Origin of the sequence: Pantoea sp. DY-5 (genome assembly GCF_019795955.1) — a bacterium.
GTDB classification, from domain to species: Bacteria; Pseudomonadota; Gammaproteobacteria; order Enterobacterales; family Enterobacteriaceae; genus Pantoea; species Pantoea leporis.
On record NZ_JAIMIE010000010.1, the window covers coordinates 1 to 56,473 of the forward strand.

Below are 56,473 nucleotides of genomic sequence, written 5' to 3' on the forward strand. Positions count from 1 at the left end.
ATCGTAAAGCACTCCGAACCGTAAGCCGTCATCAGTTGCGTCCTCAGCCGGGAAACCCTGGAAAAAGGACGATAAAGCGGACATCTCAATATAGCCAGAGGCGGACATCTGAATTTAGCCACTACAACCAAAGGTCGCATAAAGTTATTTATGTTAAATATCATATAGTTAATCCAATATCGTTATCTGGAATCTATTCTTTTCCTCCCTGTTTTTGCAATCCAACAAGAAATATTCAGGCCACATAGCCCCTTCCCTGCTTCCGGAAAAGCGCATAGCCATCAGCGCGTCGCATGAAGTAACAAGCTTCTGACGCTGTTCCAGCATCAGAAGTTCCAGTTACTAATGCAGATTACAGAGCGAAAATTGCTATAGGTAAGCCTGATTTTTGAGCAGGCTTACCTATAGCAATTGGACACACATCCACACTCTTTATGCCGTTTTCGTTCAGTATGTTTACTAAGCCTCGATTACCACGATTTAGTTGCTTTCTTTGTCAATCCTTTTAAATAGAAGCCATATAAATCATATCGTTGAAACTACGTTCTACAGAATCTAAGATGCGGATGCCCTTAAAAAGGTAAGTGGCTTACGGGCAAGCACGTAGGCCAATCAATTCCCTATATCCCAGTAATGGTGAATGTATGGCTCAAATAATTTTTGAAAGAAACAGAGGTGTTCCGTGGCTACAAGAAAGAGAACGAATGGAGATTCCATCCATGAGCAGTTAAACCAGTTAGAAATGCAGGGGCGTGTTCCAAGTAACATTCGTGAGAAAGGCACTAAACAAATGCGCTGGCAGTGGGACGAATATCCTTCAGGTGTACATTATGGCGCACCGAAGCCCCCAGAACCGTTAGGTCGCTACAACGACCCTACGGGCCGCACAGGTATCTGCTACGCCGCAGATAACGCCGCCGCTGCAATAGCTGAATCGTTGGGAAGAATCTACCAACGTGACCCGGAGAATTTTACTCTTGGTTTGAGCGATTTACACAAGGCTCAGATGTATACGCTAGAGACGACTCGTGATACGAGAACCATCAACATGACGAAGTTGCAGGGTATGTTGCATATTACTGCTGATCAGACGATGGGTGATCGACAGGACATTACACAAACCGTTACCGATTGGGCTGCGAACACTCCAGGGTTACAGTATGACGGAGTTTCGTATAGTTCCAGACATTACGGTGTGGGGATGTGTACTGCCTTCTGGAAACGTGAGGGGGAGACAGGCCCCTTAGCTGATGTCATGAATAGTTCCGTTTATTCACATGTTGATTCGAACCCAGATAATTTCCCTCAAAACTGGCAGGAAGAAAACATTGATGGATTTGAGATTGTGGTGGAAACACTACAGTTTGATGTGACTGCAGATGATTCGTAAATAAAAGGCCCTAAGGGGCCTTTTTTCAATGGGAGGCCTGACGACCGAAGAGAGCTGCTTGTTTTCGGATCTCTTTCATGTGCTCACCTGCCGTGCCGTATTTTTTTAGCGCATCAATGACATTTAAATTTTTTTCATCATCGAAAAAATACATTGCAGTCAGGAACGAGGTTTTGGTGACCGGGCTAAAATCTCCAAGCAACAATAATACTTCTTCCAGCCCTTCAACCATGCGGTTTCCATCAAACTGGAATGCCGGGAATTTGCTCTCGCCTCCTACCTGCACTGCCAGTAATTTGTTTGCTTTCAGTCGATTGTTAATTGTCTGTCTTCTTACACCGAGGATGTCCGCTGCTGTACTTGCCCGGCATGTTCCGCCAAGTCTTTTCAGACGCTCTGCAAATTTGACCGCGCTTTCATTTAGATGATCCATTTTGCGTTTTTCACGCGGCGACATTTCAGAAGACCGGTCTAGTTGGGTTTCAAAAAAAAGTTTAGCCAGCTCGTTATCTGTCATGTTGCGAGCGGTGGTTAGCTGTTTTTTTTCAGCTAGTTTTGCCACTAACTCAACTGCCAGATTTGATAACCGGTCAACCACGACCATTTGCTCTGCTGGCAATGGTTTGCGGGATTCTTTTTGAATAGTGCTAGTCATATTCACCTCTCTTTGACACTTAGATTAGTCACATTAGAGTAAAGTGTCAAATAAAAGCGACTTAAAAATATACAGCCTGAACCGGCGTGTTGCCGCAACAGGGTGTACTCCCACTCTATAGGCTTTTTCCCGTGGATTTCATTTAACTGAGTTACCCTAATGCGATACCACTGAGGCGATAATATAAAAGCCCTAGTCACAGGTATTACATCAATCCTTTACAGGCTCTTGTAGTAGAAAAATGCGCTGAAGGCAGCCTAATGTCCGATCGCCAATCGGGCCCAAGCTGGATTCTGGCTGATTCATGGAGAAAGCCTACTTCAGCCATATGCTGATCCAAAGCCTGAAGACTGCAGCCGGCGACGGCTACATTCACGTGCTCATCGGGCACCTGTCGACGCCCGACCGCCTCATTGCGTTCCGCCTGATGCGCTACGCCGTGGCCGCCATGCAGCGCCACCCCGACGCTGGCCATAAAAAGCTGCCGCTGGTCATCCTCTTGCTGTTCTACACCGGACGGCGCTGGCCGAAAGCCTCTACGGCGCACCGTTCCCGCTGGTCGACGTCACGGTTATCCCGGACGAGGAGATCATGAACCACCCCAGCATGGCGGCGCTTACCCTGCTGCAAAAGCACATTCACCAGCGCGACCGTGACGACCTGCTGGACCGGCTGGCCGCCACCCTGATGGCCGGTCACCTGACGGGACAGCAGCTGGTTTCGCTGATAAACTACCTCGTACAGGCGGGCGAAGCCGACGATGCCGAAGCCTTCGTACGCAACCTGGCGCAGAGAGTGCCGGAGCATGAGGACGAATTGATGACGATTGCACAGCAGCTTGAGCAGAAGGGCCTGGAGAAAGGGCGCATGGAAGGGCGTCAGGAAGGGCGGCAGGAAGGTAAAATGGAGGTTGCCCGCAACCTGCTGGCAAAAGGCATTCCGCTGGAGTCGGTAAGGGAACTGACCGGGCTGTCAGACGACGATCTCGCAAAAATTCGCCACTGATTTGTCCGGGGTAAACGAAACCATGTCCAATGAACTGACGAAATTAATTGACGGCGGCGCCCAGGCTCTGTCGTCCTGGCTGCCGGCAGGGTTACGCACGTTGCTGAATGACGGCGCTCATCTGATGAACTCATGGATGGACATGAATCAGGTTACAGAGCTGACCGGCGTGATCGTGATTGCAGGGCTGTTTATTACCGGGCTCTCGATGATCGGCATTATGCTGGGATCGCCAGCCTCATCGCATCAGAAGTAAACCGGGCCCCTGCCAGGGGGGCTTATGTCCATACCTGCCCCGGACGTCATCGCCTTTCATTCTCCCTTCGGTTCCTTCTGATAAACCGGATCGGTCCCGCGCGGGAACTGCAGTGCCAGATTACGGTAATACTGCAGCCGCTCCCTGAAGTATTCACGCAATTCCTCTGGCTGCTGCCTTTCAGCTTCGGCCGGGATAACGGGAAGGTTAAGGCGCTCTTTGTACGCCACGCCTGAGGCGGCAAGATCCACGTTGACCTTTGCGCGTTCTTCCGTGCTTCGTGCGGCTAAATTGTGTTTCATGTTAAATCCTCCTGACGTCAGTATACCCCGCTATCCTTACAGCAGGAGGTGTCTATGTGTGGACGATTTGCGCAGTACAGCAGCCGTGATGAATATTTTGACGCACTCGGACTGAAACCAGACGAAATCACGTTTGATCCGGAGCCCATTGGCCGCTTCAACGTGGCGCCAGGCACAAAGGTGCTGCTCCTCAGCGAGCGTGAGGATGCGCTGCACCTCGATCCCGTGTTCTGGGGTTACGGCCCGGAGTGGTGGGATAAGCAGCCGCTCATTAACGCACGCGGCGAAACGGCAGCGAGCGGCCGCATGTTTAAGCCGCTGTGGAACCACGGGCGCGCCATTGTGCCGGCTGACGGCTGGTTTGAATGGCAAAAAGAGGGCGGGAAAAAGCAGCCGTTCTTCATCTACCACAGAAAAAAACATCCCCTGTTTTTTGCCGCCATCGGTAAGCAGCCTTACGGACAGGACCACGGTAAGGAAGGGTTTGTCATTGTGACCTCATCGAGCAACCAGGGCATGGTCGACATCCACGATCGCAGGCCGTTAGTGATCGCTGCTGACGCCGTCCGTGAATGGCTGAGTGCTGACACCACACCACGACGGGCAGAAGAAATCGCACGTGATGCGGCCATTCCGGAGAGGGACTTCACCTGGCACCCCATAAGCGCGAAGGTGGGCAACATCCATAATCAGGGTAGTGAGCTTATTGAACCCGTTCAGTAAGAAATACTTCATCCTCGTAAACAAGTAATGAGCAGGCGTACCGAAGCACTAAACCTCTGGCGTACAACAAAAGCGCGGGGAAATGATTGTCTCCGCGGCATTTACTCAGTATTTCCGCTAATAAGAATGCTGTTTAAAGAATCGTCCGGAAGTGATTTATTTGATCAGGGGAATATCACTGAGTCGCGTCGTGTATCTGGGCGAGAGCATTTCTCTTTTCATTTGCCAGCTGCTGTCACGCGCTCCCTGCCCTGCAAACCAGACCTTTCCCCTCCCGGAACGATTTATCTTATCGAGAGCTGACATCAGCGCATCGGCGTTTGCACGCGGCTGCTGTTCGCTGAACATGTCATACTGCGCCACACCCGACTGATAGAAATCGGCCAGACTAACGCCAGCTTTTGCGTACCGGTAGCCTCCCCGCCAGATAGTGCTTAGTCCACTGAGCGCTAACTCAATAATATCGCGCGTGTCATTCGTGGGATAATCGCTGATGCGTGAGGCTGTGTTGGAATACTGAGGCTCACTTCCGTGACGCCCGGTTGCGATCGACACGCTGATATGCCGGCAGTGTGACTGCTGTTCCCTGAGCTTTTCTGCTGCGCGGGTGGCATAAAGCACGACAGCCTGCTGCATATCCTCAGGATGAGTGACGCGCTGGCCAAATGATCGGGAGTTGACGATCTGCTGCTTGGGTGGCGGTGCATCCTCAAGGGCGAGGCACGACTCACCGTTGAGCTCCCGCAGGGTGCGCTCAACGATAACATCAAAGTTTTTACGTATCATACTGACGTTGCTGTCGGCCAGCTGCAGGCCCGTGTTGATGCCCAGCTGGTTCAGCCGGACGCTGATGCGCCGTCCGATACCCCAGATGTCGCTGACGTCGATCAGCTGCAGTAGCTTCCGCTGCCGGCTCCGGTCGGACAGGTCTACAACGCCGTTTGTCTGCGTCCACTTCTTCGCCGCGTAGTTGGCGAGTTTAGCCAGCGTTTTAGTCGGCCCAAACCCAACGCCGATAATCAGCCCGGTTTCCTGCCGGATGCGCGCGCGCATCTGCTGCCCGAACGTCTCCAGCGGAATGAGGCTGCCAATGCCGGTGACGTCAAGAAAGCTTTCGTCAATTGAGTAGACTTCCTGCCCGGCCGCCATCTCCCCCAGTATGGCCATCATCCGCGCCGACATGTCGCCGTACAGCTCATAGTTGGAGCTGAACACGTGCACGCCATTCTCACGAAAGAAGCGTTCGTTCTGGAACAGCGGAGCGGCCATTTTAATGCCCATGCGCTTCGCCTCTGCCGAACGCGCGATAACGCAGCCGTCGTTGTTGGATACCACCACGACAGGCCGGCCCAGGAGGTCGGGCCTGAATATGGTTTCACAGGAAGTGTAAAAGTTGTTGGCATCGGCCAGGGCAAACATGGTCACTCTCCCGCCGGTCCGCTAAACCCCAGGCCGGCCACATCGGTGAGGGAATAGGCCACCACGCCCCAGACGGGCAGCGGCAGGCTCACATCGATAAGCGTGACGGTTTCATCCGCATCCAGCGCCTGCAGGGCGGGAACGGGATTGAGAAGCAGACGCCGTAGCGACAGCTCACCGTCAACCTCCGCCACGATAAGCTGGCCGTGCGATGGCATCAGCGCCCGATCGATGGCCAGCACTGAACCTTTCACGATGCCGGCGTCAGGAAAATCACTGTCGCTGCGCATCAGATAGGTCGAATAGGGTGACAGATGAACGAGGTCACCAAGATTCAGACGCGTCTCAACGTAATTCTGTGCCGGGCTCTGAAAGGCCATCGTTATGCTCCCTTCTTACTCATTAGTGTCTGCCAAATCCCGGGGACACCTCCGGTTTTGTGAGCCAATGGCAGGAGAAAAAACCGTATTGTACTGTCCGCAGTAATTAACCATAACCGCGTGATTTACGTTCGCCAGTTCAGACCGGGCTTATAGTTACAAAATTAAGCGATCACTCAGGTGTTTGGCCATGAATTATGCAAACCAGTATTTTAACGGGTCGTGACAGCAGGACGTAACAATGTGACAGGCCTCAGCCTGTCAGAGGTCTTTTCTTCTGCAGTGCGAGCGAATTAACGAACGATCGGGAAGGGGTGAAATAAACAGCCCGGCAGCGCCGGGGCAGGATTTACCAGGTTTTATCCGGACTCTTTATAAAAGAGCAGCCATGGACGGTGCCATCTATGGCATTACGGCAGTCTTCAGTGCCGCGCGAAGCGAAACTGAAAGGCATCCGGTTTGGCCGCAGCCGCACTCCATCGGAGTGTGTTATCGCAATGCAATATCAGCAGTTTCCATATTCAGTGCAGCTTCAAAAGGCGCTTTTCCCGCTCCCGTAAGCCAGTCTTTCAATGACAACATCGGACCGAACTCTCGCTCTAAGGCGGGGATATCTGCAATACCTGCAACCACGCCGTTATCCACTAGTTCCGTCAGCTTTTTCAGGAACAGGTTGCTCTCCAGCAACGCTTCTGAAAACCGCTGATAGCGAATAGGTCGAGCCGCTGCAAGTGAGAAAGCATGCTCCAAATCTTCGCCGGTGATACTCTGCCCCGAAAGCTCCAACGCCTGGCCCGCGTAACGCTCCGGGTGGCATAGGATCTCGGCATTAATTCGGCCAAGGTCGTCAAGCGCGATCATTTGCATAGGCTGGTTCCTATGCATGAAGTAGGTGAACACGCCCGTATTCAAGCCCATACCTGGCAGCAGCATCATCTCCATAAAGCTGGCCGGACGCGTTATCGTAGCAGAGATCGGCAGGCTGCGAATGTGCTCCTCTATCACAGACTTGCTGTCGAAATGTCCCATGCCAGTCGAGCCTTTTCCCGCCGCCCCGCCGGAAGAGTACACAATGAACTCAACGTTTGCGGCAACCGCACTATCGGCAATTGCCTTGCCCTGCATCACCTCCTGTTCGTCTGATACCAGACCGGATGGCGAGCTGGTCTGCACGCTGAACACACGATTGACGCCCTGCATAGCCCGATCAATCGAGGCACGGTCAAACAGATCGCCAACAACCAGCTGGATACCCTGCTCAGTAAGAGCCCTTGCTTTATCACTCTGCGCATCCCTGACGAAGGCCCGTACCGTTTTCCCCCTGGCTTTCAACGATCTTACCACAGCACCACCCTGTTGCCCTGTAGCACCAAAAACCAAAAATTCTAAAGACTGTTGCATAGCAGTAACCATTAGTAACTATCGAAGGTTCTCATTTTGAACTATCATGATTTTTCCGCAAGACGGCACTTTTTTGATACTAAGTTACAGAGAGATAACTAATGAAGAGCATTCCTGAAGATGCGCAGACCGTGATGCCCGATGAGATTAATGGTCGACCTGTTCTGCATACGACCAGAGGCCCGGTACTGACGCCTTGTGCTCCCGGGAGTGTATTAGCCCGACTGGGTGACAAGTGGACAATTTTGGTTATTTCGTTCTTATCTCTCTATCCCGATACACCGATGCGTTTCGGGATGCTTCGACGGGGCATACCAGACATCTCGCAACGTATGCTGACGTTAACGTTGCGTAACCTTGAACGGGATGGTCTGGTTTCGCGCCACTACTACCCTGAACTGCCGCCTCGTGTCGAATATGAGTTGACTGAACGAGGGCGCTCCATGCTGGAGCCACTTGCTGGTTTTACCCGTTGGATTCGCGACACATGGCAGGATATAGAAGCTTCACGACGCGCCTATGATGAAGCTGAACACAGATCTGACGAAGTTGAAGGTAAAACATTCAGACAGGAATAAAGGGAATGTTAAAAAAATTATATTGATGTCTATGAATCACATACTTAAACAATGAGTTATATCCCGATCGTACGTTTTCGTTCCATTGTCCCTCAAACCACGTTTAAGAATAGCTACAGCAATTGCAGACGGGCATCATACGCGTTTTAAAGTTCGGCAGTATAGGCTCTGAGTAAATACACGCCTTTGAATCAAGGGGTAATGGCCCTGTGCCCAGCATCTCAGATACTCTCAGGCAGGCGAGCAGCGCGCAGCCTGTCCACTGTATGCCGCGTCAGCGGCATGGAGGCGCCAGAAATCGTTAAGGACCACTTTTATGCCATTGGGCGCCGTGAGCCCGGCAGAGCCGGTTACAGGCTCAATGGTGGCGAAAGCCCAACCCCTCCCTGTCTGACGTCGTTTAAGCAGCGGCCTTTCAGTCGCGTATTAGTCTGATGGTCGAAGACGAAAGACAGAGACCGCGGGCCTCAGTATTACAGCAAAGCCTTTGGTAGTTACATCATCCATCTATAAAGCGACACTGTTCCGGCCCACTGGGCCGGGGCGGCGGCGGTTTTCAGGGTGGGTTTCGCTCGGTGCTGAGTGGAGTCTGTTCTTAATGGTTCACCCATGTGAACACCGAGTTCGGTGTAGCTGCAACTGCGCCCTTTTGCCCGCAATTTTGCGGGAGCTACCTTCAGACGCGAAGTGGCTGTACCGAACCGGCGCGAACGTCAGTTCGCTGCGAGGGCGGGCATTTAATTGTTCACAGGGCGCAGCCGTATAGGTTTTGTTTTTTAAAGGTAAGTAATAACGGATCTTTAAAAGAAAGGAGATCGGGTTTTTAAAAGGATCATCGCGGTTTGTAAAAAGTCCGTTCAGTGGTTAAAACCCTCTCCGGCCTGAAGATAAAATACATACCCTCTCGTAGTTAATGTGGATAACTCAGAAACGGTGATTGCGGACGTGAAGTCGGCGTGCTTTTGTGCGCCGGGTCGCATTCCGGCGGTCTGGCTAAACGGCTGATGTGGATGATATTTGTGCGAAAGGCGTTTTGCAGGCATGGGGAGGCCTCCGGCGCAAACCGGATAGCTGAATCCTGGGCAGGAGAAGTGAAAAGCCGGCTTCGGGTGCCGGGAATCAGACAGGGGTAATCCGGCGCTCATGCGCCAGCGTTTTAAGGGGAATGCCGCGACGGCCGTCAGGTCGTGACCAGCAGGTCATCTCCGAGCCGGGCGTAATGGCCGCGCGACAGCTTCATGCGTTCGGTGACGCGATGCTCTATCTCCGCTCTTACCGCGTCGAGGCTGCCAAAGAAGCGACCATTGCGGATTTCTTTCTGCATCTGCAGGCGCACCAGCTGCTCGATGTCCTTGCGCGTACGCGGCGCGTCTTTGCGCGCGCGGTGACGCTTCATGCCGTGTTCACGGCGCGACTTCTGGTACTCACGGAAGCGTTCGCGGACGAACGACCAGGCGGCGCTGATGAGCTCGCCGGCGTCGGCGCGCGGCAGGCCTTTCTTCTCGCGTTGGCGGTTTTCCCACTCGATGCGGCTGCGGCGTGCGGCCGCAACGGCCTCTTCAGACACGTCCAGCACCTGCCACATCAGTGGCATAAAGGTGATGTCCGTCGGGATATTGCAGCCAATCTCTTTGTCGTACTCGGTGTTGTAGGTGAGGAGCTTCAGCTGCGCCAGGAACTGCACGGCACCAGTAAAGCGGGTGATGGAGAGGCGTTTTTTCTCCGTGGCCAGCCCGCAGCGGATGCTCATGGTGGTGAGCGAGGCGCCTACGCGGTTGGCCAGCGGGTTAAAGTAGTGGCAGAGCGCCTGCAGCGACGCCTCCAGCGCGCGCATGCGGAGCTGCGGCGGACGACGACGCCGTTCGCCGCGGGCGATCGACATTGCAACCAGCGTCTGGAACTCGACGCGCTGGGTAAAGCCAGCCGCCTTCTCACGGATTTTTTCGCAGAACGGCAGGGTCTTCTTTCCTTTCTCAGGAATAAATTCCGGATTCGGATTTTTTACCTGCCGGTAAAATGAAGTGTTTTCAGATACCTGTTCAGTCACGCCTTCCTGCGCTTATGTTGCACAGCAGGAGTACGCACAGAAGGTATTGCAGTTTTCCGGGCATGAATCTATACTCCCCGCATAGAGCAACAGCTTCTATGCAGAATAAGTGGGCCCCGTTAGTCTTCTACCTAGTCGCCAAACTGAGGAAGATTATCGGGGTTTCGTTTTTTCTGGCCTTCAGTAATCTGTCAGTACCAGTCTCTTGCCACCTTGCGGCGTGGCCCGCCAGAATTCTTTACGGTTTGCAATCTATCACTTCAACAGACATACGACAAGAAAGTAATACCATTACTTATTGCTAGCTTCAAATGCCTGTTCTAAAAGACGTTCAATATACTCAGCCTGGGTCATGCCTTGTTTGTCACACTCGACCAAAAGCCGGTCTTTTATTGGATTGCGCACAAAAATCTTAACTTCTTTATGGGTCAGTTTTTTTCTGGCCACCGCTGCCTGCTGCTTTTCAGAAGCACTTAACGGATTTCCTTTGCGATATGGGCGCTTAGATCCTGCTGAGGAAGTGACTGCGTTAGCTGGCTGCGACATCTCTGCCTCCTCCACTAAATTCAGAGCGAATTTTGCAGAGGATACTACATAACTCATAAATCAGCGACTTAACTTTAAGCTGGAGTGTGATCGGCGTTGGCGCGCGGACCACTCTCACTTTTGTCAGGCGTAATTCAGTAAGTTGATCGCCAGTCCGTACCGCCATCCCAGCGAGACTGCCAGTGCGTCAGGTACATCTGCGCCAGCGAGGGCACCCCGCGTACGACCAGCGCGTTCTCGGAATTCGACTCTGCTGCGCTCCGGGTATAGTTAAACGAGCCGAGCTCTACGTTCTGGCCATCGGTGATGATCACTTTGTCATGCATGATTTTGTACTGGCCGTTAGTGCGCAGCGTGATGCCGGCGTTGACCACCACGTTCATTGCTGCCTGGCTCGATTTGCTGCGGTTGTCTTTGTCGTCCACCACTACCCTGACGTCCACACCGCGACGTTTTGCCGCGACCAGGGACTTAACGATCGTGGGCGAGGTGAAGCTGTAGCCCATCAGGCGGATACTCTCGTGCGCCTCGTCCAGCGTGCGGAGGACCAGCTGCTCCGCGCTGCCCTCAGGCGAAAATCCGACTTCAATGGAAGGCGTCGCGGCTGATGCGTACGCAACAAAGCTCAGCGAGGTCGCCATAGCGATCGCTGCAAACGTTAATTTCATGTTTTATTCCTTCAGTAAGCCGGCAGTGGCCGGCAATAAGTCGGATGATTCATGTCGCAGAGGCAAAAAAAGAGGGCCTTAAAGGCCCCTAAAGGGATCAGCATTACAAACGTTTATTTAAGCAGTGGCAGACTGTGGAGCAGTCTCACGGTTGTTATCGGACTCAGGCTAAAATGCTTTAGCCCTTTCGCTTCAAATAACCATACGTGACAACCGGTTAGCTAAACGTTTTAGTATTTTCAGCCGCCTGCGCCACATAGTTCTGCGCGGCTTTTTCAATTGCCTCGCGCCCCACGCCCATCAGACGGGGCTGGCGCAGCCGGACCTTATAGCCCCGTCCCCGCGCAGGCAGGCTTTCCAGCACCATGTGCCAGAGTATTGCCGAGCGCACCGCGGCTGAGGGAGCCCGCTTCCAGCTGTATTCGCACTCGAGGGAGAATTCACAGACGGCGGCAAGCGCCGGGTCTGTCAGCACCAGCCCACGGGTATCCTGCGCGGCCGGGGGTGCGTCCAGGACCTGCAGAATGTGCTGAACCCGGTCGGCCCGCACGTAGCTGCGGCGACGGCGATAAGGCATGGTGGCCAGCAGCCGGGCTTCAGATGGCGGGCTGACCTCCATAAAGCGGTTAATGCGCACCGCCTCCTTCGTGAACTTGTCGGCATCGCTGATATAAAGCGAGCTGCCGCGCACAACCTGCCCCCTGAAAAGCGTGACGTTCTCACCCTCCTGCAGCGCCTGCACCTCCTCCACGTCGACCTTTTTCTTTTCGCTCACCTGCAGGCGCGGATCATCGCTCAGGCCGCTCCCGAGGATACTGCCCTGCTGCACCAGCGCACTCATATGCGCGCGGTATTCGGTGCCGGCCATCAGCTGCAGGATTTCCAGCGTGTCCTTCGGATCCATAATTTTGCCGGTGATGCGCACGCCCATGTTGGCAATCAGCGTCCACACCGCGTCGCCTGCCGCCGTCTTCAGACGCTGCACCTCCTGTCCGGCCAGCAGCAGGCAGTAGCCCAGCGAGCGGATCTGCGTGGCCAGCTCGCCGAGCTTCTCGCTGTAGCCGGCGCCCACCTCGTCAATAATCCAGAGCAGCGGAAAGCGGTCCTTAAACTTCCGCACCTTCATGTTCTCGTCCGGACGCCCTTCCAGCTTTTCGCCAAGGTCCTGGCTTAATATCATGGCCAGCTGCGACTGATAGAGGCGGCCCAGCGTGCTGCTTTCCGTGGCGGACAGCTCCAGCGCCGGCACCAGCACGATCAGGATACGGTCATTGTGGACCACGTCTCTCAGGTCGATGTCGCCCGCGTCGCGCGCAAAGACGTGGCCGTAGGTGTCGTTGAACAGGCTCAGCATGCGCGTGTACTGCTGCATCAGATAGCCGTGCTGGCGGTTCGACTCTGGGTCCCACTCGGACGGCGTGGCCACCTTGTCCATCTCAAAGGCGGTCAGAGTGCTGAGGTAGTTTTCCAGCGCCACGCGGATTTCCTCGTGCCACTGCTCCTCAACCGCCTGCACGTAGAGTCCTGCAATTTTACGCAGCGGCAGGTGGGCCTGGATAGTGCGCTGCGACATCACGGATCCCTCGCGCCGGCACTTATAGACAAGCGCGATCACCAGCGCCTGGTTCATCGAGCGCGCCTTCTCCTGCCACTCGCCGCCGCTGCTGCCGGTTTTGGGCAGCATGGAATCCATCAGGTTGATGGTGTAGGTTTCCTGCGCGATGCCGAACACGTTGGTGGTATTCGTCTGCGGGCGGCCCTTCACGTCTTCCAGCAACTCCTGCGCGCGGGAGCGACCACCGGTGATGAAATTCATCATGCGCAGGTCGTCCTCACGGCCGAAGCGGCGCGCCATGGACATCATGGCCAGCGCCACGTCGTTCTGCGCCTTGTGGTCAGAGAAAATGACGCCCTTACCCCAGCACAGCGCGTTAAACACCCAGCCCAGCAGCGTCTCCGTTTTACCGGCACCGGTGGTGCCGAACATCAGCACATGGCGGGTCAGGTCATCCATGGAAAGCCACAGCTCCCGCCCGGCGTCCCTGCCGCGCAGGTAGCCGGCGTACAGGATACCGGCCGCGCGGCTGGTGTGAATGCGCACGGTGGCCACCGGCAGAAAGCCCAGCACCTTTGCCGGCACCTTTCGCTCGGTAGACGGATCGTCCCGGTTGATGTCGGTCGGCATGCGCATCGGCATCTTCCAGCGGCCGGCGGGCGCCACGACCAGCGCCCAGAACATCAGCACCGGCAGGCTCAGCACCAGCGTGGCGGGCCAGACGATGCCGGCCACCACGGCGGCCAGCATCCCCCAGGCCAGCGTGCCGGTTTCGCTCAGCACGTCGATGAGCCACGAGCGGCCGACGTGCCGGTTGACGCGCGCACTGTCGAGCGCAGCGTTATTGTCCGCCATGATCGCCTCCGTTTAAAAAGTCCGTGAGCGCCGCTGGCGAGCTCAGTACGCTCTGCGGCACGTAGCGGCCGTCGTCTGAAATCGTCCAGGGGGTACCAGGCAGCCGGTAGGCCCGGAAGGCCACCTCGTTGACGCCGATTGCCCCGCGCGCCGTTTCGGCCTGCGTCTCGTCTGTGATCGCCGGCACAGTCGGGGTGGCGCCCGGCACGCCAATACCCGCGTCAGCGGAAAACAGCTGCTTCCAGGCGGCAGGACGTTCAGCCTCGGGCAGCGCCATCAGCGGCGTCAGCGTTTTCAGGGACGCCTCGCGGCCCTCGATGGTGACCGGGAAAATCACCACGTTGACCGTGCCGGCAGCAGTTTCAAAGTGGCGCTCCATGCGCTGGCAGTTCGGGCATGCCGGGTCGGCGAACACGTAAATCGTGCGCGCGTGGCCGGATGACAGCGGTACGGTGAACAGCCCTCGTGATGCCGCATTATGAAGTTTTGCTGGCAGCTCCGCGCGCACGCTCTGCGGAAGGTCCCAGCCGTCGGCTGCGGCGGCGGACGGCTGCTCCCGCGGCGCAGGCGGTTGCAGTACCGGACGGTCAGGTTGCACGTCATTCTGGTTCGGCATCAGTACCGGGGCACTCCGCTCAGCGGATGTGTTGCGGGCAGGGCCGGCTACTGAATTGAACACCGGCCGGGCATCCACTGTAGTGAGAAGACGGGAGCCTGAAGACGAAAGCAAGCCGAAAGCCATGACGGCTACTGTCAGCAAGGCACCCGTCAGACAGGCCGCTGCAAGGACGCAGCCGTACTTCGTGAGTCTCCGGCTGCGTATACGCTTACTCTCTGTAGTGGTCAGCAGGTCAGAAATACAGCGCAGCAACTGCGCCGCGTCATCGCCGCGATAGAGCGGAGCCAGCCCATCCTGTGCGTTCTGCGCGTACAGGCCGTCGCCGTGCAAGACAAACCACGGCTTCTTCTGGAGCGAGCAAACAAACAGCGTGGTTAAACCTCGCCCTGTCAGCGAGTCCGCACCCACATTTTCGTCAGTCTGAAAGCGGTGGGCGCTAAGCAGGTCGCCGGTAATTTCAGCCCCGAACGGGCCCTCTCTGCGTGAAGTTGTCATCATCAGATCCTTGTCTCAGCGCGCGCCGGCGCCGTCAGAAAATTCGTCTTCGCCCTGTCCGGGCAGATAAAGTGCGTCAGGGAACGGTATTTCGCGCTGCGGTTTCGCGCGTTTCGGCCGCGCGTCTCGCGGGTATACGAGCCCCAGCGACTCGAGCTCAAGCTGCAGCCCGGCCACTGCCTCATCCGTCATCAGCGGCGGGCGCGGCAGATTCATGCGGGCGGCCATCCGCTCCGCGCGCGCCTGCGCCACGATGCCCGCCCCCTCCACGAACACCTTGGCGGTGTCGGCGGTGTGAAGTCCGTACCACAGCGTGCGGTCGCAGCCCTTCAGCCAGCGAAAGCGCGCTGGCGGCAGGCGGAGGTCGCGTCCGTAGAGCCCGGCCAGCGCGGAGCGCACCGTCCCGTGCATGTTCAGCCACTCGCTGACGCCCGGGCTGGCCAGCACGCTGGCCACGTGCTTTTCTGCAACCTGCCAGTCGGGCACGCTGCGAAATTCCGGCGCGCGAAACAGCCGGCGGGTCATGCAGGAGCGGTTCAGGTCATCCAGCAGCGTGGTGGCCGCCTTCCTGTCACCGGTGAACACCTGCAGGCCAAAGACGGCCAGCAGAGCACGCTCATGCGGCTGCCACTGGTCAGGTGACGTCATGGCCGGCCCGTTCTGTGCATCGAATAAGGCTGTTGCCGCGTCACGATCGAGCACGCGGCGCTTGATCAGCCCGTGCTGCTCCGCAAACTCTTCGGGCTTCAGCGCCCAGGCGTTTTCCGGCGTGGTGTCGTTCATGAGCCCGTCACCGCGATGCCCGGACAGAACCGGAATGACGGAAGGCGCGAAGGTGGCCATTACACGCGGCAGCGAATGGATATCGATCGCGCGCCGGCTGCGAAAGCCCAGCGCAGGATGACGCGCCAGCGCCCAGCTGGTCACCGCGACTAACGGCATCATGGGCACGAAAAGGATGCCGGCGGTGAGGTTCATCACGTCGCGCCATTCGGTCAGCTTCACCGACTCCGCGCCGTTGCCGGTGGCGGCGAGCAGGTTGATGCGTTCGGCGGCGTAGCCGTGAATCTGCGGAAAGTCGGCGAAGCGCCACAGCCAGTAAAGGAACCAGCAGCTCCAGCGCACAAAGTCAGCAAAGAAAAGCCAGCAAAGCAGCAGCGTCAGGCCAAGGGTGATCATCACCATGGCCGGCTCGTTACTGCCGGTGGCGTTCGGATTAGAGGTGTACATGTGAGAGTTTCCGGGACCGGAGGCGGACGCAAGGACCCGCCAGACTGCAGATAAGAAAACACCGGCGCGGGGCCGGTGTCAGAGGAAAAGCGTCAGAATGTCGGGATAAATCAGACGACCTGCGGGACCACCACGTTGTGTTCGAACTCCACAAAGCGGCTCTGACGGCCAACATACTCCGGCCACGGCTCCTGCGGGAACGATTCTGAATAACTCTTGTGACTCATAGCGCTGATCGTATTAAACAGCTCTTTGGCTACGGTCGGATGCGCATTAATACTTAGCACCGGTACCTCAGGGTTTCTCGTGTTCAACCGCAGCGTACTACCTTCCAGTTCGCTGTCCGTCCAGTCACGCATGGTGAGGCCGATAACGTCGACAACGCCCTTTTTCACCATGTGGATGTACAGAAGATTGCCGGACCTGATATCGACACCCAAATATTTACCGCGGCCCGCATCCATAACCTGATGGTGCTTCTGTGGACTGAAACGTTCGTCACTGCTGAGCATGGTGACCATCTGTTTAAGCTGGCGACGACGACGAATGATGCTGACACGGCGGAAGCCTAAAGGAAAAATAATTCCACACCACACGAAAAGAAATAGGAAACCCAAGCCTGAACCTGGTTCAGAAGGACCGTTGTTTGAGTAAATAATTACACTTGCAAAGGCTAAAAAAACAAGGCTTGGCAGTCCCAAAAAATAATAAAGCACACGAATTAGAGCCCAACTAGAATCAACCCAGTTATCATGACGTTGAATGGTTTTCATGGCATCCTCCTGCCGCAATTCCTCTGATTAAATTATACGCACGACTGTAAATAAAGCCAGGTATAATTATCTAACTCCGTCTTTATTACCGGGCCCTTCAGGATTGGTAACTTTCTGAAGACCCGGCGTTATGCGAGCACCGCCACCTGCGCCGGCAAACATCCCTTTGACGTCTTCCACCAGTCCGCCCATGATGCCGGCCATACCTGCACCGCCCAGGAAGGTAATAACGTAATCGGCAAGCGTAGCCTGCAGCCCGAATACGCGCGTCACGCCAAATGTCGCAATGCGGGCGTAGATCAGCAGCCATCCCACCATTTTGAATAACCCGATGATTGAGTCGGCGTTAGCGTTGGCCAGCGCGGTTCCAAACAGCAGGTTTAAGAGCGTTCCCCCAGCCATAACGGCAACAGAAGCAAAAAAGAATCCGAGCACCATCAGAGAAGGACGCAGCATCATGTCGATTAGGAAGATATAGCCGTACGCACTGCGGCTGCCCTTATCCTCTTCGGCACCGAGGTGGGTCGCTGACCACATAGGTCCGGCAGCACACCCCACCATGACGCTGACCAGCCAGTTAAATACCCCTACCATCCAGTACAGAAAGGGTACAGCTGGCAAAAATACCGCCAGTGAAAAACCCACTGCAAATAAGAGCAACAGCAGGAAATAAAATGGCGGTGACAGTTCAGTCAGAACATCTTTAGCCGCTGCAGTTACGTTGAACGGGAGTATTCTTCCAACGGTGCCCAATAGTGAATTATCAGCAGCGGAAGCCGCCGCGTAGACAAGAGTGTAAGTTGTTAATGCACTCTCGCTTGCCAAGAGTGTGTAGTCACCTATGGTCTGCATCTTGATAAGAGGATTAACTTGGTGTGAAAAATCCGCATCAGTACCAAATTCTCTATTGGCAAAATAAGTAGTGATTTGCTGCATAGGCGATTTGAAAATACCGGTGAATACAGCATCAGGATCTGCTGCGTTCGCTGCTGCGCCGTCATCTTTAGCTGTCTGCGATCCCAGAGGCGCCGTGTAAGTGCTGTTCTGTACCTGCGATCGATACGCGGTGAATACCTGATGAAACAGGTCACCGGTTCCCGTTTCGCCATGCAGACTGGCCCCTGACGTCACCGGTGCCGCATTGGCCACTTCGTTCGTTTTGCTGTTGGCCGTCGCAAAGGTGTTGTACCAGGCACCCAGTGAAATCCAGCCGTAGGTTTTAAGCTGCGTCGTCAGCTGACTCTGCAGCGAGTCTTTGTAGTTCAGCTGATTAAGCGCGTTGTTGACCGTGGTTTCATACGCGGCCGCCGCGTTCTGAATGGTGGTCTCCGGATCGCTCAGGGTGCCGGTATCCTGATCGCGCCGGCTGAGATAGGCATCGACGTAAGCCTGCGCGGCGGTATCGAGCGTGGACTGCATGGTGTCCAGCGCCCCCCGCGATGCCGTCGTGACGCTCGCCGTGTTCACGGCCGATCCAAACAGGCTGTCCATAACACCCGTTGACGGCTCGGGGATGCGGGCGCTGCCGCAGAGCGCGCTGCCGTTGCCCGTGGTGTAGTCGCCGTTTCCGCCCTTTGTTTCCATCAGCGCCGTTCGCGCCTGCCCATCCTGATAGAGGGAGGACAGCTCGCGGTTGGTCGCGTACTTACATAGGTTCATCTCGAACACCGCGCGCGCCGCCGAACGCGTGGAGGGTGCCGTGGGCTGGACGACCAGCGACATCCCGCTGCTTATCATGTCCGCAGCCTTGTCGGTAAACAGGTTCGCGCTGCCGATGCCCATGGTGGAGGCCGCCCACAGCATCACCAGCTGCGACAGCGACCAGCCGGACGAGGTCGGCACGAGCGTGATAAAGCCGGCAAAGCTCATCACGGGATGCAGCATGGTACGGCCGGCGCTGAATACCTTGCCGTCCTGCCCACCTTTGAACACCGTCTTCAGCGTCACTATGAGGAACCACACCAGCGCAACCGAGCAGAGCACGCCGTTCAGCAGCGCAAACAGCGAGCCGATTAGCGTGACCTGCCCGGGCTGAAACGGAGTAAGCACCACGTCGCCGAATATCATTACCAGCGCCTGCCGGGACAGGTCACCGGTCTTGCTGGCGGCATCGCTGATGGTCTGGTAGTCCACGCCGTCGGCAAACGCCGGGCAGGACGCGGCGCACAGCAGAGCCGCCGCCTGAATTTTTGTCAGTAGCTTCATGGTTTACCTGTGGGTCAGGGGATGACCTGAGTGAAAAGTGTTGGGGATGGCAGTGTGTGAAAAGCAGGCGGGCTGAATACGCTTAACGTTACTCCACGAACCGCCACACGTGCATCGGCACGCGATCGAAAAGCCTGCCGGCGGCGAGCTCCGCCCTGCGGTGGTCCCAGGCACAGGTCATCGCATACTCGTCCGCCGGGTCACCGCTGTATTTCAGCATCTCGTAAACCTTCTCCAGCGTGTCGGGCGACTGGTGACGCCGGAACTTCAGCAGCCATTCATCACGGGTCATGAGCTCTCTCCGTTCGATACGCGCCTCAGGGCGCTGACAAACCGGCTGACCGCAGCCGGCTCAAACAGCAGCTGCCCTTCGGACCTGACCGGCACCGGCAGCGTGATACCGCGCAGGCGCTTACGCCGGCTGACGGCCTGCCAGAGCGCAAGCGGCGCTATGCCCGCCTCTCTTGCAAACGCATCGAGCGGTATCAGCGGTTCCCCGGAGGGCGCGGGATGATCAGCAGGCTCCCGGGCGTGCCAGCGCGCCGCAAACGCCGTGGCTTCCGCATGATCGAACATCAGGGCCGCACCGCGCACCTGCCTGCGTGCAGGCAGCAGCATGCCGTCCAGCTCGCCCGTAGTGCGCACAGCGTGAAGCAGTTCTCCCGGCCGCACTCTCAGCAGGCCGGCTAACACATCAAGCCGCATATACATGGCTTCTCTCCTTTTTCAGAGTCCCGGCAGCTGACCTGCCAGCCAGAGCAACGGCGTGAGAACGAGCGTGACGCCTGCAGGAAGCAGCAAAATTAACAGCAGATACCGCCACAGCGATTTCGCAGCAGCGTCTTCCTTCACCGGAAGCAGTAGCTCAATGGCGTACTCAAGCGGTGTGATCTCCTGCTCAGCCACGCCAGAGACACGCAGGCTGTGCCGCGCTTTACGCAGCTGGCTGAGTGCCTCAGTGCTGTGCTCCTGTGCCGTGAAATCATCCTGCTCCCGACTGGCGCGCCGTGCGCCGTGCAGCAGGTTTGAAATGGTCTCCTTGCGATCACCCAGACTGGCGTTATCCAGTAGCGTAATCACCCGGATAAGAAGCTGTTCGCGTGTTTGATTTCGCATGCACAGTATCCTTAAAGCAGGCCGCCGCTCAGCACCTGCCGGCACCAGCGCGTCTCCTGCAGAAAGTCCTGAAAACTGCCCTTCTCTGACGCCGACACCCGCTTTTCCGTCAGCTGCCACAGGCGGAAGCTGGTGACCAGCGCCTGCACGAACCCGGTCGCCGCCAGCAGCATCAAAACGAGCATCACGCAGCCCACGCGCAGCCAGCCGGTCCCGCCGATGCTGCTGCCCGCGGCAGTCAGCATCAGCAGGAATCCCACTACCGGCAGGCCGGTGAGCCACATCAGCCCCCACCATATCCAGCGGCTGACGCGCAGGTTACGCGCAAGGCGGGCGGGCGGAAGCCCGCTGTCCGCCACCGCCTGCGACCAGTCAGCGGGGCGGTAATCTCCGGCGCCGCGCCCTGCCGTGACCTCGCGAAGGCGCTGCCACAGGCGCGAAACGTTGCGCCCGGCGTGGCGGCTCCAGCTGGATACCTCCCACGCCGGCAGGACAAAGTTCAGCGCTATCCAGCCCACGCGCTTCGGCGTGATGCGGGACTTCTTTGCGCTCCCTTGCGGAGCGGCTGAATCAGATTCATTCACAGGGGATCTCCTTCTGCGGACAGGGTTGGCTCAGCGAGCGAAAACGTGACGTGGTGAAGCGCCGCCAGCGCCTGCAGCGCGTTAAAGACGAAGCCGTACACGGACGTCAGCGCCTCACTTTCCATGCAGCGGATGTCGGGCGTCAGGAAGATAATCTGTCCCGGACGCTGGCGCAGCGCGCTGAGGCTGAATCCCGGCGCGCCCGTGAACGTCTCCGCCACGTGCGGGTGGTGGAAGATGGCCATGCGACCGCGGATAGCCAGAACAGACTCGCCGGCGCCTTCATGCGTCAGCAGCGCGCGCGCCGCCTGCAGCGCCGGATGGTGCGGATACTGACGGCTCCAGCGGGCGATAGCCGTCCACAGGTCGTCAGCCCACAGCTGACCAGCCAGCGCACCGAGCCCGGATGAGCGCCCGATGAAGTGGGCCGTGTCGTCCGCGAACGCCAGCACGCAGGCCATCAGGCTGCGCGTCAGGTCGCTGTGCCCGTCTGCCGGAAACAGCGCGGCGGCCAGCGCCTCGCTCCCGACCGTGGCGGGCACGTGGCGCAGCGCGCTCAGCACGTCCCATACGTCGCCCTCCTGCGTCTGTCCCGGCGCCAGGCGCCACGCCTGCCACAGCGTTTTCCAGCGCGGCGCCTGCCAGAAGGCCTCCCACAGCGCGCCGCAGGGGTCCAGCACCAGAACCGGGCCGGCGGCCGCGTCCAGCAGGGAAGAAAGCGCGCCGGCGTCCGGCGCGAAGGTACCGCTTGTCGTCATGGAATGCTCCGTAGGGATTACTTAGCGCTCACGCCGGCGCTCATCTGCGAGGACAGCGCCTGCAGCTGCGGGGCGTATTCATTTTTTGCCGCCAGCGCCAGCTGCTGGCCGCTGATGATGTTGGCCTGACGCAGTTCGTTTTTGATGCCGAGCGCCAGCCAGTTGGCCAGACTCTGCTGGCGCGCCATCTCGCGTGCCAGGTTATCGCCGTCCATGCCCTGCAGGTCGGTGACCCACGCGGTGTTGGCGTAGCGGCGGCCCACCTCGAACGCCTCAAACTCGCGCTCGCTCATGGTGCCGGTCTGCTTTGCCTGCGCTGACGCGGTCTGCTGGAAGTAGCTTTCCGCCGACGGCGCCTGCCGCGCCTCGGTGAGCGCCGCCTGCGTGGCGTCCTGCGGCTGACTCGCCGCCACCATGTCCAGCTGCGGCTGCATCGCCGCGCTCTGCATCGCCTTGTACTGCGTGAGCAGGCCCTGATACTCCTGACCGGTGGCGGTCTGGATTTCACCCTTGCCCGGCGTGCGTCCGGCGTCGAGCTTCGCAGAGTTGTTCACGTAGGCCATCGCCGCATCGGTCTGCGCCTGGGTGAAGGTGAGCTCGGGGTCTTTACCCGCCGGGCCCGCCCCGTCGTAAAGCGATCGCGCCTCGGTGTCGCCGCCCGGAAGCTCCGAGACGCCCGGGCACAGCCCGGTACCGCCGTACAGCTTCGCCTCCTCCGCCGTACAGTAGCCCGCGTGAATAAGCGCGCTGCGATAGCCGCCCTGCCGGGGCGAGGTGGGCAGGCTTGCCAGCGTCTCCCGCACGACCGCACTCGACACGCCGCTGCCGCCGGCAAGCTTTGACGCCGCCGCGCGGGTTGCCTGGCTCACCTGCGCGGCCGTCCCGGAGGCCGACTCGCTGCAGATGCTGTCCGGCACCGTGTAGGCCGCCCGGGCCTTCTCCAGCCGGTCCGCCTGACGGTTAAAGTTCTCCGCTTCGCGCTGGGTGCGCGCCGCTTCCGTAATGGCCGTGGTGGTTTTGTCCGAGGACTGCACCACCGCCGTGCCGGTCTCCTTCTCCGCCGACAGGATTTCAGCCAGCGTGGCCTGCATGGTCTGCAGCGCCGGCACGACGAGTAGTTCTGTCGGGGCGCTGGTTACGACTTCTACGGGCATGGCGAGCGCTTTCGGCGCCAGCGCCGCCAGCACGCAGGCGGCAAGCAGCCGGCGCCCCGCGGGGCGCCATGGTGTGGATTTATGCATGTCAGAACTCCTGAGGGGTCAGAGGTCGTAGCCCTGTTTATCGATTAGCTCGGTGGCGAGCGTGCGGATGACGTTGTCGCCGCGCGCCTCGCCCGCGGTGCGCTGACGGTGCTCGATGACCTTCTCGGCCGAGCCGTTCGGGAAGGAATTCCCGAGGATGCGGCGGGTCGTGCCGGCGCCAACGTCTTTTTCGAGCATGCGGCGCAGCGACATATCCACCGGCGTGGTGCTGTGGCCCCACAGCTCCTCCGGACCCACCGTATTTTTCATGATGTGGGCAATAGTGCTGCCCCCCCTGATGCGGAAGATGCCAAGAAACGGTACGCCGCTGCCGTCGGCCGCCGGGCCGCTGCCCATGCGCTCAAAGCGGTCAAGCGTGGCGTCCGGTACCTTAAAGCGCTCTTTCAGCAGCGCGCGGTCTTCCGGATCCACGCCGACCATGTAGACGGAGTTGGCTGACTGGCGCAGCGCGTCGGGCATGTCGCGGAAGTACTGTGAGGACAGCACGGTGCGCACGCCAAACTTGCGCTGCTCGCGATCGGCGGTTTCGAGCATCGGGAAGATAAAGGGGACGCCCTTCGCGTTGTGCAGCTCGTCGTACTGGCGGGTTTTAACCTCCTGGTCGAGCTGATCCACGCGCGCGCGGTGCATCGGATGCCAGCGTTTATGAAGCGCGGGAAAGAGCTCGTCCTGATACTGCGGCAGCACGAAGTCGCCGCCCGCGATGTGGCCGGCAAACAGGTACATCATGCCGGTCTGCAGGTAGCCTGCCTTTGACTTGTCGCCGGCGACGTACTGAATGTCGACCGTAATGACGCGCGCCTTTGGGCTTATCATGAAGCGCGTGCGCCCGGCGAACATGCGGTACTGGCCGCAGGCGTCGCGCAGGCAGCGGGCGATGTACTCAATAAGCGGCTCGCTGCTGCCGTCGCGCTGAATGTTGCCGTACATGCTTCTGAAATCCTCGCTGAGCAGGCGCGGCGCCATGTCGGCGAGCTCCGGCACCGCCTGAAACTGCGCGCGCTGCGCGGCGGCCGGGTGGGCCGCGTCCTGCAGCAGGTCACGCACCTCGTACCAGGTGGCGTTGTCGCGGTATTCCGGGTGCGCCTCCCAGATGCCGGCGTCACTCAGCGCCGCGTCCACCTCCGGCACGAGCCCCGGCTCGTAGCGCCGCGGTTCCTCGCGACAGGCCTTAAACGAGTCGCTGACCAGACGACGCAGAATAATCGGCGTATCGCGGCCGTTGGGCGGCACGCCGGTGCCGGGGTCAATACACAGGGCCTGCAGCGCGTTCTCCATAAATTCGGATTCGTAGCTGAGCGGCATCGAAAGCCCCAGCTGGATGTCGAACAAGTTGCGGCAGTGCTGCGCGTCGTTACGCAGCACGACGCTGAGCACCTCGTCCTGACGCTCCGGCGGCAGCGCATCACGCAGTATCGAGACCATGCCCTGCGAGCTGAACCCCTTATCAATGCCGGCAAAGAAGGGTAACTGCTGCTGCGCGGACATCGCCAGGATGATGGGCTGCCGGTTGATGAACACCGATTTACCGCCGCCGGACTCGCCGGCCACTATGCTGGTTTTTTTGGTCTGGTTGGAGGGCGCGAGCGCCACCGGCATCAGCTTGCCGTCCGGCGACACAAACAGCGCGTTGCCGTCCTCGCTCCAGGCCGTCGTCGGACGGGTAAGCGGCATCAGGTTCAGCGCCTCAGACAGCGGCGGATACATCAGGCACGGCCCGCTTGACGCAGACGAGCCCGTGAGCGTAGCCACCCACGCCTTAACCGGGTCGCCGAAGGTCTGCGTGACGCCGCATATCCCCCACGACGTCAGCGCCTGCTGCAGCAGCGTCAGGTTGCGCGTCACCGTTTCCGGAGAGTCCCCCCAGGTCGCGGCCGTGATGGTCATCACGCACACCGGCTCGTGCATCTCGCGTTCGGCCAGCATCGAAATGGAATCGAAAATCGGTTTCAGGCCCGGCACCCAGGACGCCATGCTCAGCACGACGTGTTTGCCGCCGAGGCGACGCATGCCGCCGGGCATCAGGTCCTTGCGGATGCGGAACGGCACGCTCCGCGGAATAAGTTCGCGCAGGCGGGCAAAGCTCTGCGGACTCTGCGGCCCGAGGTTGACGGCGAGCGTGCCGTGCCAGACGCCTTTAATTTTGATCAGGTTGTTGCGTATCTCATCAACGCCCGCGCCCATGACCTGAAAGTTCAGCCAGGGAGCCAGCAGCGCGGTGGCGTCCTCCCCCTGACGCACCCCCCGGGGGATAATGCGATCGTCCGGCAGTAGCGGCTGCCAGTCATGGCCCGTGCCCGGGTCCACCTGCGCGCGTAGCACCCGCCCGGCTTCGTGCGCATCGATGCGGCGCATCAGTACGCCCTTCCCGCTGTCGCCGAGCGCCCGCTCAACCTGCGAGAGGAAGGCGTCGTGACGGATTTTAAGGCCCGCCAGCTCGGTGAGCAGCGGATTCTGCCCGAACGCGGCCGCCGGGCTGCCCTTCACCAGCTCCTTCAGGCGGGCGTTTTCATCACGCAGTTCGTGCCCGGCCAGCACGCCGCGGCCGCTGTAGCAGACAAGCCAGGTGCGCTCCGCGTTGACCCAGGGCGTAAGCTTCTTCACCTGCTCATCGAGCATGTATTTCAGATCCAGGCCGGTGCGCTTCAGTGACTGATACTGCGGCGCCAGCAGCCGACGGATGACAGCCCCGCCGCCGTCCGGATCGCACTCGTGTACGGTGCTGATTTTATGACCCATATGGCGATAGTGGGAGTTTAAGGACTCAGTCATGCGGTCAAGCCGCCCCTGCCACGCATCGTCATGCCCGGCGGCCAGCTTTTCGTCTGCCTCACTGTAGCTGCCGGCAACTTCATAAACCGTCAGATAGTCACCGCGATGAGTGACCATGATGTACGGCGCGCTCAGCTCCGGGTGACGAATGCGATCGTCGTCGGTGAGGCGCACCACGGTCTGCAGATCGCAGTAGTCGGGCAGATCGCGCGACACGGCAAAGCGCGTCGCGGCGGTGATCACTTCTTCAGTCCAGCGGATGAGGCGGTTTGGCATACAGGTCGCTCCGGGTATAGGTTGCCCATGCCGGGGTATGCACCGCGTTATCGGCGGTGCGGCCCAGCGGCAGCAGCAGAGTCAGGTCGTTAAAAACGTCAGCGGGCAGAATGAGCACGCAGCCCTCGAGCCGCTGCTGCATCTGCGCGCGCTTTAACGGGGGAAGCCGCGCGAAGGCCGCGGCAAACTCGGGCGCGCGGGAGGTGCCCCACATGCCCTCCACCTCGCGTGCGTGGCGGGCCAGCCAGTTCCAGACGCGCCTGCCCTGTTTACGCACGGTTTTACTCTCGCTGTGCTGCCCGATAAGCGCACGGCGCTGCAGATTGATGACATCGGCGGCGGGTGCGTCAGGCAGCCAGGCGAGGTGCCCGTGCGCGGCAGTGGGGCTGTCGAGGTTAAAGGTCAGCCAGCACAGCGTGCAGACCGGCTGCGCGTCCGGCCCCTGCCACAGGCGCTGCGCGCGCGTACCGCAACAGCGGCATGGCTCGCCGGGAGACAGCGCCACAGGTCGCGGGGATTCGTCTTCACCGCTGACGTCCGGTACAAGCGGCAGCAGAGAACCTGCCACCGGAGCCGGCGTATGATTCAAAACCATAGTGATGTCCTGTTCGAACAAGAGGAGAACTGCCCGGAGAATCCGGCAGTGATGCGAAGAATTGCCGCCCCGTGCTGGGGCGGCCGGTAAGTTAACTGACGCTGACCGGCGTCATGCCCATCTGCGTCATGCCACGCTTGATGATTTCAGGGATACCCATAGCCAGCATCCCGCCAACGATGGCCAGTACAATCATCCAGGGCTTGATCTGCGGGTTATTCTTCATGGCCTTGATGGAGAGAAGCCCGCCGGCGAACGAAAAGAACCCGATAACCTGAATAATGACGATCCCACTGGTCTGCAGGGACTTGGCGCCCTCGGATAAATTTTTTCCCATATCCGCTAAATCACCGTCGGCCATGGCCATCGGTGAGATAAGGGCAAGCCAGGCGCTGAGGGCGCGTAAAGTCATGCGGTGCAGGGTTTCAGACAGCATCAGGACGCGTGCGTATGCCGCGCGGTAAAAGCGAGTAATCATGGTGTTTTCCTTAATAAATAAGAGTGGCCGGATGGCCGGGTGAATCGTCCATGAGGACGGAAGTCTTTGAATCTGCCTCAGCGCATACTGAGGGTTTTCTGTAAGGCGTCGAGCAGGTAGGGGTTACAGATGAGCAACACTCCAAGGATAAATCTCACGGTACCTTTGTTGACGTCGTCACCCGCTGTCAGGCCCGAGTGGCCATCTTTACGGGAACGGCGGTACAGCAAACCGCCAGAAAGGGCCATCCACACGCCAATCATGCGCAGCAGGCTCAGCAGGGCGTTGGCCGCGACCGCGCCCTGCCCGAACGTCCCCTGGTCCACATAGCTGATGGCGTCAAACGAAACCTGCCAGCCCACCTGCCGCGCCCCAGCGCCGATAAGCTGGTCCAGCCCTACCAGGCAGCCCGACAGCAGCAGACAGGCCACCACGGCCCCGCCGCTCGCCGACTGACCGGGCGCCTTGCGGGCAAGCCAGGACTCGCGGACCAGAAAGCCGCCGGCACCGAGCACGCCGAACAGCGACCCCAGCGTCAGGGCCAGGGTAATGAACGAGCTCTGCAGCCCGGAGGCCAGGTTAGACAGCATGGTGATGCCGTCAAGCGATCCTCCCATGACGCCTCCCTAGCGCAGCACGCCGGCGCTGGTTGTGACGCTGCGTTCCGGTGCGTTAATGTCGCGCACGGTGACGCCCCCGAGGCTGTCGCCCGCCTGCACCGCCCACGTCCTGCCCTGCCAGCTGACCCACGCCATCCCCTCCTGCAGGCTTTCCAGCCGCATGCCGGTGAGCGCCGATCGCGTCGCGCGCTTGCCAGCGGCGTGTCCGCCCGCCTCAGGATAAGGCCGCGCAGCCAGCACGGTCAGCTGATTACCCAGCCGGGCGTTTTCCTGAGCGATGCCGGTAAGCTGCTGCTGCAGGGTGGCCAGCGCCTTACTCTGCGCGCGTACCGTGTCTGACAGGCGGGTGATCGCCTCGCGGTTGGCCGCCTCAAACTCGCGCCCCTCGCGGATGAGCTTCACCACGTCGTCCGGCACGCTGCCGGCCGTTTCCGCCACGCTGAGCGCAGCGGCAGGGACACTGAGTCCGCCCGTCTGCAGCGGCGCCGGCGCGGACGCGGCAGAGGCGGGCTGTACCGCCTCAAGCCCGGCGTCCTGCCCGAACGCGCGCTGGCTGGCATCCAGTGAGGAGCCTGCGGGCCAGAACAGATACCAGCCGAGGAAGCCCATCACCAGACCCATACCCGCCAGCCAGGGCAGGGAGTAGCCCAGCAGCAGCGGGCGCGTCAGAAAGCTCTGCTGCTGCGGGGCGGGCGGTGAAGCGGCGGGGGTAACCGGCGCGATTACCGCCGGCTGCGGATCGAATTCATTCACGGGGCATACCTCTCTGTTCGGCGGCGCGGATGCGCGCCTGGGTTTCTTCGCGCAGATCCGCGGCGCTCGGGGTCGGGTTGCTGTTCAGAGCTGCGGGCGTTGCAGGGCTGTCCGCTGACGCCGCCGCACCCTGCGGGGGAAGCGCGTCCGTGCTGTACACCGCACTCATAAACTGGATGGCCACCACCAGACCGTTATTCACCGTTACGGTGCGGTCGGGCAGGCGCGCAGCATCGCTTGTCAGCACCTGCCCCGCTCGCTGGGCCATGCCGCCAAGAATTACGCCTCCTACAGCAGTAGGATCGGGCAGGCCGGGTCGGGACGTAACGGTGTTGAAGCCGTTACTCAGCATCTGCGTGTTTGACTGTGCGTAAAGCTGGCCGGCCTCCCCTGTACCACCGAATAATGAGGGCAGTACGACGCGGCGCAGATAGTGATGGTCGACGTCAGAGGCGATGTTGGCCACGAGCGTCTTATCGTCGAGCGCGTAGGCGTCCACTTTGTAGGCTTGCCCGTTCAGGGTCATGGTGGTGAAGTGGACGATGACGCCGTTACCCGACAGCTTCGCCCCTTCAGGAGCCTTGAGTACTGCGCCCGCATACTGGCCTGTTTCAATGCATCCCAGCACCGGGGTAGCCCCGTTGTCAGAATCCACTCCGGTACAGATTTTCCCCGGCCCGCGCCAGTAAGGCGCCACAACGACAGAGGCCGGAGGTGTATTTGCTGCGACCTGACGGCTTCGCGCGGCGGCCTGCTGCACGTAGCTGCCCGGCTGCGAGTCGCGCCATGCGGCCCAGCCGCCGTCCTTTCCGCCCAGCAGCTGCGCGGCGGGAAGATCGGTCCGGGGCTCCGCCTGGATTTTTGCAAGCAGCGCGGTCAGCGACTTCTGCCGCGCCTCGCTGAGCGCCTTCTCCTGCTCCTGCGTGCGCCCGTTACCCTGCGGACGGGGCAGCTCACGCGGCGCCACGGCCGGGGCGACCTTTGGCGTTTCTTTCGGCGTGACCACGTCCTGCTGCAGCGGGATGCTGGCGATAAAGCTGCCGTTCGAGGCGGCGGCGGTCTGTGCGCCCCGGGCGTTGTTTTCGCGCAGCAGCTCGCGGTAGGCCGCCTGCTCCTGTGCGCTCACCTGCGTGCTGCCGGCTACCCGCGTCAGGTTCACGCGGGAAGGTTCAGGCGGCGGTGCGGCAAAGTAGCTGTACAGCGCGTAGCCGCCGCCCGCCACCACCACGATGCCGCCAAGGATAAGGCCCATCATCAGGCGAATGTTGCCGCCGCCGGTGTTCTGTTGATCGCTCATGATTACTCCAGGGCAATGCTGAGGGCTTCGGTGCGCCCGTCAACCGAGAAGGCCACGCGGGGCGTCACCGGCAGCTTCCACAGGTGGGTGCCGTCGGCCGACGAAAGCGTGGTGTCGAACTCGTCGCGGATGTCCGCGCGCGAGCGAATATAGAGGTCGTCGCCCTGCTGCCACACCGCCGTGTCCGGCACGCTGCCGGTGGTCTTCAGGCGCTTCGCGCCCGACGGCGGCACGCCGTCCAGAAACGCCTGCAGCACGTCGTCATGCAGCCCGATGCGCGAGGGGCCCGGTGCGTCAGGCGCCGCGCCCGGCCCGCGGCGGGGAATGCGCAGGTCAAGGCGCGCGTCCACCGTCCAGGTCTTTTTCGCCGTGTCGGCCTCGCCGCTCATCACGCTTATCTGCAGCGGCACCGGCAGGCCCTCAAGCCCCACGGTCACCAGCGTATTCACGAAGTCGCGCTTTGCGGTGATGACCATAAAGGACATACCCGGGATCCACTTCACGTCGATGTCCGGGGAGCCGCTCACCGGGTCGCCGAGAATTTTCCAGGGCGCGCCGGTGCTGTCGATAAAGCTCACGGTCGCCGGCCAGTTCACGGCGGTGCGCACCAGCGGCAGGCTCGCGCCCGGCTGCAGGCTCACCGTCTGCGCGGTGATGCGCGGCACCGCCGTAATACCCGGCGTGGCCAGCGCCCGGTTCTGTTCGGTCTGCTGCATACGCAGCTGGCGGATTTCATCGGGCGTCAGCGGGGCAATGGTCGCCTGCGCCTGGTCATACGTGACCGAGGTGGGCGGTGGCAGGGGCTGCCCGGGCAGCGGACCGGCCGCCGCCGGCGCAGCGGGCGTGCCCGTACCGCCACCGGTCTGGCCTGTCGCGACAGCACCGCCGGCGGAAGTAGTCGAGCGCCAGCCGCCGTCGGTGCCGGCTGCCGGGGCGGTCCCCGTTGCCGTGGCGGCGCTCGCGCTGCCGCACAGCGCCAGCCACAGGGCCAGCGTGCGAAAGTTGCTCATAGCATTATCCTGCGTTGTTGGTGATGGTCTGCGTGACCTCAAGGCCGCGCGGTTTAAGGCGCGGATCGGCCTGCTGGATGCGCAGCGTGAAGATGTAGCGCAGCGGCGGCGTACTGGTATTCTGGCCCTGCAGGCGCAGCGTTACCGGGTACTGGAACTCCCACGTGTAGCGCCCGCCCACCACGCCGCGACGGGTGATGACGCCCGGTTCGACGGTGTTGGTCAGGTTCATGCGCTTGTCCTTCACCAGCGACAGGGTGTTGGAGTCGGTGCTCAGCGCCCTGTTGTAGCCGGTGAAGCCCTCCTCCGAGAAGTCAGCGGCTGCGGCGGTCATCTGGTCGCGGTAGTGCACGAAGTCGAGCGTAAACGCCTTGCTGATGGTGTCCGCACCAAACTGCCGCACGTCGCTCTCGCTCCAGACCGGCTTGTCCGTCGGGTAAAGCGGCGTGATGCGCCCCGCTTCGGTAGCAAAGTACTCGCGCGGGAGAAACAGGATGTAGACGGCAAGGGCGCCGATGACGATAGCCTGAATGACGTTGACGCTGAGGCTCCAGCCCAGCCTCTTCAGGCAGGTGCGCGCAAACTCTGCGCCGAGCGTGCGCTCGTGCTGCGCGTGCAGGGCGTGCTCATAGGCGTCCGGGTCTGTCAGGACTACAGCCGCCTCCTGAGGCGGCGCGGTGTGTTGGGGGTTGTGCATGCGGTACTCCTTACATTCCGTAGGACTGCCACGGATCGATGCTGGTCGGCAGGTTGCTGTTGATTTTGTCCGTCAGCGCTCCGCAGACCTTCTCTGACGCCTGGTTCATGATGTCCTGAAGGCTCGGCAGGTTTGGCAGTCTGATGGAAATGTTGCGGATGCCGGAGAGGCAGTTCTGCAGCTGATCGGACGTCTGGCTTTCGCGGGCGGCCCACGCGTCGTTAGCCTTTTTCGCGGCGTTATAGCCCGCCTCGCTGCCGGTCTGCGCGGCGCTGCCGGCGCGACAGGTTGCGGCGCTGGCGGCAAAGGCGGTGCAGCAGAAAAAGACCGCCACGAGGGCGGTCGCTGAATGTTTTTTCATGTGAGAACTCCGGAAGGATCGATTACTGAGCCGGCCGCGGCGGCGTGACCGGTGCTGCCTGTGGTGCTGCTGCCGGCTGCTCCTTTACCCAGCCGGACTCCGCTTTGAAACGCTCGTCATACCCGAGGCGGGCGTGCAGCGCGGCAGGAACGTCGGCGGGCGCATCCAGCTTCGCGATGCGCGGCTCTGCGTCACCGGTGAGGCGCACCACCACGTGCTCACGCGGCACGGGCTGACCGTTTGAGCGGTTGATGCCGTTGCCGCTGCCGATGGGCTGCGCCCCTTCCGGCGTCAGCAGGTTGACCACCATCGGCGGCGCGTCAGCGCTGCCCGGCAGGCTTACCAGCACGTGCTGGTAGGTGCCGCCCTGACGTACCACGCCCTGCAGGTAGTCCCCGTCGCCCTGCACCAGGTGCAGGTCGAGCCGGCCGTCATCGCCCCACGCGGACATCACCGGGATGCCGGCGCGCTCGCTGTGCGCCGGACGTGGCGCTGAGAGCGCATCGCCCGCCTGCGCGCTGCCCTGCCCGTCCGGCTTCAGCCAGTACAGGCCGTCGGCCGGCTTTGGCGGCGCGTCGACGTCCAGCCCGAGGCGGCTCACCAGCGTGTGCTGGATCTGGGTGTAGCGGTTCACGTCCACGGCCGCGAGCGGCACCATGTCTTCTGCACCGGTCTGCACGCGCGTCCCGCCGGCAGGCGCCAGCGCCCACTGGTTGCGGTGGGTGTTCACGCTTTCATAGTGCGTAACCACCCCATGGTCATCCCTCTTCGGCACCTTCACCGTGACCGGCTGTTCGCCCTGCCACTGCAGCGTGACCATGCGCCCGGGCTTAAGGTTGGTTTCGCGCAGCAGGCCGGCAAGCTCCTTACCCCAGAACGTCTGCTGCCCCTCTTTAGTGCGCAGGGTGATAAAGGTGCTTTCGCTCTGGCCCGCTTCAAAACGGAACGGCGCCTGCCCGCAGGCGGTGACCTTGCCGGTCACCGGCTCGCGGGCATTTTCCGCTGGCGTATGAACCGCCGGTGAAATCTTCGGCGCGGCGGGCTCAGGCGCCGGTGCAGAAGCGGGCTGCTGTGACGCTGTCACGGGCGCTGCACTTTGCGCGGGAGCCTGTGCAGGCGCAGCCTGCGCAACCGGCGTCACGGGAGGCGTCTCAGTGGCCCGCGGTGCCTGCGGGTCTCCGCGTACCGCATCAGCTGGCGCGGCCGGCGCCACGGGCTGACCCGCAGCGCGGCGCGCTGCGTCCAGGTCCGCCTGCTGGCTGGCGTTTTTCATGCTCACGTCAAGCTTATTGGCCACGATGACGCCGATCGCAAACGCCTTAAACTCGTCGCTGCCGGTAAGCTCAATGCGCCCCTGATAGTGATTGGCGGCGGTCAGCAGCGCGGCGAGCACTTTCTCCTGATGCGCGCTGGCGCCCTCTGCCATGACCAGGCGATTACCGCGGTCAATGAAGGCCGCCTCGCCGTCCAGCTTGTACAGCACGCTTTTGCCGTCCGGGTGCTTCTCGTGCGTGACGCGGCTCAGCAGCTTATCGGCATCGATGCGTGCCTGTTTCGACCCTGATGAGGCTGGTGCATCTTCATCCTGCGTCGCCACGCGCGGTGCGCCGACCAGGATGGCATTTTCTGCGCCAAAAGCGGAGGTCAGCGGGTTACCCGGCGGCACGTCTGGCTGCGGAATGGTCGCCGCTGGTGCTGCTGCTTCATGCGCAGGCTCCGGCGCGCGGGCAGCAAGTTCAGGTCGGGCGTCCGCTGCTGCCGTCTGCAAGGATACGTCCGGCACAGCCGATGCAGCTGGAGCCGGGACCGAAGGTGCCGGTGGTGCCTGCTCCGCTGCCGTGACAGGCATCAGAGGCGGTTCGGATGCCGTTGCAGCTGCCGCTACATTAGCCTGCGGAGCCGTGACACTGGCGTCTGTCACCGGTGTCGCCGGTTCAGACACGGCGGCCACGGACGGTGTGGCAACAGGAGCCGGCGCTGCCGCAGCTTCCGGAAAGGTTGCGGCAGAAGATGTGACCGGTACTGAAAGCGGTGCCGGTGTGGCCGCAGCGGCCGGTAGCGGCTGTGCGCCCAGGTTAGCAAAGGCCCCTTCTGCGGCTGACAGTGCCGCCGGCGTGACGTTGCCGGTCTCTGAGAGCCGCACGACCTCATTGCGCAGCACCGCCAGGTTATCCTCAAATTGAGCGCGCGTGACCTCACCGCGAACGAGCAGACCAATCTGCGCCTCAATACGTGAAGGGACGCTGGCAACGTCGAGCGTGGCGGATCCGGGATTGCGGGAGAGGTAGTCTCCGCGGGGAGCCGGTGCGTCCGGCGAGGGCATACCCGCAAGTCCACCCTGCGTGACGCGGTCAAACGCGCCCTGCACTTCTTTCAGGTGGCCGCCGGCATAGACGCCCAGCGCCTTTGCATCATCAAGCTGCGCCTGCAGTCGCGCCACGTTTTCCATCAGCGCCGGCGCCGCCGTTTCACCGCGGGCCAGCGACACAAATTCATCGCGCAGGGCCGTCTGAATACGATCAAGCGCCGTGGCGTTCGGGTCAGCGGCGGACGCCGGCGGCAACTGCGCCGCGAGCACCGCCGCGCCAGCCGAATACTGCGCGGCGCGCTCAGGGCTCTCCAGTGATGCCATGCGATCAAAGACCGCGCGCGTTTCCTCCTGACGCCCGGGCGTAAAGCTCCCCGGTTCGGCGCGGGTAAACTCGCCGTAAAGCATCCGCACCTCTCGATCAAACTGCGCTCGCGTCACGTCCCCGCGCGCCAGCAGCGCGTACTGCTGACCCACCCTGTCTGGCACGGTATTAATATCAAGCGTGCCGCCGGTCGGGTGCAGTGAACTCCAGGTATCGCGCTGCCCCAGCAGGCTGCGCAGGCGGCTGAACCCGCCCGTCTCCATGACGTTTGCCCCTGCCATTCCGCCCTGCGTCACCCGGTCAAAGACCTGCTGCATCTCCTTCACGTGCTCACGGGTGTACACGCCGGTTATCGCCGCGCTCTCCACGCGTGAACGCAGCGTGCTGATGTCCTGCAGCAGCGCCGCCGGTGAGACCTGACCGCTGGCCAGCGCGGCCAGCCTGTCGCGCAGTTCGGCGCCGGTGCCGTAGAGCCCGGTGAAGCCGTCATAGGTACCCGGTGAAGCCGGCGCCGGCGTCACCGGTGCTTCGGGTGCTGGCTGTGCTGCCGCGACGCTTTCAGCCGCCGGCACGGTGACAGGTTGCGCTTCGGCAGTCGATGTCACGCCGGTCGCAGGCAACGGGACGTCCGGTTCGCTGACGTTAACTGCGGGTACCTCTGCAGGCACAGAGGTCGCGGCCGGGATGACCGGCTCGCTCACAGTGGCTGCAGACGGAGTGCTGTCCGCCGCCGGCGCGTCTGCCTGCTGCGCCTTCAGAATGCGATACACGCTGGTCTGTCCGATGCCGAGCTGCTCAGCAATCTTCGCGGGCGTGAGCCCTTCATCACGCAGCTTCAGGATTTCACCCGTTTTCTCTTTTGCCGCCCCGGGGCGACGGACAGGTGTGGATTCGGCTGCGGCGTCCGGGGACGCTGCAGGAAGAGTGTCCGGCGCTGGCTGTGCGTCGTCGGGTGTGGCCATGACGTTTTCCTTGTAGTTAAGCCCGGCAAGGGCCTGATTGATTTGCGGAAGGAGGTCAGCCCTGAGGGCTTCCGTACCGCGTGACTGGTGTACATCATTGAAATCGGTCAGGCCCGCGGCGCGCTCTGCGGACGTGAAGTCGGGGATGATCACCTTCCCGCCGGTGTTACGCGCGGCCTGCTCCCCCATGACGAGCCCGGTGTTAACCGGCTTGCTGTGGTCGAAGTCGACCATGAACAGGTGTGGGCTGTCGGGATAGCGGGCGCTGAGAACGTTAGCCACGTTCAGCATGTTCCCTGCGTCGATGGTCATCACCACCGGACGCCCGGTCACCTGGTTCAGGCTACGCGCTGTGGCGTAGCCTTCGGCGTACAGAATCGGCTCCCCGTCCGTGAGCGTTCCGCCCACCACCTTGAAGTGGCCGGCTTTCGGCGCCTCAGAAAACAGATATTTTTCGCCGTCAGGCGGTATGTACTGCAGCGTACGGAAAGCACCGTCCACGTCCTGAAACGGGATGACCAGCGCCCCGTTACGGGTCTGCCTGAGATCCGCGTCCGCCGTTACCCCCTTGCGCTGAAGATAACCGTGGTTAGGGTCGGCGGGCGGGAGGCGCTCGTAGAGGGCCTTCGCCTTTGCGGTCTGCTGTGCATGAGTGGCTGCCAGCCGGCGTGCGGAGTCATCACGGGACTGCCGCGCAACTGCCTTCATATGCAGGCGAGCAACCGGATCGGCTTCACCGCCGGTGCCTTTCCACTTCGTGATGTCCTTGTGCGTTTTAGCGGTCCAGTAGTTGATGAACCACCCACCCGGCTTGCTGCCGTTCAGAAAGCCGCGGTAGACGCCGTCGCCGTTGCCCTTCGGCCCGTCGGTGACCGATACGCGGTGGATTTCACCGTCCATCACCGGCAGGCCGTCAATAATCAGCCCGGCGCTGGTCAGCGCGTCCAGAAACTCCGTCTGCGGGTCCCCGCCGCCGCTGCGCCGCGACGGGTCTGGCAGCCAGGCCTGCAGCCGGCTGAGGTCAGCGCCCGGACGGGCGTACCAGAGCTGCGCCTCCTTATCCCACGTGATGGCGTTCCCCCCCTCCGGATGCTTTCCGGCGTCGGCGCGCGCGGCGTCACGCTGGTCCGGCATGACGGCAAGCCACACCGGATAATCCGCTGTTTTCATAAAGCCTCCTCTGCTGCTGTGTCAGGACGGCTACTCGCCGTCGGTAAACCGGCGGTACCACCACGGGCGGCCGCTCAGGGATTTGCCGCGCGCCCAGCGAGCCAGGCGCGTAAGCAGTTCGGTGACGCCCCAGCCAAACATCCTCAGCACGCGGAACACGGCGATGATGCCGCTTACGACGTAAATCGTGTTCATGGAGGGAAAGCGGAACCAGAAGAGGTAGAGCAGAAACAGCCAGGCGGGGATGCCGACGAAGTTCAGAGCGCTGCCGGCCCGCCGCCAGAATCCCGGCGGATAATTTTCTTTATTCAGCGTACTCACGCGGTCCCCTCCTCAAACTCGCGGCGCTGGAGCGGCGACATCACCACGGCCAGCTCGGATTCGGCAATGCGGCCCTCGCGGTACAGGCGCCAGGCCTGATCCACGATGCGGCGCTTTTCAAGCCGGATGATGTTGTTGATGTGCGCACCCCACTGTGACCACAGCATGCCGCCCAGCTTTTCGCGCAGGTAATAGTCAAAAAGGATGAACTCACGGACCGCGATGCGCTTCCCGTCGGTCGTGCGCAGCAGCGTCTGCACCACCACGTACTGCAGCACGCCCAGCAGCGACCACGCCATGGCGTCGCGGCTCTCGTGCGGGAATTCATTGATGACGCGCGGGAAGGCCTCGCCCGGCGAGTCGATGTGCGTGGTGGAGAGCATCAGGTGACCGAGCTGGCCTGCGCGGATGCCGGCGTCAATAGTCTCGCGGTCGCGCATCTCCCCCACCCCGATGACCGACGGCGCGCGTCGGAGGTCTGCGCGGATGCCCGTAGCAAAGTCCGGAATATCTTTCCCCACCTGCGACTGCAGCGGCGGCAGCACGTCGCCCGGACGGCCGAGGATGAACTCAATCGGATCCTCTTTAGTAGTGAGCTTGCGATCGGGGTCCGTATCCAGACAGTGGCGATAGGTCGAGGCGAGCGAGGTGCTTTTGCCTGAGCCGGTAATTCCACCCCACAACCCCACCCCCTTCGCTGGCAGGAGGTTTGCCATCAGCTCCGGCTCCAGCCCAAGACTTTCCAGCGGCGGGATGTCTGAAGGAATGACGCGCATTGTCCAGCCAATAGTGCTGTCCTGACGCCCCGCCGTGCCCTGTAGCAGATTGACGCGAAAGCGGATGCGCTCGCCGCGCTTCAGCCCCCAGCGCCCGGTCATGTCGCCGTCGAGTTGCATCGCACGGTCAACCGACACGCCGCCGCGCACCTGCGGGCGGAGCTCCGGGGAAAACACCTCGTCCATCAGTTTGGCCATGGTGTCGTCCGCCACCACAAACGGGCTTGCCCTGAGCAGGCGGCCGTAACGGCCGACCACAAAGTGGTTGTCGCCCTGCAGGTGAATGTCGCTCACGTTGTTGCGCGCGCACCACACCATAAAGCCGCGCAGCGTATCGGCGCTGAGTCCGCCGCTGAAGTCATAAAGTTCCAGGTCTGAGGCTGCCATCAGCGCTTCTCCGTATTGATGACCGGCTTCCACTTCGCCTTGTCGGTGACGAAGCCGGCGCGGGATTCAAGGCGTCGCTCGCGGTCGCCGGTGGTGAGTTTGTTGCTGTCGCCGGTGACCGTCTGCTGGCGCTCGGTGACCACCGGCGCGGTGATGAGGTTCTGACGGCGCAGCAGCACGTACTGCAGCATGCCGTTGTAGTCGCGCGTCAGGCGGTTGACGTTGGCCTCCAGCGTCTCGTCGGCGCTCTGACGTCCTTCCGCCCAGCCTTCGTTGACCGCCGCCTGCCATATGTCGCGCTGCACGCCGTTCTCCGGGATAAGCCCGCCTTCCGGCTCGTCCGGCGGCACCGTGCTGAGCCCGGCCATCAGCCAGCCGCGCCACGTCGGCGGGTTGCTGACGAAGCGCTCGGGCTGGATGATTTCGTACACGTGGCTCGCGGTGCGTATCTGGTCGGGCGTGACGTGCGCAACGTCCACCGCCTCGGTGATAACCGGCGGCAGCCAGCCGCGGCTGCTGATGAGCGGGCGGAAGTCATAGGTGGCATCGAGCTGCTTAGCCCGCGCCTCCAGGTCGCGGCGCAGTTCCCACGCCCGCTGCGCCTTGCCGCCGCGAAAGCCGGTGGTGCGCCCGCCCTCGGTCAGCATCTGTCGGCGGTTGTCGGAAACGTCAGCGGTGTCGCGCTTTTGCGGTGACAGGTAGGCCTCCGGCCCCGGCGGCGGCGCACCGTCAGGCCCGGGCGCAGGTGCCGCTTTCGTGAAGTGAAATCCCGCGCAGCCCGCCAGCAGAACGGGCAGCAGCAGGACGCAGAGTCGGGCTTTCATCGGCGGCCTCCCTTATGGTTACGTCCCGGCTCAGCCGGCAGCGAGGGCATAAACTGCAGCACCATCTGCCCGGGGTACGTCACGAGCGTGGCGCGCCAGGCGGTCTGCATCTGAATGATGCGCAGCAGGTTGGCGTAGGTGACGTCCTGCACCTCAATGTCCACGGGCAGTGGCAGCCGCACGCCGGCGTAGCTGAACTTCAGACCGCGGGCGCGTGCCAGCGCGCTCAGTAGCTCCAGAGCGTCGCCGTTCCAGCTGAGCGTAACGCGATCGCTGTCGGCGCGGATTGTCGCAACCGGTAGTGGTAAGGACTGGTTTAGCGAACCGGTTTGCCATAGCCCCATCATTTGCTGTGATACATAAGATGGCGGAACCGCCGGTTGTTGCGACCGACTGGACTGAAGCTGGGTGAACTGGCAACCGCAGGCAAGGGTGGCAAGCGAGAGAATCAGAAAGGCTTTTATTTTCACAGTAGATCTCCACCCTGCAACGCCGGGAGTCGAGGCAGGTTAATTAAAGTGAGAGTTAAATCCTGTGCTGAGCGGGGGGATAAACGCACAGCAATGCGCCAGGCCCGAATAATCAGGCCTGGTGTTGGTTTAATTTTCTTGAGTAATAATCCTTCGCATTCTTCACGAAGGTGGGGGAGCCCCCAAGATCAATTTCTGAAAGGATTACCGTAATTATTGAGGTACATCTGTCCAAACCGATAAGATGCATAATCTGTAAGGTGGCCGACATCGCGATATACCGGAACAGAATCTATCTGGCTTATACATTTCCCTTTCAGACACTGAATATCTTTAGGATCAATGATTATTAAAGAGGGGTAATCTGCTTTGACCTGTTCAAAGAGTGAGGCGATATACGCATCATCTTTACCTCTTGGCCTGAGAGCATTACAAGCAGAACTGGAGAATTCTTCACGAAGTATTTCATGCTTGTTTATACATTCCTGATAGTCCTGTGGCATTGGAAATATGGTCTTTATCAATACAGGTCGAGCTCCTGTTTCAACGATAATATTTAGCGCATTACGTAGGGCGCTATTCATCCTAGATTTCGACAGGAATTCAGAACGCTGGTCATCAATATTAGTTATCAAATGAGGGCCGCTGGCGTACATTTCCCAAACCTCCCCGATAACGACATAGTCATAATGGTTTTGCTGGATTAACTGAAAATAGTGCTCGGTTTTTTCATGGCATTTATCATAGACAGTATCCTTGTATATCCACCAATCGTATTGCCATATTCGCGGAAGTGTTAGACAGGACGACTCACTCAATGCGCTCATCTTAACGTGCTGATTTTTACTGAGCACATCGAAAAAGCCCCAGAAGTGGTTTGAGTTTGAGTCCCCAATCATGAGACCTGTACGGGAGCCATTAAGGTCACCTAAAAGGCATTTTTCAGGATCTTGTTCATTACCCAGGCATTGTTCGCGGTTTCCTGCGCGAGCCTCGTAATCGCTAAGTGTCGATTGTCTCTGTGCATAACCCTTGCCCAGACGTTCAGGGAACCCATCAAACTTGTTAGCTAAGGAGTAAAAGGTTGAAAAAAGAATTATTGGAAAAATAACAAGGATGGTTACTGACCGCTTCAGAGAAGTACGCACTCGTCGTAGAGGTTCTTCAACAAAGAAAAAACTGGCCAGAGAAAGAATAATTATTACAACTAACGTGATGGCTAAATACCGACCTGAAAGCGTAATGCCGGCATAACGGCTGAATGCAAAAACTGGCCAGTGCCATAAATAAAGTGAATATGAGATTTTACCAATAAATACGAGAGGTCTGAGGTTAAGTGCCTGGGTTAAATACTTTTCTTTGCAATACCCTGAGAAAAGTAGAGCTGACGTACAAAAAACGACAGCTAACGTCCATAAGTCCGGATATCTATCAATGATATTTTTGCTGACAGAAATAAAGATAATCGTCGTCAATGACACTGTTGACAGAAAAGATAAGCACCATGAGCAGCCTGTCTGAATACGTTTCTGGAGAAGAAATGCGCAGCCTCCGGCGGCAAATTCAAATGCTCGGGTTGATAGAAAATAATACGATACCCCAGGTAAGTGCTGGCTTATGAGAAGCGATGCGACAGCCAGTGACACCGTTGCAATGCCCCAAGTGAAATATTTTATTGAGTTAACATTTCTTACGTTCAGCCCTGTACGCTGTGAAACGAATTTCACTGCCATCACAATAAGAGGCAGGAAAAGATACCACTGCCACTCAATTGATAATGACCATGTATGAAGCAATGGGAAATATTCACTTTGCGGAGAGGCATAGGCGACAGACTGTCTTGCAAAGAACTGGTTCGAAAGAAAAAGGCTGTTGTACTTTGCACTCTTCAGGAAAACCAAGTAATCAGGTACAACATAGAGCAGTGATGCCGCAAGTAACGCAGCAATGCTTACAACAATCAGGGCTGGTTGAATTCGCCATAATCTGCGGTTGAAAAAATCTGCAAGACTAAAGCGTTGTTCTTGCACCTGCGTCATGATAACTCCGGTTATAAGATAACCAGAAATGACAAAGAACAGGTCTACACCGATAAATCCTGAGGAAATGGTTTCAGAACCGGCATGAAAGAGAATAACGAGAATTACTGCCACAGCCCTTAATCCGTCGATATCTCCTCGATAATGGCTATTTGTTGAATTTATACTCATTGTTGTAATGATTTAGCTTATGAAAAGTAAAGAGGATTATATTTAAATGTGGTGCAGGGTCCACATTTAAACTGAAAACTATCCTCTGTTTTGAATATTCACGGCCTGCATGAAGGCGTTATTCATAGGAATAAAGTGTGAATGAACCGGGTGAGCAGCCAAAAGATGGGTTCGGATTTGAAATTACGCTATAGCTTGTGTTCCCTGGAACCTGGAAACTTATTGTGCCTTGCTTGCCCCAGTCAACATTGCCGTCGCTGGCATTCGCAACCTGAACTCCTCCAGCGATTCCCTTCAGAGCCCAGGTATTTGAGCAGTTACCATCATTAATGCCTTTATTTACCGTTGAAGCCCCGCCAGACGCATAAATTGTTATCGTGGCAGATGAAGAGTTGAAACCGTCGTATTGATTTATAAATCCCCCTATTCCCACATAACGGCCGTTTGACTTACTGCCCTGCCATGTGCCCGAAACGCAGGAAAGGATAGCCCCTGTCGAGTCACGGCTGATAAGCCCATTTGGTGAGCATCCGCCACCAAGGGCACTGACTCCGTCTAATTGCAGTACCTCCCCGGTGGAAAGGCGGCCGTCAGCTCTGACCGTCCCCCCCCGCACTTGGCCGCCAGTGTAAATATTCTTGTTGTTGACTGAGCGAACCCACTGATCGTCCGACATATAAAAGCCGCCACCGTAGGTTTCGTTCATCCAGCCTTTGCTACCGCGGGTGATGACCCAGCCGTTGTTGCTACGTATGTCGTTGTTCGCCGTGATACCATTGCCAGCCGTTACGTTACTGCCGGCGGTGACGTTCGTTCCCGCCGACACCTGGCCGGTGAAGGCCCCCGTCGCAGCGTTGACAGTGCCGCCGCTGTTAATGTTGTTGCCGTTCATATCGATGGCCGTATGCATACGGTTCAGGTCCGGCCGGCCGGTCACCTGATAGCGGTAAAGCCTGTCGCTTTCATCAGCATCGGTGCCGAGCGCATCGGCGGACAGGAATGCTGCAAGGCGCCCCTGCTGACCGGTCAGCCCGTAGTCACCGAGCTTTGCCTGCCAGCCGCCGTCGGCGCCCACCGCGTTGTTTGCTGGCCAAACGTAGCCGCCCATGCCGTCGGTGTCCGTCGCTATCTGACGCAGGCCCTTATAGGGAATTTCGCTGCCGCCGGTGGTCAGCACGAAGGCGACCAGCTGGCCCGCCTGCCCCGGGTCTCTCGCCACCGCGAGCTGGTAGGTCTGTCCGCTGTCGTTGGTCAGTGAAAAGCCAGCCGGGAGGTAGCCCTGCGTGCGCAGCGTGGCGCCGGTAATCACGACAGGGCCGCCGGCAACCTGCGTCAGCAGCGTGTCGCGGTTGTCGCGAACGTAGCGCTTGCTCGCCTGCGCCACGAAGCTCAGATGCGAAGCCGTTCCGGTCCAGACTTTTTCCTGCTGCATGCCAGCGTAACGGTCCATGGCGCCGGGCATGATGAAGAGCACGATGGCCATCACGATACCGAGCTGAAGCAGCATATTGCCGCGGTGTACCGCGCGCGGCTTCCGTTTCAGAAATTTCATCAGAGCACTCCCGCCAGTTGTTGGGGAAAGAAAAGGCACACGCCGCACAGGTAACCAAACAGCGCGGGCGCAAAGGGTTTTGAAGTCTGGCGCGTCAGCGCCGCGCACAGGCAGCACAGCAGTAGCCCGCCGGCGGCGGCGTAGCACGCACTGCGCCACGGCAGCCAGGCGCACAGGCCGGCCATCAGATAAACGTCACCGAGCCCCATGCGCTCCTCGCGCTGGCGAAAGCTGGCCAGCCAGCGTACGGCGCCGGACAGAGCGAAAGCGGCAATACTAACGGGCAGCGCCTCGCTGAGCGGCAGCACCGCATCCGGCAGCGCCGCAGAGGCCAGACCGCCCAGCCAGAACGTCATCGTGTAGCGCAGCGGCAGCCACTGACAGCGAAGGTCGGTGAGCGTCAGCGGTACCGCAAGCACCAGCAGGAGTAAGCTACGCAGGACGGCGCTCACCGGCACCGCAGGTGGAAGCGCCAGCAGCCAGCTGGCGGTGAGCAGGTAAATCAGGGCAACCGGCGTCAGAAGCGGCCAGGTCAGAGGCGGACCGTCATGGGTGCGCAGAACGCCTGCAGCGCAAACAGCCCCGCGCAGCAGGCAAGCCATGCGCCGGCCGCCGGACCATCGGTAAATAAAGTCATGAAATTTTCCGTGTGAAAGGTCAGCGTCGGGCCATGTAGTCGGCGTATACCTTGCGGGCGTAAAGCATCCGGCGGGCGGTATTGTCGTCGGCGAAGCCGGCGTTATAGCTGCCGAGGCACTCCCACGTGACGCCGCAGACCTGCAGGTGCCGTGCGAGTATCCAGGCCCCGACCATCACGTTCAGGCAGGGTTTTGTCAGCAGGTCCTGCTCGCTCTGCAGCACGCCCATAGTGCGCAGCTGCGGCACGTGCGTGGAGTTGATCTGCATCAGGCCGAAGTCCCGGCTGGTAACCTGACCTTTTTTGTTGCGGTTATAGCCGATAGCCCCGGCGTTGAAGCCGCTTTCCACCTTGCTGATGGAGCGCAGCAGCTGCGGATCGACGTGGTAACGTGCGCCCGCCTCGTTGTAGCAGTAAGCCTGCGCCGGCAACGCGGCGCACAGCAGTAATCCGGCCACCGTCAGCAGGTATGTAAGCCTGTTCATCATGAGTCACCGTGAGTCGGTCAGAAAAGGCGCCGGGTTTCCCCGGCCCTTCATCAGGTGTTGCTGGTGAAAACCAGCGTATTGGTGCCGGTTGAGCCGCTGTCCGCCGTGCATTGTGACGCCGCCACTGCCGCGCTGACCGGTCCGCTGGTCGTGCTGCCGTTGATGCTGGTCGATGCGACGTTGTTGGCACCACTCAGTTTCTGTGACATTTGCGTACATGCCTCCATCGGCACCTGCGTGTACGTCAGGGCAAATGAGGTGTTTGACCCGCCGCCAGTGCTGACCGGCTCTACGGTGATGCTGCCATTCCAGCGGTTAGTCAGTGTGGCACTGCCCGAGGATTTAGTACCGTTGACCGCAATCGTGCCGGGTACGCCCCCAAACTTAATCAGCGCGCCGGTCATATCAGATGATGAGCTGAACTGATAAGACCCTGCTGTTTTCATCTGCCCGCGCGTATTGGTCATGATGTCGCTGGCATTAGTGATTTCTTCCGTGTAATCAGCCCGGCTGAACTGACTGTTCCCGCTGGAGATGTAGTAGATAATGGCCAGCAGAACCAGCACACCAACGATGGCGGCTTCGGTCAGATTGAACGCACCGCGATGAACGGCAGAGATAGTTTTTTTCTTCAGGATGGACATAAAAACCTCAGAGGTGATTATCAGTGGTTGCCGATTAGATCGCTCAGGTTCTGTGTGGCAATGAACGTGAGCAGCAGATAGCCGGCGCAGATGAGCATGCCGGCTACCTGGAGTAACCGGGTGGTACGTTTTATTCTTTCGATGGTTTTGGTAAGCCACATGCGGGCAAAGTTTTCGATATTGTCTTCACCTCCGGGGCTTGCCGTCAGCAGGCTCAGGCGATCGATTGCATCACGGGAAGGAAAGACATAGCCGCTGTCAGCCAGCGCCAGACCGAGATGCTTACCGCGTGCGACCTGACGCTTCGCTGCAGTCAGCCGTTCATACAGCCATGGCGTCGCGTTTCGGCTCAGCATGTCAAGCGCCTCATCTGTGCGGACGTTTGCACGCAGCAATGCGCTGAGGTTCAGCAGAAAAGAGACGCCCTGCATTTCACGGTAAAGGCTCCAGGGGAAAAGACGGTCAAGAACGCGCTTCCGGGCAGGGCCGGTTAGACGGGGTAAGGACCAGATGACCCACCCGCTGAATACCGCCAGCGCGACAGCCAGCAGATATCGGTTATCGATAAAAAAGTGCGTGAGGCTTCCGAGCCACCACAGCGCACCCGTCCAGTTTTCTACCGGCACCATCCGTTCAAGCTGGGGAAGAAACCGCTCGTACACCATTTTCATCATGTAGAACGTGCTTCCCAGCAGCAGGGCGGGGTAGCTGAGGTTGGAAATGGTGATCGACTTCATCTCCCCCATACCCTTAACGACAAAAATCGCCCTGTGCAGCGCCCCCTGCAAATCCTTAGCCGCGCGTCCGGCCCGCAGAATGGTCGTTTCCTGAGGAGGCACCCATCCAGCAAGGCCCGCTTCAATCCCCCGCCCGCGAGTAAGGGCGCGCCTGACATCACTAAGACACAGCAGCATCGGATCATTTTTACGTCTGCGGCTGCGCTGCATACCCGCGATGGCGTCCTCCGTCTTCTGGTTGCTCTCAAGCAAAAACGCCAGGTCTTCGTAGAGTGTTGTGCGGTCCGAGGTACTGAACGTTTTCTGCCCGATCCATCGCCCAAGCTCTTCGGACGTTGCGCTGCCCTTTTTTAACAATGCCCGAATACGCTCAAGCAGCACGCGAATAAATTCAGCCATGATCCCCTCCGCTGCCTGAAGGGCTCACCGCCTCCGCCGGGAGCAGGTTCAGGGTGTCCTCATCGAGCGGACTGAGTTTGTCTGCATCGATGGGGTCAACCTCGCCTGCCGCGATGTAGCGCATCAGGTGCATGCCGCGGGTGATGCCGTCCATGTGATGCACCCAGTAGCTGCGCGCGGCGAGTTTGCCTTGCTCGCGGTAAAGCTGCATAAAGCGGGCGTCAGGGCGAATAACCTCAGCAATGACTTTACGTCCCGTGATGCCGTGCCAGCAGCCGGCCGCGTCGCAGCCTTCGTGGTTACGGAACGCGACGGTTGCGGTATCACAGTACGTTTCGACCAGCTCGCGATCGTCTTCCGCAAGTGTTTCCCTGACGTCGGCCCAGTATTTTTTGCAGGACGTACAGAGTGTCTGCACCAGTCGCTGGGCAATGAGGCCAATAAAGACCTGTGAATCCATCACCATACCGGGTGCGATGTTCAGGGTATCGGTTAGGCGGTCGACGATGCCCGTAGCATCGTTAGCATGCGTTGTTGACAACACCAGACTGCCGCTCTTTCCTTCGCTAATACAGCCGTCAGCAGAATCGCCGTCGCGAATCTCACCAACGACTACAGCATCAGGATCAAGACGCTTGAATGCAGCCTGACGGCGCTGCCAGGCACGGTTGACGGAGGAGGGATCATTACGGTCTGCAATAATTGTGGTCTGCACAGCCCTTTTTACTTTTCCCTCAACCGGGTCCTCAACCGTGAGCAACCGGCGGCGTCCCCCTGTCAGCTCAATGTATATCTGGCAGAAAGTTCGCATGGTGGTGCTTTTACCAGAGCCTGTGGGCCCGGCCGTAATAACGATACCTTCCGGACGCTGGAGCATTCGTCGGATAAGCTTTTGCTGTTCCGGCAGGTAGCCCAGTACGTCCAGCGAAGGAGCGTTATCACTTTCATCAAGGATCACGCGCAGCACCACGTAAAGTCCTGATTCGGTAGGTACTGCAGAATAACGGGCAGCATAGAGACCGAGCTCTTTTACGAACTCATTGCGCAGGCGGCCGTCCTGCTCATCACTTTCACTGAACTGCTGCGGCGCCACGTCACACATCGACATCACGATAGTAGAGGCGAGATTCATGCCTTCTTCCACGCTGAGCTCCGACTGCAGCTCAAGGTCACCGTGAATACGGAACACTACTGCCGTGATATTTTCGGCACCGATGAGGATGTGAATGTCTGACGCGTGTGCTTTTCCCGCGCGGCGCATGAACTCAACCACCTGCTCCTGCTCTTGTGACCATGCTGCGCCACTGCCACCGGCGCTACCGCGACCCTGCTGTAAACGACGCAGCTCGCTCAGATGAACGGGCTGCAGGGCCGGCTGCGGCCGCTGCCGCATCGCACGGGCAATATCTGACTGCACCGCAGGACTGTTGCGGTGCTCAATGGAGACGTACAGCCGACCCTGTTCAGGGTTACTTGTGTCCAGATAAAGCCAGTTAACGGCTTGTTCGCTGAATTCCATTCGTCTACCCCGCGAAGGCCAGTGAAACGAGGCCTTTGTCAGGACTGCTGACAGTCACCTCGCTGAATGTGATTTTTGCCACCGTCCAGGCGGTGCCCGGAATGCGGCTGCCTGCCTGAACGCGCACCTGATTGCCGCCGTCGAGCTGGAGCGTGGCGGAGAGCTGCTGGCCGCCGGAAATTTCCACAATCAGCGGCAGCGCGCGGCTCTCCTGTGCGGGTTTGGGTGCGGAGCTGTCCTTCACCGGCGCGGCAGGCTGCGGATTAAATGGCCCGCCCGTACCGGCGTCATAGCCGTTTTTCTGCAGCTCGTTGAACGCTTTGGCCTGCGCCAGCTGCGCCTCGTACAGCAGGGTTTTGGCCTGAATATCTTCCAGCCGGCCGAGGCTGGTATCGCTTGCGCCGGCATCAGGAGAGGCTGCCGGGCCAGACGCATTCGGCCCTTCAGTCGCTGCGGGAGCGGCGACGGCCAGCTGACTGGCGATCAGCGCGGGCAGCAGCAGGTAACGCCACTTAATTCTCTGCATAGAGCATTCCTTCCAGGGTGTAGGTCAGCCGGCTGCTGTGCAGCTCGGCCTTTACGGAACTCAGCCGCAGCCCGTTACCCGGGAAGCGCGAAGCGTCGAACAGCCGGTCCGGCGGGATATCGGTGATAAAGGTGAAGCTGTAACGCTTCCACGGCAGCGGGATATGCTCCTGCCCGATGGTCTGGGTCAGCGCTACAGGTTCGCTGAAGCGCAGGTTTGCCCGCAGGCGCTGCGCGTAGCTGGTCATGCGGCGAAGCTGCTCGTCCCCCGGCAGCAACATCTCGGCCGGCGCAGCGGCAAAGCGGACAGTCTCCTTAAATGACGCGTCGTCGGACGGCCCGGGCATGTTGAACACGGCCTGCGTCCCTGCCCCGTAAAGCTGCGGCAGCCGTGCGGCAAAGTCCCCCACAGTGCCGCCGTCCGGCAGGGCGTAGTGCAGCGTAAGCTGCCCTGTGGCCTCGCACGTTGCCCGGCTGAACACCCAGCCGGCAATCGACAGCGGTGCCTGACGCCACTGCTTCACGCACGCGTTGAGCATGCCGGAGAAATCAGGCTGGGCACTCCACGGCTTGCTCAGGCTAGCGGGTTTCAGCGCGGCCGCTTCGCGCGCGCGGGTCAATTCGGCCTGCACCCAGGCAGCGTGCTCGGCCTTTTGTTTTTCCTCCAGCCAGTGATTGCCGTACCAGGCACCTGCCGCCAGAACCGCGCCCAGGAGAAGCAGCCCGGAAGCGGTACGGCTGTCCGTTTTGTTCAGCAGCGCCCGGGGTGGCACTCGGCTCGGGATCAATGAATTAAGCTGGTCACGGCGCGCGTCGGGCAGGTCCAGCAGGGTGTCCGGATCGAACACGGTCCACCCCGCAGACGGTGCCGGCGCCGTGGCGCGAAACAGTTCGGCGGCGCGGAGTGCAGTGGCCGCGTCTCCCGTTACGTCCCCATAAGGCGATGGGTGACCGCCGCTGACCGCCATAAACCAGTACCTTCCGCCGGGAAGCAGAAAGATGCCCCAGCAGTCGGCGGGCACGCTCCCGAGCAGAGTCGCCGCCAGCGAAGCCGGGCGCTTACCCTTGGGAAGAACGGTCGTATCGTCGGCGAGAGTGCCCAGCCAGGTGGCGGGCTCATCGGCCGTGCCGGCGGGCAGCGCCAGCCAGTGGCTGGCGAGCTGGTCACGGGCCTCAATGCGCATGCGCCGGCGCCCGCGCACGGACACCCACTGCCAGTGCAGGCCGGCAATCAGCGCGTACTTCCCGGAGGGGACCACGCTGACTCCGGGCTGCGTCAGTTCAGACGTCATAAAGCCTCCTTATCCCAGCACGACAGGCGTTACGAGGATGATGAACATGCGGCGACTGTCGTCACCACGCGCGCCACCACCCAGGCCAAAGAAGCTGTAGCTCCCCGTGCCCTGCCGGTTAGCCGAATCGCTTAGCTGCTCATAGCCGCTCAGAACCAGCGTCTGGCCAGACTGCATGATCACGCGCTGGATGATTGTTTTTGGCGTGGTCCTTGCCAGCTGGGAACTTTGACCGCCAGACGTGAAAGGTGTGAAAACAGGGTCCTCGGACATGCTGATGGAGAACTCCAGCTGCATTTTTGGCGAGTTGGGGAACAGTAGCGGCAGCGCCGTCATGTTGAAGCCAGTTGTAATGGTCTCTTTAGTTATCGAGGTGCTGGTCCCGACGTTGGCCGTCTGGCTGGTGCTGATGTTGGGTACATAGTCCTGCTGGATAGCATTCTGAACCGGCACGGCCGAGAGGTTAGTGGTCAGCGCCGAGGCGGATGTCACCACGCTGAGCTTCGCCTGCTCGTCCAGCGCTTTAAGGAATGTCTGCGTACCCTCCCCTTTGCCGTCGAGAATGGCCACACCGCCGCTTAGCGCGTCAGAGGCGGCTCCTGTGAACGGGCTCGTCAGCGACAGGCCCACGCTGCCGGTATTCAGTACCGCATTCCAGTCGATCCCCAGCTGGTTCTGATGGCGGTTTTCAATGCTGAAGACCTTGACCGAAATCATCACCTGACGATTAAGCTCGCGGTTGCGGTCGTCAATGTAGCGGCCGATGGCGTCGAGCACGCGAGGCGTATCGGTAACCGTCAGCACGCCGGCGGAGAGGTTAAGGCGCCCTGAGCCCGGCGTCAGCATCGACTTCACCGTGCTTTCCACATCTTTAAAGATGTTGGACTTGATGGTCGCCGTCGTGGTCTGGCTGGTGCTGTTGTCACCGGTGTTACCACCACCGCCGCCAGACCCGCTAGACGATGTGGTACCGCTCACCGTTTTCGACACGAAACTCGCGTCGTTGTCCATGAAGTTAATGGCGAAGTTGCGGGTATCAAGCCAGAAGATGGCAATGTGCCCGTACTCATAGCGCCAGGAAAGCCCGAGACGCGTGGTCACGTTGTCCAGCAAGCCGCTGAGCGACCCGTTCCAGCTGACGCCGCGCAGTCCGCCGTCACCTTGCTGCACCGCGACCGGCTGACTGCTGGTCTGCCCCATAGCGGCCAGCGGCACCATGCCGCTGGCGTCCGGCGCCGGCAATGGGCCGGGCATTTTTTCTGTCCTGCCACCGCCACTGCTGCCGGCCATGGCCGCCTGCGCGTCCGGGGTCACGACCACCGGAATGCGGCACTGATCGGTAATAAAGGCGCTGACGTAGGCGAGCGTGACGCTGCCGGGACGGTTAATTTTGACTGCGCAGGGCGGAAGTTCGGGACGCTGCCCGGCGAGCCCGTTCAGGGGTACCGGGTTAATCCATTGAGATGTCAGGTCGCGCACGACCTGTCCGCTTTCAAGCGCTCGCTTGTGCGCATCGGCCTGCGCCTCTGCGGCAGCAGACCGCTTTTCAGTGGCGTCCACGCGGTCAAGCGTACTGCAGCCGCTGGCCAGCAGGCAGAGCGCTGCCGCCGTGGTCAGCCGGTGAGGTATTTTCATTGCTGTGTCCTGTAAGAAAGGGAAAGTCAGTTAACCCACACCACGCTGCCGTCGGGGATGGCGGAGGGGACTGTGAGCTGCATGTCAGCGCCGGAATTGTCGACCAGGCGGCGCGATACCACCCGTCCGGCCAGCGCAGAGTGACGGGTCTGCGTCAGCAGCGCCGTCATCAGCCCGGGCTGAGCCGCGCGCCACACGTAGGTCCTGCCGCTGGCGATGACGTTGCTGAGGCCGGCGACACTTTTCCAGCCGGTAAGCTGCGCGTCGCTGACGCTGAGGTTATCCGCTGAGGGATTCAGATAGCGCCAGTCGTTGATGCGGTTCATGTAGCGCACCATCTGCGTGGCCTGCAGGCTCTGCGTCTGATCCTGCAGCTGCCCCGCCTCCTGCACGGCCCGCTGCTCGGGGGAGATCCCGCCCAGCAGCAATCCAGCAAAGAGAACCAGCAGCCAGTACATGATCATTACTGCACCTCCTTATCGTCCACCGACACCACGCACTGTGCGGCACGCACGCCCGCGTAAAGGGGCACCTTCGCGGTCCCGTAGAGGGTGAAGAGCCGGTTCAGCATCTCGCGGAAGCTGCCGTCAAAGTTGAGCGGTGCGTCTACCCGGTAGTTGGTTGGCGTCAGCCAGGCCACGGTCCAGTTCTTAATGCCCGGCACGGTACACGTCTCCGCGGCAGCCTGGCTGTAAAGCCAGTCCTTCACGGTGCTGCCCGTCTCAATGCGCCAGTGGCGAACCTGAACCACTGGCGGCGGTATCATCGGCAGGACGGGCACGCGGGTTATTGCAGGTGAAACCGGCACGCTTGTCGCCCCGGCAGCTTTTGATGTGGCATCGCCGTGGAACGGGTTACGTCCGGTGGTCGGCAGTGGCACAGCTTTCACCGCCCCGGCCGGAGCCGGTCTGACGGGCACGGCGGCAGGAACCGGTGGCGATATTGCTTTGTCTGCGCTGCGTGCCGTCTGCGCGCGCTGCGCGGGTTCTACGGTGACGGTGCCGGTTTTCGCGTTAACGGTCGCCTTCATCCCGCGCCCGGCCAGCAGCTTGTCCACGACGAACGGCCAGCGATCGTTGCCCGTCCACTGCCACAGCTCGGGCGCGTCGGCGGAAACAGCTTTGTCGAACACCACCGTGTGTCCGGGCGGGATAATTTTGCGCAGGGCTGCACGAAGCGTTGGCGCCGCGCCACCCTGATGCACGAAGCCGTCGGAAGGCCCGGCGCCCGCCGTGGACGGTGGCGCTGCGGTGCCTCTGAAAACAGGGGACCCGCCCGCCGAGACAGCCGGTTTCGACAGCAGTGGCGCGGGAGCTTTCGTGCCCGACGGTGAAGCCGGGCGTTGCGCGGAAGGCGTGCTCTGGTGCACCCGGTACTGCATGGCGCTGATGTCGGCCGCGCTGCGCGAGAGGATGCCGTCAACCACGCTGCCCGAGGGCGGCCCGGTGATGACCGCCTGCTGCGCGCAGCCAGTGAGAAACAGGACCGGTATCAGCCCTGCCCGTTCGGTAAATGACATAGAGAGAACTCCGGATAACTCAGGGCTGCACCGTCTCTGCGGCGGCCGGAGCCGGGCCAGCAAAAACCGTGCGGGAAGGCAGGCTAAACCTGCCGGTCAGAAGGGGTGTTGCGGCGCCGGGTGCCTCCCGGTGCTCTGGCCAGACTGACAGACGCCAGAGCGGCATGACTTAGACTTGTAGCATCGCATTAATAAGCAATAAGACGATGTCAGTCTGACCGCGTGCGCTGGCCGCAGGTCCGCCACAACGAAAAGCGCACTGACCGGTCAGGGTGAGTGCGCTTTTCGTTGCAGGGAAAGAAATGGCCCGGACACGCCGGGCAGACGTCAGGCGGAAAACGTTGCGCCAATAAGCCACACAAGCCAGCCGTCACGTACGGCGTGCACCGACACAACGGTATCGCCGTCTCTGAGCAGAACCCGCCCGTTAACCCGCGATTTCTCCCCGGGAGTGCGACTGCCGGGAGAGGACGCGCTGTCTGACAGGCTGAATTTCACCACGCGTGACGGGAGTTTTCGAGTCTGAGGACCCGCTGTCAGCACGGCTGAGTAAGCACCTGAGGCGTTGTCAACGCTCAATGGCAGGCTGTCTTCGGACGCAGTAACTCCCCTGAGATTCGCGACAAAGACGGCAAGCTTGTCATGCTCCAGGCGCTGCATGATGGCATCTGCCGCTAAAGAGGTGATGACTTGAGTGTTATCAGAACTCAGCGACTCGGGTGTACTGTAGCGGACAGGCTGCAGAATGTCCTTCAGCCCGCGATCACCCGCGCTGACGTGCCAGACGCTGACGCTGAATGCACTGCAGCTCTGACATTCGCCAGCAGGATAAGCCTGTGGGGCCACGTTTTTTTCGTGGGGAAGGCAGGATGTCATGACAAGCGGAGAAACGAGCGCCAGCGCCAGACCGGCGCAACGGAGAAGTGTCTTGTTCATGATTTTATTCCTTCAGAGGCCGCCCTTTTGCGAGAAGGGCCCGGCTGCGAAACGGGCGGTGCTGGCCGGCAGGTACGAAGCGCTCGCCGGAAGGATGCGCGCAGGAACACAGAGCGTTTCATAAATTATTTCCGGCGCCTTCATTTAGCTTCAGATGCCGGTCTCTCAGAGAGCTACTACCTGTTTCATCCTGAGCTTTATCAGACTTCTGTGGGCGAATGCCGTCACAGCGCTGATACCAGAATTCAACACGTTCAGCCCGCGGGCTCACCAGGCCGAATCTCATCGCCGTACGGAAATTCACGCTGTGGCGCAGCGCTCTGTCGACCTGCTCTGCGAGCAGCGCCCTGAACTCATCAGGAGTGGAATTTCCTTTGATCATCCGGCAGGAGGTGCAGACGGGAACAATTCCCCCCTCAACGAACTCTTTGCTGATAGCTTCAGCGTGCCATCCTTGAGCGGGCAGCGCTTCACCACAGTAGGCGCAGCAGCCGTTAAACTGCCGCCGCAGCGCTTCGCGTTTGGATTTTGAAAGATGCATGATTTCACCCCATGAAATACGCCCGCGTCCCCGGGCATCCGTTTAAATGAAACGATTAAAAGACTATCCGGGCAGACCCACTCGCGAGAGTGGGCCGGCACAGAATGCTCTGTGTCACTGTGCGTTTTGCGAATTGAAACCGTCAGGGATGCCCGTTCACGACCGCACGAAAGTGCAGGGCTAATCTTCTCCAGATACAGGTTGTGTCCGGCGGACCGCGCCGAGGCCTGATGCAGTAAATGCACCGGTCGAACTGGATACATCGAATTTGTACGTAGGGGTATAACGGTTACGTTCCACAATTCCGACTTTGCGCGGTGCCCGCCTGTAAAGCCGCACAGTCGTTTCTTTGTGGCTTTACTGTTCTCCCGACGTAGTGCAGGCCATGACGTAGCCTCCGGACATCTTCCGCGCATCGGTAAAGGATGCCGGCAAGAGAGGACCCTGAGGTCGGGAATATAAAAACGGGCACATTGTTAAAGAGCAGAAGAGTTTTCAGGCAAAACGATGCCCTGCGCAGGAGCGCATAATTCAGTCAAAAAGAAGGCCAGCAATTATTCTTGCTGGCTGAAGAAATTATTTAATAGCTTTGTCGCTGTCTTCAGCGGTAAACCGGCGCCCTGGTGTGGCGAGGTCAGTAAAAGATTTAAGATGGTCTTCAAGGCGCACAAGCGCCTCTTTTGTATTACTGCGACCAGAACGGTCTGCGGCCTGGCTCAGCATTGCGGTCATCTCAGGCGAGAGGCGCAGCAGGACTTGCATTCCTTTATCTTTATTGATGTGAGCAGGCATCTGTATTCTTCCGTAACCGAGTGTATGGATCGTGTTAGCAATGTAAGCATTAAATAAGATTGGTCCTAAAAAGAAAACACCCCCTAAAAAGGGGGTAGTTAGTTATCTTATTGATAATAAATAAAAAGCAGCTTAAAAAAGCTGCTTTGACACTAAAAAATCTTTTAATAGTTTAATGCTTATAAAGTTAAGGCAAATTATTGCCATACATAAAGCTAGAAATACTCATCATCACCCGAAGTACCACAACACCCCGAAGTAATTTCATATTACTTGCTCTAAGACGTTTTTGAGCAGCAACTAATGAGTCTTTAACTGTATCAACTGTGACATTACGATACTCTGCTATTTCCTCAGCTGACCAGGATGAAAACACGAGCATACATACATGTGCTGACTGAATTTCGGTCAATTCAGGAAAGAACTTGTTTAGATGAGAAAAATGACTAAGATCCTCGGCAGCCATAGCAGCCTCCTAGACAGGTTGTTAAGGTTAGCTGGTTGTACAGGCTCCTAACCCTGTGCAATCAGCGACAAAATACTTCCGTTTGGCTTATGTCTCTCTTTTCAAACCCCTCATGGTCGTGGTAAATCTCTGTTTACAGGACGTAAATCTTGCTCATCCCTGTTCTGAGGTTCTGCCTGATTCAGTTCTGGCTGTACATTCTGATTCCGCATGCTTTCTTCAGTAGCGTGTACGCTGGCCATCAGTTTCGGATCGCTGACTTTAAACACGTGCCCGTCACGCTTAGTAATGTTACGGACTACGCCAGAATACAGTACGCGGTTAACGGCTTTCTCCTCTCCTGTCAGCGTCGTATTATCGCCGCTGTGCCACGCAGTAATCTCTGCAGCAAGGTCATTGTTAGAACGGTCAGACTTGTTGTCAGCCGCAGCGTAAACCTCAACCCTGTCACCAAAATCGGTAACTGCGGGCTTACCGTCGCGCAGGTAGCTAACCGTTCCGTCACGGAGAAGACGCGTTTCGTGCTCGCTTGATTTAAATGTTGGAACGTTGTCACCCGGGCCGTAATGAATGACGGCTTTAGGTTCCGGCCACCCACTATTCTGCTTACGGGCGGCGCGCTTCTCACGATAAGCCCAGCCACGCATCTGGCTGAGTGCTGCAGCATCCCCTTTCAGCGCTTCTCGCTCAACCCATGACTTCCAGTTCAGCGGACGGCCTTCGCCGGTTTCTTTGAGAGTCTGACGCTCCTCACGCAGTTGCAGGCGCAGTTCGGCCATCGCCTTCATCTTTTCGAATTCGGCAACGCGGTACATAAGCTTGCGCATCAGCGGATCCCTGACAGTATCGCGGACGTGTGCTTTAGCAACCACGCAGTGTGACGCAATCTGGCGGAAGCGCTCACCCGCACGCAGATCAGGTTTCTCCCAGCCGGTACGATATGCATCATAGCGGGCACGCAGAATATCGCGTGCAACGGCGCGTGCTTCACGACGTTCGCGGCGGGCTTCCTGATCGCGCACGTGCAGCTGCGGCATGTAACAGGTTTGCATATGAAGCATACCGTCTTCAGGCCTGTCAGGATTATAAACGGGAGGTGCTGGCTGATACTTCCCGTGCTGACTGACCATAGAGATCAAGCTGATATCCGGATGTACGTCTGAGGCTTTCACACTGACGCCTTCCGGATTCATCAAATCGTAAACGGCAAGTCCGCCGTTCTGCTCACGCACTCCCAGCCCGCGGGTATAGAGAACATTATGGAGGCGATCCCAGCTGAGTTTATCCTGCGCAATCACGTCAGATAACACCTGCCGCGTTTCGCGTACTGCATAGCCGTGAAGACTTTCTTTATCGG

General features: G+C 59.8%; 55 protein-coding genes and 1 pseudogene (1 of these 56 cut by a window edge). 5 read left to right on the plus strand and 51 right to left on the minus strand.

The window, feature by feature from the left end; all coding sequences use genetic code 11:
- Positions 1-682 precede the first annotated feature (682 nt).
- Entirely contained in the window at positions 683-1,390 is a 708-nt protein-coding gene (locus K5Y30_RS23210; protein WP_370634238.1) for an RES domain-containing protein, read from the plus strand.
- Positions 1,391-1,415: 25 nt separating this feature from the next.
- On the opposite strand, the gene K5Y30_RS23215 is transcribed toward K5Y30_RS23210, so the two are convergent.
- Positions 1,416-2,045: a DNA-binding protein gene (locus tag K5Y30_RS23215; protein WP_222213578.1), complete on the minus strand. Its 630-nt coding sequence runs from the start codon at positions 2,043-2,045 to the stop codon at positions 1,416-1,418.
- 328 nt (positions 2,046-2,373) lie between these two features.
- Here K5Y30_RS23215 and K5Y30_RS23220 point away from each other — a divergent pair.
- Together K5Y30_RS23220 and K5Y30_RS23225 are read left to right on the plus strand one after the other, a co-directional pair.
- Positions 2,374-3,050 (plus strand): annotated as a pseudogene (locus tag K5Y30_RS23220) (Rpn family recombination-promoting nuclease/putative transposase).
- A gap of 22 nt (positions 3,051-3,072) precedes the next feature.
- Positions 3,073-3,306, plus strand: coding sequence for a hypothetical protein (locus K5Y30_RS23225; protein ID WP_222213580.1), 234 nt, complete (start codon positions 3,073-3,075; stop codon positions 3,304-3,306).
- Between the two features lie 56 nt (positions 3,307-3,362).
- Here the strand turns inward: K5Y30_RS23225 and K5Y30_RS23230 are convergent, their stop codons facing one another.
- Complete coding sequence (locus tag K5Y30_RS23230) at positions 3,363-3,608, minus strand: DNA polymerase III subunit theta (protein ID WP_222213582.1); 246 nt, start codon at positions 3,606-3,608, stop codon at positions 3,363-3,365.
- 54 nt (positions 3,609-3,662) lie between these two features.
- On the opposite strand from K5Y30_RS23230, the gene K5Y30_RS23235 reads away from it, so the two are divergent.
- Positions 3,663-4,331: an SOS response-associated peptidase family protein gene (locus K5Y30_RS23235; RefSeq protein WP_222213584.1), complete on the plus strand. Its 669-nt coding sequence runs from the start codon at positions 3,663-3,665 to the stop codon at positions 4,329-4,331.
- 156 nt (positions 4,332-4,487) lie between these two features.
- Here K5Y30_RS23235 and umuC read toward each other — a convergent pair whose 3' ends face one another.
- The 3 genes from umuC to K5Y30_RS23250 form a co-directional block, all read right to left on the minus strand.
- Positions 4,488-5,750 carry a translesion error-prone DNA polymerase V subunit UmuC gene (gene umuC, locus K5Y30_RS23240; RefSeq protein ID WP_222213587.1) on the minus strand — a complete coding sequence of 421 codons (1,263 nt, stop codon included), beginning with the start codon at positions 5,748-5,750 and terminating at the stop codon, positions 4,488-4,490.
- A gap of 2 nt (positions 5,751-5,752) precedes the next feature.
- Positions 5,753-6,130 carry a peptidase gene (locus K5Y30_RS23245; protein WP_222213589.1) on the minus strand — a complete coding sequence of 126 codons (378 nt, stop codon included), beginning with the start codon at positions 6,128-6,130 and terminating at the stop codon, positions 5,753-5,755.
- A 489-nt stretch (positions 6,131-6,619) separates the two neighbouring features.
- Positions 6,620-7,531, minus strand: a complete 912-nt coding sequence (locus K5Y30_RS23250) for an NmrA/HSCARG family protein (RefSeq protein ID WP_222213591.1) — start codon at positions 7,529-7,531, stop codon at positions 6,620-6,622.
- A 101-nt stretch (positions 7,532-7,632) separates the two neighbouring features.
- Between K5Y30_RS23250 and K5Y30_RS23255 the strand changes: the two genes are divergently transcribed.
- The gene (locus tag K5Y30_RS23255) at positions 7,633-8,109 is read left to right on the plus strand and encodes a helix-turn-helix domain-containing protein (protein WP_304623924.1); all 477 of its coding nucleotides are present in this window, start codon (positions 7,633-7,635) and stop codon (positions 8,107-8,109) included.
- A gap of 1,180 nt (positions 8,110-9,289) precedes the next feature.
- Here K5Y30_RS23255 and repA read toward each other — a convergent pair.
- The 46 genes from repA to traI form a co-directional block, all read right to left on the minus strand.
- A complete protein-coding gene (gene repA, locus K5Y30_RS23260; protein ID WP_222213593.1) occupies positions 9,290-10,156 on the minus strand; it encodes a plasmid replication initiator RepA in 867 nt (288 codons plus the stop codon).
- Positions 10,149-10,220 (minus strand): RepA leader peptide Tap, encoded by a 72-nt coding sequence (gene tap, locus K5Y30_RS24975; RefSeq protein WP_072034413.1) that lies wholly within the window; start codon positions 10,218-10,220, stop codon positions 10,149-10,151. The genes repA and tap overlap by 8 nt, the downstream gene beginning before the upstream one ends.
- A 227-nt stretch (positions 10,221-10,447) precedes the next feature.
- Complete coding sequence (locus K5Y30_RS23270) at positions 10,448-10,702, minus strand: replication regulatory protein RepA (protein ID WP_222213595.1); 255 nt, start codon at positions 10,700-10,702, stop codon at positions 10,448-10,450.
- 134 nt (positions 10,703-10,836) lie between these two features.
- Positions 10,837-11,370 carry a phospholipase D family protein gene (locus K5Y30_RS23275; protein WP_222213597.1) on the minus strand — a complete coding sequence of 178 codons (534 nt, stop codon included), beginning with the start codon at positions 11,368-11,370 and terminating at the stop codon, positions 10,837-10,839.
- Positions 11,371-11,587: 217 nt separating this feature from the next.
- Positions 11,588-13,780: an F-type conjugative transfer protein TrbC gene (gene trbC / locus K5Y30_RS23280; RefSeq protein ID WP_222213599.1), complete on the minus strand. Its 2,193-nt coding sequence runs from the start codon at positions 13,778-13,780 to the stop codon at positions 11,588-11,590.
- Complete coding sequence (locus tag K5Y30_RS23285; RefSeq protein ID WP_255606768.1) at positions 13,767-14,897, minus strand: thioredoxin fold domain-containing protein; 1,131 nt, start codon at positions 14,895-14,897, stop codon at positions 13,767-13,769. The genes trbC and K5Y30_RS23285 overlap by 14 nt, the downstream gene beginning before the upstream one ends.
- A 12-nt stretch (positions 14,898-14,909) precedes the next feature.
- Entirely contained in the window at positions 14,910-16,124 is a 1,215-nt protein-coding gene (locus K5Y30_RS23290) for a conjugal transfer protein (RefSeq protein ID WP_222213600.1), read from the minus strand.
- Between the two features lie 110 nt (positions 16,125-16,234).
- Positions 16,235-16,897: a plasmid IncI1-type surface exclusion protein ExcA gene (gene excA / locus K5Y30_RS23295; RefSeq protein WP_222213602.1), complete on the minus strand. Its 663-nt coding sequence runs from the start codon at positions 16,895-16,897 to the stop codon at positions 16,235-16,237.
- Between the two features lie 66 nt (positions 16,898-16,963).
- Positions 16,964-19,102, minus strand: coding sequence for a DotA/TraY family protein (locus K5Y30_RS23300; RefSeq protein ID WP_222213604.1), 2,139 nt, complete (start codon positions 19,100-19,102; stop codon positions 16,964-16,966).
- Between the two features lie 88 nt (positions 19,103-19,190).
- Positions 19,191-19,394 carry an Hha/YmoA family nucleoid-associated regulatory protein gene (locus K5Y30_RS23305; protein WP_222213606.1) on the minus strand — a complete coding sequence of 68 codons (204 nt, stop codon included), beginning with the start codon at positions 19,392-19,394 and terminating at the stop codon, positions 19,191-19,193.
- On the minus strand, positions 19,391-19,813 hold the full coding sequence (locus tag K5Y30_RS23310) for a hypothetical protein (RefSeq protein WP_222213608.1): 423 nt from the start codon (positions 19,811-19,813) through the stop codon (positions 19,391-19,393). Before K5Y30_RS23310 ends, K5Y30_RS23305 begins: the two co-directional genes overlap by 4 nt.
- A 15-nt stretch (positions 19,814-19,828) precedes the next feature.
- Positions 19,829-20,218 (minus strand): hypothetical protein, encoded by a 390-nt coding sequence (locus tag K5Y30_RS23315; protein WP_222213610.1) that lies wholly within the window; start codon positions 20,216-20,218, stop codon positions 19,829-19,831.
- A gap of 11 nt (positions 20,219-20,229) precedes the next feature.
- On the minus strand, positions 20,230-20,802 hold the full coding sequence (gene traX, locus K5Y30_RS23320) for a conjugal transfer protein TraX (protein WP_222213612.1): 573 nt from the start codon (positions 20,800-20,802) through the stop codon (positions 20,230-20,232).
- On the minus strand, positions 20,799-21,560 hold the full coding sequence (locus K5Y30_RS23325) for a prepilin peptidase-dependent protein (protein WP_222213614.1): 762 nt from the start codon (positions 21,558-21,560) through the stop codon (positions 20,799-20,801). Before K5Y30_RS23325 ends, traX begins: the two co-directional genes overlap by 4 nt.
- A 17-nt stretch (positions 21,561-21,577) precedes the next feature.
- Positions 21,578-22,801 (minus strand): conjugal transfer protein TraW, encoded by a 1,224-nt coding sequence (gene traW / locus K5Y30_RS23330; RefSeq protein WP_222213616.1) that lies wholly within the window; start codon positions 22,799-22,801, stop codon positions 21,578-21,580.
- An 18-nt stretch (positions 22,802-22,819) separates the two neighbouring features.
- Entirely contained in the window at positions 22,820-25,870 is a 3,051-nt protein-coding gene (locus K5Y30_RS23335) for an ATP-binding protein (RefSeq protein WP_222213618.1), read from the minus strand.
- Complete coding sequence (locus tag K5Y30_RS23340; protein ID WP_222213620.1) at positions 25,842-26,465, minus strand: conjugal transfer protein; 624 nt, start codon at positions 26,463-26,465, stop codon at positions 25,842-25,844. The genes K5Y30_RS23335 and K5Y30_RS23340 overlap by 29 nt, the downstream gene beginning before the upstream one ends.
- 91 nt (positions 26,466-26,556) lie before the next feature.
- Entirely contained in the window at positions 26,557-26,943 is a 387-nt protein-coding gene (locus K5Y30_RS23345; protein ID WP_222213622.1) for a DUF6750 family protein, read from the minus strand.
- Between the two features lie 77 nt (positions 26,944-27,020).
- A complete protein-coding gene (traQ, locus tag K5Y30_RS23350; protein WP_222213624.1) occupies positions 27,021-27,560 on the minus strand; it encodes a conjugal transfer protein TraQ in 540 nt (179 codons plus the stop codon).
- A gap of 9 nt (positions 27,561-27,569) precedes the next feature.
- The gene (traP, locus tag K5Y30_RS23355; RefSeq protein WP_222213626.1) at positions 27,570-28,316 is read right to left on the minus strand and encodes a conjugal transfer protein TraP; all 747 of its coding nucleotides are present in this window, start codon (positions 28,314-28,316) and stop codon (positions 27,570-27,572) included.
- A complete protein-coding gene (gene traO / locus K5Y30_RS23360) occupies positions 28,309-29,613 on the minus strand; it encodes a conjugal transfer protein TraO (protein ID WP_222213628.1) in 1,305 nt (434 codons plus the stop codon). The genes traP and traO overlap by 8 nt, the downstream gene beginning before the upstream one ends.
- A gap of 2 nt (positions 29,614-29,615) precedes the next feature.
- Positions 29,616-30,623 (minus strand): DotH/IcmK family type IV secretion protein, encoded by a 1,008-nt coding sequence (locus K5Y30_RS23365; RefSeq protein ID WP_222213630.1) that lies wholly within the window; start codon positions 30,621-30,623, stop codon positions 29,616-29,618.
- 4 nt (positions 30,624-30,627) lie between these two features.
- Entirely contained in the window at positions 30,628-31,320 is a 693-nt protein-coding gene (locus K5Y30_RS23370) for a DotI/IcmL/TraM family protein (protein ID WP_222213632.1), read from the minus strand.
- A gap of 10 nt (positions 31,321-31,330) precedes the next feature.
- The gene (locus K5Y30_RS23375; protein WP_222213634.1) at positions 31,331-31,681 is read right to left on the minus strand and encodes a conjugal transfer protein; all 351 of its coding nucleotides are present in this window, start codon (positions 31,679-31,681) and stop codon (positions 31,331-31,333) included.
- Between the two features lie 22 nt (positions 31,682-31,703).
- Positions 31,704-36,446 (minus strand): LPD7 domain-containing protein, encoded by a 4,743-nt coding sequence (locus K5Y30_RS23380; protein ID WP_222213636.1) that lies wholly within the window; start codon positions 36,444-36,446, stop codon positions 31,704-31,706.
- A 30-nt stretch (positions 36,447-36,476) separates the two neighbouring features.
- Entirely contained in the window at positions 36,477-36,767 is a 291-nt protein-coding gene (locus K5Y30_RS23385) for a conjugal transfer protein (RefSeq protein ID WP_222213638.1), read from the minus strand.
- Entirely contained in the window at positions 36,764-37,930 is a 1,167-nt protein-coding gene (gene traJ / locus K5Y30_RS23390) for a plasmid transfer ATPase TraJ (RefSeq protein ID WP_222213640.1), read from the minus strand. The genes K5Y30_RS23385 and traJ overlap by 4 nt, the downstream gene beginning before the upstream one ends.
- Positions 37,930-38,754: a type IV secretory system conjugative DNA transfer family protein gene (locus K5Y30_RS23395; RefSeq protein WP_222213642.1), complete on the minus strand. Its 825-nt coding sequence runs from the start codon at positions 38,752-38,754 to the stop codon at positions 37,930-37,932. The genes traJ and K5Y30_RS23395 overlap by 1 nt, the downstream gene beginning before the upstream one ends.
- Entirely contained in the window at positions 38,751-39,224 is a 474-nt protein-coding gene (locus tag K5Y30_RS23400) for a DotD/TraH family lipoprotein (RefSeq protein ID WP_370634239.1), read from the minus strand. The genes K5Y30_RS23395 and K5Y30_RS23400 overlap by 4 nt, the downstream gene beginning before the upstream one ends.
- A 188-nt stretch (positions 39,225-39,412) precedes the next feature.
- The gene (locus K5Y30_RS23405; RefSeq protein WP_255606769.1) at positions 39,413-41,434 is read right to left on the minus strand and encodes an acyltransferase family protein; all 2,022 of its coding nucleotides are present in this window, start codon (positions 41,432-41,434) and stop codon (positions 39,413-39,415) included.
- A gap of 118 nt (positions 41,435-41,552) precedes the next feature.
- The gene (gene pilV / locus K5Y30_RS23410) at positions 41,553-42,986 is read right to left on the minus strand and encodes a shufflon system plasmid conjugative transfer pilus tip adhesin PilV (RefSeq protein WP_255606770.1); all 1,434 of its coding nucleotides are present in this window, start codon (positions 42,984-42,986) and stop codon (positions 41,553-41,555) included.
- Positions 42,986-43,588, minus strand: coding sequence for a prepilin peptidase (locus tag K5Y30_RS23415; protein WP_222213646.1), 603 nt, complete (start codon positions 43,586-43,588; stop codon positions 42,986-42,988). Before K5Y30_RS23415 ends, pilV begins: the two co-directional genes overlap by 1 nt.
- A 55-nt stretch (positions 43,589-43,643) precedes the next feature.
- Positions 43,644-44,108: a lytic transglycosylase domain-containing protein gene (locus K5Y30_RS23420; RefSeq protein ID WP_222213790.1), complete on the minus strand. Its 465-nt coding sequence runs from the start codon at positions 44,106-44,108 to the stop codon at positions 43,644-43,646.
- Positions 44,109-44,161: 53 nt separating this feature from the next.
- On the minus strand, positions 44,162-44,755 hold the full coding sequence (locus K5Y30_RS23425; protein WP_222213649.1) for a type 4 pilus major pilin: 594 nt from the start codon (positions 44,753-44,755) through the stop codon (positions 44,162-44,164).
- Between the two features lie 20 nt (positions 44,756-44,775).
- On the minus strand, positions 44,776-45,891 hold the full coding sequence (locus K5Y30_RS23430) for a type II secretion system F family protein (RefSeq protein WP_222213651.1): 1,116 nt from the start codon (positions 45,889-45,891) through the stop codon (positions 44,776-44,778).
- On the minus strand, positions 45,884-47,410 hold the full coding sequence (locus K5Y30_RS23435) for a GspE/PulE family protein (protein ID WP_222213653.1): 1,527 nt from the start codon (positions 47,408-47,410) through the stop codon (positions 45,884-45,886). Before K5Y30_RS23435 ends, K5Y30_RS23430 begins: the two co-directional genes overlap by 8 nt.
- A gap of 4 nt (positions 47,411-47,414) precedes the next feature.
- Complete coding sequence (gene pilP / locus K5Y30_RS23440; RefSeq protein WP_222213655.1) at positions 47,415-47,936, minus strand: type IV pilus biogenesis protein PilP; 522 nt, start codon at positions 47,934-47,936, stop codon at positions 47,415-47,417.
- On the minus strand, positions 47,923-49,227 hold the full coding sequence (gene pilO2 / locus K5Y30_RS23445) for a type 4b pilus protein PilO2 (RefSeq protein ID WP_222213657.1): 1,305 nt from the start codon (positions 49,225-49,227) through the stop codon (positions 47,923-47,925). Before pilO2 ends, pilP begins: the two co-directional genes overlap by 14 nt.
- Positions 49,228-49,236: 9 nt before the next feature.
- Positions 49,237-50,862 carry a PilN family type IVB pilus formation outer membrane protein gene (locus K5Y30_RS23450; protein WP_222213659.1) on the minus strand — a complete coding sequence of 542 codons (1,626 nt, stop codon included), beginning with the start codon at positions 50,860-50,862 and terminating at the stop codon, positions 49,237-49,239.
- Positions 50,863-50,888: 26 nt separating this feature from the next.
- Positions 50,889-51,326: a type IV pilus biogenesis protein PilM gene (gene pilM, locus K5Y30_RS23455; RefSeq protein WP_222213660.1), complete on the minus strand. Its 438-nt coding sequence runs from the start codon at positions 51,324-51,326 to the stop codon at positions 50,889-50,891.
- Positions 51,326-52,381, minus strand: a complete 1,056-nt coding sequence (locus K5Y30_RS23460) for a TcpQ domain-containing protein (RefSeq protein WP_222213662.1) — start codon at positions 52,379-52,381, stop codon at positions 51,326-51,328. The genes pilM and K5Y30_RS23460 overlap by 1 nt, the downstream gene beginning before the upstream one ends.
- Positions 52,382-52,708: 327 nt before the next feature.
- Positions 52,709-53,317 (minus strand): hypothetical protein, encoded by a 609-nt coding sequence (locus tag K5Y30_RS23465; RefSeq protein WP_222213664.1) that lies wholly within the window; start codon positions 53,315-53,317, stop codon positions 52,709-52,711.
- A 118-nt stretch (positions 53,318-53,435) separates the two neighbouring features.
- Complete coding sequence (locus K5Y30_RS23470) at positions 53,436-53,858, minus strand: HNH endonuclease (RefSeq protein ID WP_222213666.1); 423 nt, start codon at positions 53,856-53,858, stop codon at positions 53,436-53,438.
- A gap of 576 nt (positions 53,859-54,434) precedes the next feature.
- The gene (locus K5Y30_RS23475) at positions 54,435-54,650 is read right to left on the minus strand and encodes a TraY domain-containing protein (RefSeq protein ID WP_222213668.1); all 216 of its coding nucleotides are present in this window, start codon (positions 54,648-54,650) and stop codon (positions 54,435-54,437) included.
- 187 nt (positions 54,651-54,837) lie between these two features.
- Positions 54,838-55,116 (minus strand): TraJ protein, encoded by a 279-nt coding sequence (locus K5Y30_RS23480; protein ID WP_222213670.1) that lies wholly within the window; start codon positions 55,114-55,116, stop codon positions 54,838-54,840.
- A 110-nt stretch (positions 55,117-55,226) separates the two neighbouring features.
- Positions 55,227-56,473, minus strand: partial view of a TraI/MobA(P) family conjugative relaxase gene (gene traI, locus K5Y30_RS23485; RefSeq protein WP_222213672.1) — the 3' portion only. The gene runs 718 nt beyond the window's last position; only the last 1,247 of its 1,965 coding nucleotides appear in the window; its start codon lies beyond the right edge, outside the window; the stop codon is at positions 55,227-55,229.

What these genes read in the sequence shown, in the direction of transcription:
- K5Y30_RS23215 (WP_222213578.1), bottom strand. Translation starts at nt 2,045, where the DNA reads ATGACTAGCACTATTCAAAAAGAATCCCGCAAACCATTGCCAGCAGAG.
- K5Y30_RS23225 (WP_222213580.1), top strand. Translation starts at nt 3,073, where the DNA reads ATGTCCAATGAACTGACGAAATTAATTGACGGCGGCGCCCAGGCTCTG.
- K5Y30_RS23230 (WP_222213582.1), bottom strand. Translation starts at nt 3,608, where the DNA reads ATGAAACACAATTTAGCCGCACGAAGCACGGAAGAACGCGCAAAGGTC.
- K5Y30_RS23235 (WP_222213584.1), top strand. Translation starts at nt 3,663, where the DNA reads ATGTGTGGACGATTTGCGCAGTACAGCAGCCGTGATGAATATTTTGAC.
- umuC (WP_222213587.1), bottom strand. Translation starts at nt 5,750, where the DNA reads ATGTTTGCCCTGGCCGATGCCAACAACTTTTACACTTCCTGTGAAACC.
- K5Y30_RS23245 (WP_222213589.1), bottom strand. Translation starts at nt 6,130, where the DNA reads ATGGCCTTTCAGAGCCCGGCACAGAATTACGTTGAGACGCGTCTGAAT.
- K5Y30_RS23250 (WP_222213591.1), bottom strand. Translation starts at nt 7,531, where the DNA reads ATGCAACAGTCTTTAGAATTTTTGGTTTTTGGTGCTACAGGGCAACAG.
- K5Y30_RS23255 (WP_304623924.1), top strand. Translation starts at nt 7,633, where the DNA reads ATGAAGAGCATTCCTGAAGATGCGCAGACCGTGATGCCCGATGAGATT.
- K5Y30_RS23270 (WP_222213595.1), bottom strand. Translation starts at nt 10,702, where the DNA reads ATGTCGCAGCCAGCTAACGCAGTCACTTCCTCAGCAGGATCTAAGCGC.
- K5Y30_RS23275 (WP_222213597.1), bottom strand. Translation starts at nt 11,370, where the DNA reads ATGAAATTAACGTTTGCAGCGATCGCTATGGCGACCTCGCTGAGCTTT.
- trbC (WP_222213599.1), bottom strand. Translation starts at nt 13,780, where the DNA reads ATGGCGGACAATAACGCTGCGCTCGACAGTGCGCGCGTCAACCGGCAC.
- K5Y30_RS23285 (WP_255606768.1), bottom strand. Translation starts at nt 14,897, where the DNA reads ATGATGACAACTTCACGCAGAGAGGGCCCGTTCGGGGCTGAAATTACC.
- K5Y30_RS23290 (WP_222213600.1), bottom strand. Translation starts at nt 16,124, where the DNA reads ATGTACACCTCTAATCCGAACGCCACCGGCAGTAACGAGCCGGCCATG.
- excA (WP_222213602.1), bottom strand. Translation starts at nt 16,897, where the DNA reads ATGAAAACCATTCAACGTCATGATAACTGGGTTGATTCTAGTTGGGCT.
- K5Y30_RS23300 (WP_222213604.1), bottom strand. Translation starts at nt 19,102, where the DNA reads ATGAAGCTACTGACAAAAATTCAGGCGGCGGCTCTGCTGTGCGCCGCG.
- K5Y30_RS23305 (WP_222213606.1), bottom strand. Translation starts at nt 19,394, where the DNA reads ATGACCCGTGATGAATGGCTGCTGAAGTTCCGGCGTCACCAGTCGCCC.
- K5Y30_RS23310 (WP_222213608.1), bottom strand. Translation starts at nt 19,813, where the DNA reads ATGTATATGCGGCTTGATGTGTTAGCCGGCCTGCTGAGAGTGCGGCCG.
- K5Y30_RS23315 (WP_222213610.1), bottom strand. Translation starts at nt 20,218, where the DNA reads ATGCGAAATCAAACACGCGAACAGCTTCTTATCCGGGTGATTACGCTA.
- K5Y30_RS23325 (WP_222213614.1), bottom strand. Translation starts at nt 21,560, where the DNA reads ATGACGACAAGCGGTACCTTCGCGCCGGACGCCGGCGCGCTTTCTTCC.
- traW (WP_222213616.1), bottom strand. Translation starts at nt 22,801, where the DNA reads ATGCATAAATCCACACCATGGCGCCCCGCGGGGCGCCGGCTGCTTGCC.
- K5Y30_RS23335 (WP_222213618.1), bottom strand. Translation starts at nt 25,870, where the DNA reads ATGCCAAACCGCCTCATCCGCTGGACTGAAGAAGTGATCACCGCCGCG.
- K5Y30_RS23340 (WP_222213620.1), bottom strand. Translation starts at nt 26,465, where the DNA reads ATGGTTTTGAATCATACGCCGGCTCCGGTGGCAGGTTCTCTGCTGCCG.
- K5Y30_RS23345 (WP_222213622.1), bottom strand. Translation starts at nt 26,943, where the DNA reads ATGATTACTCGCTTTTACCGCGCGGCATACGCACGCGTCCTGATGCTG.
- traQ (WP_222213624.1), bottom strand. Translation starts at nt 27,560, where the DNA reads ATGGGAGGATCGCTTGACGGCATCACCATGCTGTCTAACCTGGCCTCC.
- traO (WP_222213628.1), bottom strand. Translation starts at nt 29,613, where the DNA reads ATGAGCGATCAACAGAACACCGGCGGCGGCAACATTCGCCTGATGATG.
- K5Y30_RS23365 (WP_222213630.1), bottom strand. Translation starts at nt 30,623, where the DNA reads ATGAGCAACTTTCGCACGCTGGCCCTGTGGCTGGCGCTGTGCGGCAGC.
- K5Y30_RS23370 (WP_222213632.1), bottom strand. Translation starts at nt 31,320, where the DNA reads ATGCACAACCCCCAACACACCGCGCCGCCTCAGGAGGCGGCTGTAGTC.
- K5Y30_RS23375 (WP_222213634.1), bottom strand. Translation starts at nt 31,681, where the DNA reads ATGAAAAAACATTCAGCGACCGCCCTCGTGGCGGTCTTTTTCTGCTGC.
- K5Y30_RS23380 (WP_222213636.1), bottom strand. Translation starts at nt 36,446, where the DNA reads ATGAAAACAGCGGATTATCCGGTGTGGCTTGCCGTCATGCCGGACCAG.
- traJ (WP_222213640.1), bottom strand. Translation starts at nt 37,930, where the DNA reads ATGGCAGCCTCAGACCTGGAACTTTATGACTTCAGCGGCGGACTCAGC.
- K5Y30_RS23395 (WP_222213642.1), bottom strand. Translation starts at nt 38,754, where the DNA reads ATGAAAGCCCGACTCTGCGTCCTGCTGCTGCCCGTTCTGCTGGCGGGC.
- K5Y30_RS23405 (WP_255606769.1), bottom strand. Translation starts at nt 41,434, where the DNA reads ATGAGTATAAATTCAACAAATAGCCATTATCGAGGAGATATCGACGGA.
- pilV (WP_255606770.1), bottom strand. Translation starts at nt 42,986, where the DNA reads ATGAAATTTCTGAAACGGAAGCCGCGCGCGGTACACCGCGGCAATATG.
- K5Y30_RS23415 (WP_222213646.1), bottom strand. Translation starts at nt 43,588, where the DNA reads ATGGCTTGCCTGCTGCGCGGGGCTGTTTGCGCTGCAGGCGTTCTGCGC.
- K5Y30_RS23420 (WP_222213790.1), bottom strand. Translation starts at nt 44,108, where the DNA reads ATGAACAGGCTTACATACCTGCTGACGGTGGCCGGATTACTGCTGTGC.
- K5Y30_RS23425 (WP_222213649.1), bottom strand. Translation starts at nt 44,755, where the DNA reads ATGTCCATCCTGAAGAAAAAAACTATCTCTGCCGTTCATCGCGGTGCG.
- K5Y30_RS23430 (WP_222213651.1), bottom strand. Translation starts at nt 45,891, where the DNA reads ATGGCTGAATTTATTCGCGTGCTGCTTGAGCGTATTCGGGCATTGTTA.
- K5Y30_RS23435 (WP_222213653.1), bottom strand. Translation starts at nt 47,410, where the DNA reads ATGGAATTCAGCGAACAAGCCGTTAACTGGCTTTATCTGGACACAAGT.
- pilP (WP_222213655.1), bottom strand. Translation starts at nt 47,936, where the DNA reads ATGCAGAGAATTAAGTGGCGTTACCTGCTGCTGCCCGCGCTGATCGCC.
- pilO2 (WP_222213657.1), bottom strand. Translation starts at nt 49,227, where the DNA reads ATGACGTCTGAACTGACGCAGCCCGGAGTCAGCGTGGTCCCCTCCGGG.
- K5Y30_RS23450 (WP_222213659.1), bottom strand. Translation starts at nt 50,862, where the DNA reads ATGAAAATACCTCACCGGCTGACCACGGCGGCAGCGCTCTGCCTGCTG.
- pilM (WP_222213660.1), bottom strand. Translation starts at nt 51,326, where the DNA reads ATGATCATGTACTGGCTGCTGGTTCTCTTTGCTGGATTGCTGCTGGGC.
- K5Y30_RS23460 (WP_222213662.1), bottom strand. Translation starts at nt 52,381, where the DNA reads ATGTCATTTACCGAACGGGCAGGGCTGATACCGGTCCTGTTTCTCACT.
- K5Y30_RS23465 (WP_222213664.1), bottom strand. Translation starts at nt 53,317, where the DNA reads ATGAACAAGACACTTCTCCGTTGCGCCGGTCTGGCGCTGGCGCTCGTT.
- K5Y30_RS23470 (WP_222213666.1), bottom strand. Translation starts at nt 53,858, where the DNA reads ATGCATCTTTCAAAATCCAAACGCGAAGCGCTGCGGCGGCAGTTTAAC.
- K5Y30_RS23475 (WP_222213668.1), bottom strand. Translation starts at nt 54,650, where the DNA reads ATGCCTGCTCACATCAATAAAGATAAAGGAATGCAAGTCCTGCTGCGC.
- K5Y30_RS23480 (WP_222213670.1), bottom strand. Translation starts at nt 55,116, where the DNA reads ATGGCTGCCGAGGATCTTAGTCATTTTTCTCATCTAAACAAGTTCTTT.